This is a genomic window from Silanimonas algicola, assembly GCF_054777375.1.
In genome coordinates this window covers 486,270-543,940 of the sequence record NZ_BAAHAS010000003.1, presented here as the reverse complement: position 1 = coordinate 543,940, position 57,671 = coordinate 486,270, and the positions used below count along the sequence as shown (strand labels likewise).

Here is a 57,671-nt window from a genome sequence, read left to right as displayed (position 1 = left end):
TCGCCGTGGCGCTCGACGCGCTGGCCGACGTGCTCGCCTCGCGGGTGGCGCCGGGCGGCGTGATTGCGCTCTCCGGCATCCTCAAGGGCCAGGACGGGGCGCTGGTCGAACGCTATTCGGCGTGGTTCGACGACCTTGTCGTGACCCAACGCGAGGATTGGGTGCGCATCACCGGCCGCCGGCGGCCGGATTGAAGCCTTTACACTCCGTCGCCATGCCGCGCGCCCTCCCGAGCTTCGTCCGCCCCCCGCCGAAAATCGCCCCGCTCTCCCGGGCAGGCCGCTGGCGCATCGGGGCCCTGCTGGTCGCCGGCTGCGTCCTGCTGCTCGTGCAGATCGTGCTGGCCGACCGCGCCCGCTTCGCCGCCAGCCCGACGTGGCGACCGTGGATGGAGCGCGCCTGCGCCTCGCTGGGCTGCACCCTGCCGACGTGGCACGAGCCCAAGGCCTTCGTCGTGCTCAGCCGGGAGATCCAGCCGCATCCCAGCAACGGGCAGGCCTTGCTCGTCACGGCCAGCTTCCGCAACGACGCCGCATGGACCCAGGCCTGGCCGCTGCTGGAACTGGCACTCACCGATCTCGACGGCCAGCGGATCGGGTTGCGCCGATTCCAGCCGGTGGAGTACCTCGGGGGAACACCCTCCAGCGATGGCCTGGCTCCGGGCCAGTCGGCGACCATCGCCCTGGAGATCCTCGACCCCGGCAACCGTGCCGTGGCCTTCGAGTTCGATTTCCACTGACCCCAAAGTCGAGGTCGCGCGATGGCGGGAATTGGGGCAGACTCCCCTACCCCGCCGCCCACTGGACGGCCGGCGGGTTCGATTCTGGGGTCCCCGTGAACGCTCTCTCCTCCCGTGCCGAAGCCGCTCCGGCCGTGCCCGCTTTGCGCGAGGCCGTGTCCCGCGCCACGCGCCGCTATCTCAGCGACCGCGGCGAATGCGAAGCGGATTCGCTCTACGCGCTGATGCTGTCGGAAATGGAAACCGGCCTGCTGGCGGAAGTGATGAAGCACTGCGACGGCAACCAGAGCCGCGCCGCGGCCGTGCTCGGCATCAACCGCGCGACGCTGCGCAAGAAGCTCGAAGCCGTCGGCCTGCTGCGCTGATCGCCCCGACCGGGGTCGCCCGCCGCCCGTATAATTCGCGTCTTTCCGCCCGCGACGGGCCGAGGGAGACGCATGACCGACCATCGCCAGCCCATTCGCCGGGCCCTGCTGTCCGTTTCCGACAAGACCGGCCTGCTGCCGCTGGCCCAGGCGCTTGCCGCGAAAGGCGTGGTGCTGCTCTCCACCGGTGGCACGGCCAAGGCCCTGCGCGAGGCCGGCCTGGCCGTCACCGACGTTTCGGCGGTCACCGGCTTCCCGGAAATCATGGACGGCCGCGTCAAGACCCTGCACCCGACCGTGCACGGCGGCCTGCTCGGCCGCGCCGGCACCGACGACGCGGTGATGGCCCGGCACGGCATCGAAGCGATCGATCTTCTGGTGGTGAACCTCTACCCCTTCGAGGCGACGGTCGCGAAGGCCGACTGCACGTACGAGGACGCCGTCGAGAACATCGACATCGGCGGCCCGGCCATGCTGCGCGCGGCGGCGAAGAACCACGCGCGCGTCGCCGTGCTCACCGACCCGGCCGACTACGACGGCTTCCTCGAGGCGCTCGCCGCCGGCGGCACCACCGCCGCGCAGCGCCGCGGCTACGCCGCCAAGGGCTATGCGCACACGGCGCGCTACGACGGCAAGGTGAGCATGTGGCTCTCGGCGCGCGTCGAGGACGAAGCGAAGGCCGCGGAGTGGCCGAGCACGCTGAACCTGCAGCTCGACCTCGCCAGCAAGCTGCGCTACGGCGAGAACCCGCACCAGCGCGGCGCGCTGTACGTCGAGCGCGGCGCGCCGATGGGCATCGTCGCCACCGCGCGCTTCCTGCAGGGCAAGGAGCTCAGCTACAACAACCTCGCCGACGCCGACGCCGCGCTGGAATGCGTCAAGCAGTTCCACCAGCCGGCCTGCGTGATCGTCAAGCACGCCAACCCCTGCGGCGTGGCCTTGGCGCAGGACGTGTTCGCGGCCTACGACCGCGCCTACGCCACCGACCCGACCTCGGCCTTCGGCGGCATCATCGCCTTCAACCGCCCGCTCGACGCCGGCACTGCCGAGGAGATCCTCAAGCGCCAGTTCGTCGAGGTGGTGATCGCCCCGGTGGTCAGCGACGACGCCGTGGCCGTGATCGCGAAGAAGCCGAACGTGCGCGTGCTGGCCTGCGGCGCGCTCGACGCGCCGGGCGCCGCGCTCGACTACAAGCGCATCGCCGGCGGCCTGCTGGTGCAGGACGCCGACGTCACGCCCTGGGCCGCGGGCGACGGCCGCATCGTGACGAAGCGCCAGCCCTCGCCGGAGGAAATGGCCGACCTCGTCTTCGCGTGGCAGGTGGCGATGTACGTGAAGTCGAACGCCATCGTCTACGCGAAGGACGCGCAAACCGTCGGCATTGGTGCGGGCCAGATGAGCCGCGTGGTCAGCGCCAGGATCGCCGCCCTCAAGGCCGAGGAGGCCGGGCTCGTCGTGCCAGGCGCGGTGATGGCCAGCGATGCGTTCTTCCCCTTCCGCGACGGCATCGATGCGGCCGCGAAGGCCGGCATCCGCGCCGTGATCCAGCCGGGCGGTTCGATGCGCGACGCCGAGGTGATCGCCGCCGCCGACGAGCACGGCATGGCGATGGTGTTCACCGGCACCCGCCATTTCCGCCACTGAGGGCTGCGCCACATGAAGCACGGAATTCTGCTGGCTGCCTTGGTCGGCGCGTCGGCTTGTAACGCCACTGGCTTCGGCTGGCATGCCTGCTCCATCGAATGGCGCGAGCTTCGCGAAACCATCGTGCGCGAGAAAGCGCACATCAACGACCTGCTCGCTGGCAACCGCAACCCGGCCTTGCGCGAGCACTTCCAGATCGAGGCCGACGGCCTCATCGTTGGGCTGTGCACCGAGGGCGGTGCGATGGAAAGCCCGATCAGCTACGAGTTCTACGGCATCGACAGCATGGGCTATGCCGCCAAGTACCAGCAGGATCGTGGGATCGAAGGTTCCTTCTTCGAACGCTTCAGGAATCCCCAGCGGGCCATCCAGATCGGCGAGACCACGAAGCAGGACATGATCCACCCCGTGCACTTCATCGTGACGCCAGACGACATCGCGACGTTCATCGAAGAGCTTCGTGAGCTCAACACCAAGACACACCCACCGCGCCACCATCGCCAGCTTCGCCACCTCGAGGCGGTGATGGTCAAGACGGCCAACGACCTCTGGGGCGACCCCGCCACCGGGGCCGATGCCGCAGTGAGGAACGAATACGGCAATGGCCAACGCGCGCTGATCTTCTACGGGCAAGACTGATGGAAACGTCGAATGTGGATGCGCACGTCATGAAGATTCTGGTGATCGGCAACGGCGGCCGCGAGCACGCGCTGGCCTGGAAGCTCGCGCAGTCGGCGCGCGTGTCCGAAGTGCTGGTCGCGCCCGGCAACTCCGGCACGGGCACCGAGCCGAAGTGCCGCAATGTCGACATCAAGCCCTCCGATCTCGACGGCCTGCTCTCGCTCGTGCAGCGCGAGGGCGTGGCACTCACCGTCGTCGGCCCCGAGGCACCGCTGGTGGCCGGCGTGGTCGACCGCTTCCGCGCGACCGGGCAGCGCATCTTCGGGCCCACGGCAAAAGCGGCGCAGCTCGAGGGCAGCAAGGCCTTTGCCAAGGATTTCCTGAAGCGCCACGGCATCCCCACCGCCGGCTACGAGGTGTTCACCGAGGTCGATGCGGCCTGCACCTACATCCGCGCCCGCACCGCTGAACTCAATGACACCCGCATCGTGGTCAAGGCCGACGGCCTCGCCGCGGGCAAGGGGGTGATCGTCGCGATGAACGTGGCCGAGGCCGAAGCCGCCGTGCGCGACATGCTGGCCGGCAACGCCTTCGGCAGCGCCGGTTCGCGCGTCGTGATCGAGGACTTCCTCGACGGCGAGGAGGCCAGCTTCATCTCGATGGTCGATGGCGTGCACGCGCTGCCGATGGCCACCTCGCAGGACCACAAGCGCGTCGGCGATGGCGACACCGGCCCCAACACCGGCGGCATGGGCGCGTACTCGCCCGCCCCGGTCGTGACGCCCGAGGTGCATGCCCGCGTGATGCGCGAGGTGGTCGAGCCCACCGTGCGCGGCATGGCCGCGGACGGCGTGCCGTTCACCGGCTTCCTCTACGCCGGCCTGATGATCGATGCCCAGGGTGCGCCCAAGGTCATCGAGTTCAACGTGCGCTTCGGCGACCCGGAAACCCAGCCGGTGATGCTGCGCCTCGACTCCGACCTCGTCGATCTCGTCGAGGCGGCGATCGACGGCCGGCTCGACACGGTCGAGGCGCGCTGGTCGCCCGAGCCCGCGCTCGGCGTGGTGATGGCCGCCAAGCCGTATCCGGAAACGCCGATCACCGGCGACGTGATCCACGGCCTCGACGCCGTGCCGGCCTTCGCGAAGGTGTTCCACGCCGGCGCCACGCTCGACGGCGGCGTGGTGACCACCAGCGGCGGGCGCGTGCTTTGCGTCTGTGCCAAGGGTGCGGACATCCGCGAGGCACAGCGCAAGGCCTACGAGGCCGTCGCCAGGATCTCGTGGGCGAACGAGCTCCACCGCACCGACATCGGCTGGCGCGCGGTCGCCCGCGAGTCCGCCTGACCCCGGAGGTTCCGCATGAAGCTGATGCTGTCCCTGCCCTCGCCCTTCGCCCGCAAGGTGCGCGCCGTCGCCGCCGAGCGCGGCATCGCGCTCGAGCTGGTCGAGGTGGACGTCTTCCGGGCCGACAACGGCGTGGCCGACGCCAACCCGCTGCGCAAGGTGCCCTGCCTCGTCACCGACGACGGCGAGGCCTGGTACGACTCCCGCGTCATCGTCGAGCTGCTCGACGGCCTCGGCGACGGCCCGCGCCTGATCCCGGACGACCGCGCCGAGCGCCTTGCCGTGCGCCGCATCGAGGCGCTGGCCGACGGCCTGCTCGACGCCGCCGTGCTGGTGCGGATGGAACGCCTCTGGCCCGGCCGCACGCCGGAGCAGCGCAGCGCCGCGTGGCAGGACTGGCAGTGGGCCAAGGTCGACGGCGCCTTCGCGGAACTCGAGCGCCGGCTGGCGGACCGCGCCCACTTCGTCGGCGGTCGCGTGACGCTGGCCGACCTCGCGGTGGCGTCGGCGCTTGGCTGGCTGGATTATCGCCTGCCCGACCACCCGTGGCGTCCGCTCGCCCCGCGCGTGGCTGCGTGGTACGCGACGTTCGCGGCGCGCCCCGCCTTCGCTTCGACCGCGCCGCCGCCGCTCTCGTAGCGGGCCCATCGGGCTCGGGCCGGAGGCACGCCGGGTCGCAGGTTCCGCGACGTCGACGGCCGGCGACTCGGGCTCGAGCGGACGGCGGCCGCGCTTTGCTAGTGTCGACGGGTCTTCGGAGACCCGCATGTCGCACAGCCAGTTCGCCCTGCTCGGCCAACGCCGCTTCGCCCCGTTCTTCCTGAGCCAGTCGCTCGGGGCCTTCAACGACAATGTCTTCAAGCAGGCGCTGGTCATCCTCGTCACCGTCAAGGCGGTGGGCCTGACCGACGACGAGCGCAGTCTCTGGGCCAACCTTGCCAGCGCGCTGTTCATCCTGCCCTTCTTCCTGTTCTCCGCCACCGCCGGCCAGTGGGCCGAGAAGTACGAGAAGGCGCGCTCGATCCGCCGCATCAAGCTGCTGGAGATCGTCATCGCCGTGCTCGCGGCGGTGGGCTTCTGGCTGGACTCGCTGCCCTTCCTGCTCGGCGTGCTGTTCCTGCTCGGCGCACAGAGCACGCTGTTCGGGCCGATCAAGTACGCGATCCTCCCGCAGGCGCTGAAACCGGAGGAGCTCACCGGCGGCAACGGCCTCGTCGAGACCGGCACCTTCCTCGCCATCCTCGTCGGCACGATCTTCGGCGGCGTGCTGATCAGCGAGTACGAGAACGGTCCCTTCCTCGCCTCGCTGGCCGTCATCGCCATCGCCGTCGCCGGCTATATCGCCGCGCGTTTCGTCCCCGAAGCGCCCGCCACGGCGCCGGACCTCGCCATCGACCGCAACCCGCTGCGCGCCACGCTCTCCACGCTGGCCACGCTGAAGGGCCAGCGCGCGGTGCTGAACTCGGTGCTCGGCATCAGCTGGTTCTTCTTCTTCGGCGCGCTGTTCCTCGCGCAGTTGCCGAAGTACGCCATCGACGTGCTGGGCGGGGACGCCACGGTGATCCCGCTGCTGCTCACCCTGTTCTCGCTCGGCATCGGCGCAGGCTCGCTGCTCTGCGAAACGCTGTCGCGCCGCACCGTCGAGATCGGCCTGGTGCCGCTCGGCGCCATCGGCATGACGGTGTTCGGCGTCGACCTGTGGCTGGCGCAGCCGCAGGCCAGCGCGCACGCCCTCGAGGTCGCGGCCGGCACCGCCAACGCGCTCGACTGGCGCGGCTTCCTCGCCGCCGAGGGCAGCGCGCGCATCGCCCTCGACCTCACGCTGATCGGCCTGTTCGGCGGCTTCTTCATCGTGCCCCTGTTCGCGCTCGTGCAGCAGCGCGCGCCGCGCGAGCAGCTCTCGCGCGTGATCGCCGCCAACAACATCCTCAACGCGCTGTTCATCGTCATCGCGGCGGGGATCGCCATCGTGCTGCTGGGACCGGCAGGCCTGTCGATTCCCGAGCTCTTCCTCGTCACCGCGGTGCTGAACGCGGTCGTCGCGATCCACATCTTCAGCCTCGTGCCCGAGTTCCTGATGCGCTTCCTGGTGTGGTTGGCGACGCTCGCCATGTACCGCATCGACACCAGGGGCATCGAGGAGAACATCCCCGACGAGGGGCCGGCGCTGGTGGTGTGCAACCACGTCGGCTACATGGACGCGCTGCTGCTGGCCGGTGCGATCCCGCGCCCGGTGAAGTTCGTCATGTACTACAAGATCTTCCGCATCCCGGTCATGAACTGGGTGTTCCGCGCGGCGGGCGCGATCCCCATCGCCGGCAGCAAGGAAGACCCCGCACTGATGCAGCGCGCCTTCGACCGCATCGACGCGGCGCTGGCGAACGGCGAGATCGTCGGCCTCTTCCCCGAGGGCGGGCTGACCAGGGACGGCGAGATCGCACCCTTCCGCCCCGGCGTCGAGAAGATCCTCGCGCGCCGCCCGGTGCCGGTGGTGCCGATGGCGCTGAAGAACCTCTGGGGCAGCCTGTTCAGCCGCCGCGATTCGGCGCTCGGCCGCATGCGATTGCCGCGCCGCTTCCGCGCGGCGATCGGCATCGAGGCGACGACGCCGGTGCCCGGCGAGATCGCCACCGCGGCCCTGCTCGAAGCCAGGGTGCGCGCGTTGCGCGGTGACGCGGCCTGACGACCCGCGCGGCAGGCGCGACAGCGTTGGTGCCGGGCCGTTAGCCGACGAATCCCGCCACGACGAACAGCGCCAGCACGCCCAGCCAGATCACGAGGATGCGCCAGACCAGGCTCATCGCATCGCGCAGCTCCAGCAATGCAGGGGCCTGCGCCGGGCCGTCGGCCGCGTAGGCCTCCTCCTCGGCGAGTTCAACGGCCACGCTGGCCCGGGCGGCCGCCTCCAGGTGACCGAGGCCGAGGCGAACCCCATCGGCATGCCACCGGCGCCAGGCCCCGATGACGGCATCGAAGTCGGCGGCGAGCGCCAGCGTCAGGGTCATCAGCTGCGCGACCGGCCAGTCGAGCACGCCGAGCAGCACGCCGGCGGTGCCACGCTGCGCTTCCGGCAGGCGCTGCTGCGCGGCGCCTTGCGCCGACAGCGCCACGAGGCGGTAGCCAACCGCGCCCACCGGCCCGAGCACGAGGAACCAGAACAGCGGCCCGAACCAGCGCCACAGCGCGCAGCGGAACACGGCCTCCACCAGCGGGCCACCCTCGATGACGGCTTCGGCCTGCTGCGGGAACAGCGGCTTCGCCGCCTCGCGGCGCGCCTCCGTGCCATCGGCCTCGATCACGGCTTCGACATCGAGGTCGAGGTCGCGCGGACCCCAGGCGTAGAACAGACCCGCGATGCCGAGCAGCAGGCTCGGCAGGCCATAGGCCCAACCGGCGAGCCACCACTGCAGCGCGGCCAGCAGGACCAGCGGCAGGCCGAGGCCGAACCACAGCGCGGCACGGCGCAGGCTGCCGCCCTCGGCGCCGAGCACGCCCAGCCAGGCGACGAAGCCATCGTGGTGGCGGAGCGCGGCCAGCGGCTTGGCGACATGGCCAAGGAGCAACGCGGCGATGACGGCGACGAGGGTGATGGACATCCGGTCTTGGGCGCGACGGGCTCGTTCGGGGGAGCAGTCTAGCGCGCGGGGGCGACGGGCTCGTCGAAGGGCTCAGTCGCGGCCGTGCGCCCAGGCCTCGATCAGCGCCCGGGCGATCGACAGGCGCGGCGCGAAGGCCAGCGGCGGGGGATCGTCCCCGCGCGGTGCATCGGTGGCCGCCAGGCCGGCGAGGACCTCGTCGCGCGTGAACCAGCGTGCGGCCTCGAGCTCGTCATCGACCTCCGGCGCCGGCGCATCGGGCTCGGCTTCGGCGTGGAAGCCGAGCATCAAGGCCATCGGGAACGGCCAGGGCTGGTCGCCGGCGTAGCGTACGTTGCGCACGGCGATGCGGGTTTCCTCGAACACCTCGCGGCGAACGGCCTGCGCGAGCGATTCGCCGGGCTCGACGAAACCAGCGACCACCGACCAGCGGCCCGGCGGCCAGCTGCCCTGCCGGCCGAGCAACAGGCGATCGCCGGAGCTGACGGCCACGATGATGGCCGGATCGGTGCGCGGGTAGGCCTCGAGTCCGCATCCGGGGCACCGCGCCGACCAACCCGCCTGCCGACGTTCGAGCGCCGTGCCGCACCCACCGCAGAAGCACGCTCGACGCCGCCAGTTCAGCAGGCCCGCCGCGGCCGCGAACAGCGCGGCCTCGCGGCCCGGCCACTGCATGCCGGCACGGCGAAGGTCGACCGTGGGCGCACCCTCCGCCGGTCGCTCCAAGGCGAAACAGGGAACGGCCTCGACGAGCCCGAGGAACACGGCGTCCTCGGGACGCTCGCCGGCCACCGTCTCGCCGACGGGCCAGGTATCGAATTCGCCCGCCTCGAGGCTGCGCGATTCGCCATCGAGTCGCAGCACGCGCGCGCCGGGCCACGCGGCGTCGAGGGCCTCGGCAGACGATCGAAGGTGGGCAGCGCGGTCGAAACCGCCGTCGACGAAGGCGAAGCCCGAGAGGCTCACACCGAGAAGCTGCTGCCGCAGCCGCAGGTGGTCTTGGCGTTGGGGTTGCGGATGACGAACTGCGAGCCCGCGAGGCTCTCGCGGTAGTCGACCTCGGCCCCCATCAGGTACTGCAGGCTCAGCGGATCGACCACGAGGGTCACGCCGTCGCGCTGCACGGCCACGTCGTCCTCGTTGCTCGCCTCGTCGAACTCGAAGCCGTACTGGAAGCCCGAGCAGCCGCCGCCGGTGATGTAGACGCGCAGCTTGAGGTCGGCATTGCCCTCGTCCGCGATCAGCGCGGCGACCTTGGCCGCGGCGGCCGGCGTGAAGCCCAAGGGGGCGTCGAGGTCCTGGTAGCTGGGCGTCGTCATGGCGGGGATATGGCGATCGGCATCCTGCGATTCAAGCACGCGACGCGTCAGGCCGGTGTCGCTTCGCGCTCGGCGGTCGTCCGCGGCGATGCGGACGGCGTTCCGCCGCCCTTGCCGGGCCCGCCCGTCGGCGCCATGGCGGCCACGTGCACCAGCTGCCCGGTCACGGCCGCACCGGCGGCCATCTCGATCACGGCGTAATGCAGGTTGCCTTCGACACGCGCTTCCGGGCCGAGCTCGAGCCGCTGCGTGGCGTGCACGTCGCCCTTCACGCTGCCGTTGATGACGATGACCGGCGCACGCAGCTCGCCCTCGACGCGGCCGCGGGCCGCGATCGTGACCATCGCCTCGGCGCCGGCGTCCGCGATGGCGCGGCCGATCAGCTGCCCCTCGAGGTACAAACCGCCCGAGAACTGGATGTCGCCACGCAGCACCATCTGCGGGCCGATCAGCGTGTCGACGCTGCCGCCGGCGCGGGACGCGCGGGATTTGGAATCACCGAAACCGAGCATGGAACGATCCTTTCGGGGGGAATCAGGGCGCCGCACCGCCCTGCCAGGGGAGGGTGGCCTCGACCGGGCCGCCGCCGCCCTCGAGGGTGACGCGGACCCGCTGTGGGGTGAAGCCGGCCGGCAGCACGATGCTGCCGTCGAGCTTCTGGAAGTAGCGGAAAGAATACGCCTGACCCGGCGCGTTGTCGGCCTGCCGCAGCGTGTCCCAGTCGACGGTCTTCAGCGCACCCGCGGAAACGCCTTCCACGGCGAAACGGAGTCGTCCGGCGCTGATCGCGCCGCGATTGAGGTTCTGCGTCAGGGTCAGGGTGTAGCGCCAGCTGCCCCCGGCCTCGGGCTGGAACTCGGCCGCGTGCACCGTGAGGCCGCGGCGTTGGCCGGTGGCGCCGACCAGCCGCTCGTAGAACGCCACGTCGGCGCGCAAGGCGGCGATTTCCTCGTCCCGCTCCGCCAGCGTCTCCTGCACTTCGACGTTGGCCGCGCGGCTGATCTGCTCCGACCGCGACAGCGTCGCGACCTGCTGCTTCACGGCTTCCAGCTCGGCGCGGGTCTCCGCGTACGCCGCAAGCAGCTCGCCGTGTTCGGCCCGCAACGCGGTGAGGGCCGGCTCGGCCCGCCAGGCCATCCACCCCCAGAGCAGCACCAGCGACAGCGGCCAGCCCGCCACGATGGCCCAGCGGCGCAGGCGGTCGGATGCCCGTCGGGGCACCACGATGAAGCGGGCGTCGTCGTCGCGTGGGGCGTTCACGGTCCAGGTCCGAGACGGGGGGACCGGTATAGCGGCCTCCTTCAGGCAGGGTCAAGCGATCACTTCCATACTCCGGTCGTTCCCCGCCGCCCGAGGAGTGCCCCGATGCCCGACGCGCCGTTGTTCGCCCTAGGCCTGGCCCTCGCCTGTCTGGCCGGCGTGCGCGCCTACCTGACGGTCTTCGGTGTCGGGATCGCCGCCCTGCTGGGCTGGATGCCGCTTCCAGCCGGCATGGAGGTGGTGACCTCGCCGTGGGTGCTCGGCACCGCCGGTGCCCTCGCCGTGGTGGAGTTCTTCGCCGACAAGATCCCCGGGGTCGATTCCGCCTGGGACCTCGTCAACACGCTGGCGCGCGTTCCGGCCGGCGCCTTCCTCGCCTCGGCGGCGTTCGCCCCCGACGGCGAATGGGGCGTCGCGGCGGCCGCCTTGGGCGGGGCGGCCGCATTGTCCACCCACGCACTGAAGAGCAGCACCCGGGTCGCCATCAATGCCTCGCCGGAGCCGGTCTCCAACTGGGTGGCCTCCGGTACCGAGGATGTCGTCGCCGCCGGCGGGCTGGTGCTGGCGATCCTGGCCCCGATCGCGGCGGCGTTCCTGCTGGCGGCCATGACCGCCGCAGGCCTCTACCTCGGGTGGCGTCTCGTCCGCGGCCTCACCAAAAGGCAAGGAAACAAAACGCGAAGCGCGTCACAAGTGTGAATCTTGTTGAACGCGGATTGCCGCGCCCCGGGAGCGGACCAACAATGCGGGAACCCCTTGGAGCCCGCCGCCTGTGTCCGTCGCCGCTTTCGAAGCCGGCCGAATCGCGGCCGACGACCTTGCCCCCGTCCTGCGCCAGCGCTGCCGGCAGATGGAACGCCGTGTGCGCCGGGCGCGCCGCGCGGGCTGGGACATCAACGCAGTCGCCCAGATCAGGGAGGACCTCGGACCGCTCGTCCACGGCCTCCATGCGCTCGACCGCGGGCCCGCCGTCGACACGGCCCTGCTGCTCGCCGAATCGCTGGCCCAGCCACTCGAGCGCCAGGGCCTGCCCGACCCGATCCTCGGCGCACGCCTCAGTGCGCTGCTCGAGACGCTGATCGACCAGCTGCCCGCAGGCGGCCACGAGTACGTCGAGCGCTCGCTCGTGATCCTTCCGCACCCCCCACGCGCGGAGGGCTTGCCTCTGGGCTTCTGGCGGCGATGGGTGGCCGACGCCGCACCGGCGCGCTGCATCCCGGCCATGCCCATGAACCGCGCCGCCCTCCCCACTTCCGGTACACGCCCGTCCCCCGCCGAGGCGTCTACACTCGACGACTCTCGCTTTGGCAACGGATCGCTACCCATGACGGCGCTGCGGCTCTATCTCCTGTCCGATGAAAGCCGCGAGGCCGAGGTGCTGGCCGAGCAGCTGCGCTCCCGGCAGTTCGAGGTGGACGCACTTTCGGACATCGACGAGCTCGTCGAACTGGTCGGCGCCCTGCCGGCCGACGTGGTGCTCATCGACCGGATGCATGCCGCGTCGATCGATCGCATCGGCGAGGCGATGAAGCCGATCCGGATGCGCGCCAGCCAGCCGATCCGCATGGCGCTGATCACCGACACCGACGACGTCATGGCCCGCCTCTCGGCCCGCCGCGCCGGCATGGACGCCGTGCTGGTGCGCCCGCACGGCGGCATCGACGTGGCCAACCGGCTGCGCGACCTGTTCAGCACCGGCGAGCCGGTCTACCGCGTGCTGATCGTCGAGGACGATCGTGCCCAGGCCCTGTTCGCCGAAGGCGTGCTTCGCAACGCCGGCATGGACACGCGCATCGTGCTCGATGCGCTCGACGTGCTGCCGACCCTCGACACCTTCGAGCCCGACCTGATCCTGATGGATTTCCACATGCCGGTGGCGAACGGCATCGAGCTCACCGCGCTGATCCGCGAGCGCGATGCGTTCGCGCATACGCCGATCGTGTTCCTGACCGGCGAGCAGGACGAGGAGGTCCGCTTCAACGCGCTGGACGCCGGCGGCGACGATTTCCTTTCCAAGCCGATCCGACCGAAGCACCTGATCGCGAGCGTGCAAGGGCGCATCCGCCGTTACCGCGACGTGCAGCAGATCCGCGAGCGGGAGTCGGACGGCGCCGCCGCGGCCCCCAGCAGCGTGGACAGCGGGATCGTCGAGCGCGGCCGGATGATGGCGCGCATCGACCAGCTGATCACGGAAGGGCGCGTCCGCGGTGGCGTCGTCTTCCTCGAGATGGAGACCATCGCCCGGTTGCGCGAACGTCTGGGGCTCGGCCAGTTCGAGCGGCTGCACGTCGAGGCCCTCGACCTCCTCAAGCCCCTGGCCGGCGAACGCATGCTGTGCCGCTTCGCCGACGGTGGCTTTCTCGTGCTGGATGCCAGCCTCGACCCTGACGAGCTGCTGATGCTCGGCGTCCAGCTCCGTGAAGCGCTGGTCGCGCACGAGTTCCGCCTTGGCGACCAGGGTGTGGTCACCCCGGCGGTGGCCGGCGTCGCGCCGCTTGTGGAGGAGTTCACCGACGCGGGCGCGCTGCTCAACGCCGTCGAGAAGACGGCGCACAACGCCCGCAAGCGCAGCGACCGCATCGACTTGTACCGCCCGCTGGCCGCCGAGGAGGTCCTGCGCCAGAAGGCGCTGATCGACGACATGCGCCAAGCGATGTCGTCGGGACGCCTGTCCCTGCTGTACCAGCCGATCGTCGCCGTCGCCGGCGGCGAAGACAGCCGCTACCAGGTGCTGCTGCGCCTTGACACCAGCAGCGGCAAGCGCATGACCGCCGCCGAAGTGATCCCGGCGGCGGAACGTTCCGGCTTCATCGTCGAGATCGACCGCTGGGTGCTGCGCGAGGCCATCGCCAAGATCGCCGATGCCCGCAACCGCGGCGCCACGATGACGCTGTTCGTCACCCAGTCACCGTACACGCTCGCCCACGGCGGCCATGCCGAGTGGCTGCGCAACGAACTCCGCGCACTCGACATCCCGGGGACCTCGCTGGTGATCGAGCTGCGGCTTTCCGATGCCAGCGTGCACACCGGCACGCTGCGCGAGTTCTGCTCGGCGATGGTCGCCGACGGCGTGCAGTTCTGCCTGTCGCAATTCGAGCCGGGGCCCGAGGTCGAATCGACCATGGAACAGCTGCCGCTGTCGCTGATCAAGCTCGCCGGGAAGTATTCGACCGGTGCGCTGTCGTCGGCCGTGCGCGACGAGCTGAAGGTCATCATCGACCGCGCGCATCGGCGCAGCCTCGAAGTCATCGGCCACGGCGTCGAGGACCCGCAGGCCGCCGCCACGCTGTGGATGAGCGGCGTGGACTTCGTGCAGGGCAACCTGGTGCAGCAGGCCGCCGACGCCCTTGACTTCGATTTCAACCAGGCGATCCTCTGACGTGCTGCCGCCCCGCATCCCCAACCGGCTGCTCGCGGGCTGGCTGCTGCTGGCCGCCGCCGCCGGGCTCCTGCTCGCCGTCGTCCTCGCCCTGCTGCCTTTCGGCGGCTTCTGGCCCACCGTCATCGCCGCCGCCGGGTTCACCGTCGGCGCCATCGTGGTGGTGCCCGGCGGGCTGCGGGAAGCCCGCGAACTCCTTGCCGAGCACCAGAGGCTCACCAGCGAGAACCAGCGCATGGTCGAAACGCTGCAGCAGGAGCTGGAGCGCCACCGCCGCCTCGAACTCGAGCTGAAGGACGCCAAGAAGCAGACCGAGGCGGCGATGATGGCGAAGGGCGAGTTCCTCGCCACCATGAGCCACGAGATCCGCACGCCGCTCAACGGCATCCTGCCGGTGATCGACATGCTGCTGGCCGCGCGCCTCACCGCCGACCAGGCCGATCTGCTGCGAACGGCGCATGGCTCCGCGAAGCAGATGCTGCGGATCGTCGACGACATCCTCGACTACTCGAAGCTCGAGGCGAACAAGGTCGACCTCGAGACGACGGGCTTCAACCTGCGCGAGCTCGCCGAGTCGGTGGTTCGCCTGATGACCAAGCAGGCCGAAACCAAGGGCCTGCTGCTGCACCTCGAGATCGACCCGGGGGTGCGTCTGCCTGTTCGCGGCGATCCGACGCGACTCCGCCAGGTGATGACCAACCTGCTCAGCAACGCGATCAAGTTCACCGACCGTGGCCGCGTCACCCTGCGGATCCAGAAGAACGGCGAGGAGCGCCTGCACCACCCACTGCGCTTCGAGGTGATCGACACCGGCATCGGCATCCCGAAGGACAAGCTGTCGCAGCTCTTCGTCGCCTTCTCGCAGGCCGATGCCTCGACCACCCGCATGTATGGCGGCACCGGCCTTGGCCTCGTCATCTGCAAGCGCATCATCACCCTGATGGGCGGCCGCATCGGCGTCGACAGCGAGCCCGGCCAAGGCTCGCGCTTCTGGTTCGAAGTCCCGCTCGCCAAGGCCGTCGGCGACCTGCCCGCAGCACGCGCCGACTTGTCGGGCGCCCGGGTGCTGCTCATGACGCCCGATGCGGCGCAGCGTGAGCGTCTGGCCACCGCGATGCAGAACTGGGGCCTGCGCCTGTCCTACTCGAGCACGCCTCCCGAAGCGCTGCAGATGCTGCGCTCGGCCGCATCCCGCGGCATGGGTGGCGGTTTCGAGGCACTGGTGGCGGACCTGCGCGATGGCGCTTCGGCCGCCGTGGTGCTGCAGCGCGCGCTCGCGCGTTCGCCGGAAGTGGCCGGATTGAAGATGCTGCTGCTGGCGGGCGCCGAGCCGCTGCCGCCCGAGGTCACCTCGGCGCCCGGGGTCGGCATGCTGAGACGCGATGCCGCCGCTGCCGACCTGAAGTCTGGCCTCGCCGACCTCCTCGTGCCCGACCAGGCGACGCCATTGCCCGGCGCGGGCGAGGCCGAGGACGAATTCGCGCTGGGCGGCACGCTCGCGCCATCGCCGGCCGTGGCCGCGTTGCCGCAGGGCAGCAGCGTCGGTGCGTTCTCGGAAGCCGCGATCGGCCGCCGGGCGCGCGTGCTGCTGGTCGAGGACAACCCCGTGAACCTCTTGGTCGCACAGAAGCTCATCGCCCAGATGGACCTGATCTGCGAGTCGGCGGGCGACGGCGAGCGCGCGCTGGAGCGCATGGCCGCAGGCAACCTCGACGTGGTCCTGATGGATTGCCAGATGCCGGTCAAGGACGGCTACACGGCCACGCGCGAGTGGCGCGAGTACGAAGAAGCCCATCGCCTGCCCCGGCTGCCGATCGTCGCCATGACGGCGAACGCCATGGCCGGGGACCGCCAGCGCTGCCTCGACGCCGGCATGGATGACTACTTGTCGAAGCCGGTCGACCGCTCGCAGCTCGAGGACACCCTGAAGCGATGGCTGCAGCGGGGCGCCCTCGCCCGCCGCAGCGCCGTGCACGCATCCGCGGCACCGACGGGGCGCGCCACGCCGGCGCTCGCGGTGCCTGCCCCGACGCCCATGCTGCCGCCGATCGGCCTCCAGCGTTCGGAAAGCCCCCCGGTCGCGGTCGCTCCGCCCGTCTCGGCGCCGCCGTCCGGCACGGCGATCCCGTCCGGAGCCGCCACACCCAGCGTGCTCGATGACGAGGTGCTGGCCGAGCTTCGCGAGGTCATGGGCGGCGAGTTCGGCAACCTCGTGCAGATGTTCCTCGTCGATGCCGCCAAGTACATCCAGCAGCTCGAGGAAGCGGCGGCCGACAACAACCTCGAGAAGATGATCGCGCCGGCGCACACGCTGAAGTCCTCCAGCGCCAACCTGGGCGCCATGGCGGTGTCGGCCGCCGCGAAGCGCATCGAGGTCGGCGCCCGCGAGGGCGCGCTGCCGCGTCCCGCCGTGGCGGTCGCCGTGCTCGAGGCCGAGTTCCAGCGCGCCAGCGAGTCGCTACGCAAGCTCGTGGCCTGAAAAACGGACGGCCGGGTCGCCCCGGCCGTCCTTCGCTCTTCCCGGCTCCAGGCGCCGCTCAGTCCTTCGACAGCGTCGTCTGCAGGTAGGGGCCCTCGCCCAGGCGCTTGATCAGGTCGAGCTGCGTTTCCAGCCAGTCGACGTGCTCTTCCTCGGACGCAAGGATCTTCGCGAACAGGTCGCGGCTGACGTAGTCACCCACCGACTCCGCATGCGCCACGCCGGCCTTCAGGTCGGGAATGGCGACCATCTCGAGCTTGAGGTCGCACTCGAAGACTTCCTTCGGCGTCTCGCCGATCATGATCTTGCCGAGGTTCTGCAGGTTCGGCAGGCCCTCGAGGAAAAGGATGCGCTCGATGACCCAGTCGGCGTGCTTCATCTCGTCGATCGACTCGTGGTACTCGTGTTCGCCGAGTTCCTTGAAGCCCCAGTTCTTCAACATGCGCGCATGCAGGAAGTACTGGTTGATCGCGGTGAGTTCGTTGTAAAGCACCTTGTTGAGGTGCTGGATGACCTGCGGGTCGCCCTTCATGTCGGCTGCTCCTTGACGCGTAGTGGGAGAAGCCTAGCGCCGCTACGGAGCGCACGGGTAAACGCGAATCGCTGCGCGAGGCGGATGCAAAGCGAAAGACGGTCTTCGCACCCTCGCGACGACCGCTCAGGCCGCGATGGGAAGCCCGAGGCTCTTCGACTTGGCCTGCGCGATCGCTTCTTCCGCGTACTCGCGGCAGCAGCCGCAGGTGCTGCCGCAGCCCGTGCGCGCGGCGAGCGCATCGAGACTGTCGCAGCCCTCGTCGACGGCCCGCTGGATATCGCGATCGGTGACCCCGTTGCAGACGCACACGTACACGGCTTGCATCCAGTAATACGAACGGTTTGCATTACAAGCCGCAATGGGTCGGCTGTCAAGGCCGGGCGCGCGCGCCGGCGCGCCGGGTTCAGGCCCGGGTCGAGGGCGTGAAGGCTCAGGCCTGCCGGCGGCTCCGGGCCTCGGCCGCCGGGGGGACGAACGCCGGCTCCGGCACGGCCTCCGGCCCCGCCAGACCTCGCGCCGCCGTCGCCACGTGGCACAGCGCGCGCGTATAGACCTCGCGCTTGAAGTGCACGACGTGCTCGACCGGGTACCAGTAGTCGACCCAGCGGAACCGATCGAACTCGGGCTTCTCGTTGGCGTCGAGCCGCACGTTCGACTCACACGCCACCAGCCGCAGCAGGAACCACACCTGCTTCTGCCCGATGCACCTCGGCTTCTCGCCGTTGCGCACGCAGCGCGAGGGCAGCCGGTACCGCAGCCAGCCCGGCGTCGAATGCAGCAGCTCGACGTGCTCCGGGAGCAGGCCGGTCTCTTCCTGCAGCTCGCGGTACATGGCCTCGAGCGGCGTCTCGTCGCTGTTCATGCCCCCCTGGGGGAACTGCCAGCCGTCGCGATGCACGCGACGGGCCCAGAACAGGCGGCCGTCGTCGCGCATCAGGATGATGCCGACATTGGGGCGATAACCGTCCGGATCGATCACCGTACGGGCTCCAAATTCAATGCAGGCACCATGCCACAGGCGCGCAAACGCGCTCAAGCCTCGCGGCGCCCGTGGCGCCGCTAGAACCGCCAGCTCGCGCCAAGGACGGGGCCCGCGAGCGTCACGTCGACGCGCGTCCCGCCATCGCGATAGTCGACCGCCAGCGCCCGGAGGCCGAGCGAGAATGCCCACGCTTCGCCGTGCAGGTAATTCGCGCTCACCAGCCACTGGTGCGTGTGCTCGGAGCCGACGCCGAAGCCGCCGATATCGGCATAGCCGATGACCGACCATCGCGGTGAAAGCGGCGCATTGACGCGGACCGCGACGATCGGATCGGTGAAGGTGTCGCCCGGCGAACGCGCCACGCCGGCGAGCGGCACCTGCACCTCGCTGCGCAGCGACCACTGCCGCAGCCCCCCGAGCACATCCACCGCGGCGCGCTCATCCTCGGCGATGCGCCAGCCGGCGGCCAGCGTCAGGGAGCGCTGGCGCAAGCGCCCTTCAGCCGGCAGGCCCGGCGGCACGCGGCCATCCTTCGACGACCGCGAATGGGTGAAATCGCCCAGCAGCACCAGGCGATCCCGGCGCGCATAAGCCGTCAGGAAGAACGCGCCATCGGAATCCTCCAGCACGTCGCCGAAGGACTTGCTGACCTGGAACGTGGGCGCGCCCGTGAACGGCGTGAGGCGCCCGCCCATGCCCGCGGCCCAGACGTAGGGCGTGACCTGGCCGACCCAGCGCGCCGACGCGTCGCCGCCCGTCTCGGGGATGTCCTGGGCGACGGCCGCACCCGCACCGCAGGCCCCGATCAGGGCCATCAGCCACGCCGCCGGCTTCGCACCGAAACGGCGGGACGAACGCGACGCGCGAATACCGGTGACTCGGCTCACGGGGCCTCCTTGACGATGACGCCGTCCTTGACGATCAGATCGAAATTCGCCGCGGGATCCGCGACGAGCGACAGGTCGACGAGCGGATCACCGTCGACCAGGATCAGGTCGGCCAGCGCGCCCTCGCGCACCACGCCGAGCGTGCCGGCATATGGCGAGCGCGGGCCCGAGAGCGCGAGCAGCTGCGCGTTGTCGTGCGTCGCGAGCTTCAGGATCTCGGCCGGCGTGAACCACGGCAGCAGCTTCAGGAGGTAGCTGTTCTGCTCGGGGTTGAGACCGGGCTCGAACAGGAAATCCGTACCCCAAGCGAGCCTGACGCCCAGCGATTTCGCCAGCGGCCAGATCTTCTCCTGGCCCTGGATGACCGGGAAGCGCTTGATGCGGCGCTCCTGCGCCATGTTCGGCGAGTCCGCCATCAGCATCTGCAGCGACAGGAAGACGCCCTTCTCGGCGATCAGCTTCAGCGTGGCCTCGTCGAGCAGCTGGCCGTGCTCGATGCACTTCACGCCGGCCTCGATGGCGCGTCGCACCGCGCGCGGGTGGTAGGCGTGCACGGTGACGTAGGTGTTCCAGTCCTCCGCGGCCTCGACCGCGGCGCGCATCTCGTCGAGCGTGTACTGGGTGACGTCGAGCGGATCGTAGGACGAGCTGGTGCCGCCGCCCGCCATCAGCTTGATATGGCTGGCCCCCATGCGCAGGTTCTCGCGCGTCGCGGTGAGCACTTCGTCGCGGCCGTCCGCGATGAAGCCGGCGCCGAGCTTTTCGAAGCGCGACAGCTGGCCGGTGAAGCGCCGAGAAGGCTCGTTCGGCAGGCGCATGTCGCCGTGTCCGGAGGTCTGGCTGATCGCCGGGCCGGAGGGCCAGATGCGCGGGCCGCGGTAACGGCCGGCGTCGATGCCGGCCTTCAGGCCGAAGACCGGGCCACCGACGTCGCGCACGCTGGTGAAGCCGCGCAGCAGCATCTGCTCGGCCTGCTCGGCGGCCGCCTGTTCCGCGAGAGACGGCGTGAGGTCCGGCGACATCAGCTGCGTCATCGGCATGGCGCCGAAGGTCATGTGCACGTGCACGTCGATCAGGCCGGGCATCAGGGTGCGGCCGCGGCCGTCGACCACGCGCGCGCCCGGCGGCGCGTCGAGGCCGCTCGAGATGCGGTCAATGGCGTTGCCGCGCACCAGCACGTCGGTGGGTGCCGATAGCGTGGGCCCGACGCCATCGAACACGCGGACGTCCCGGATCAGCAGCGCGGTCGGCGCCGACGTCGCGTCCGGGGCGCCGGCCTGTGCGCCTGCGGGCAGGGGCAGCAGCCCGAGCACGAGCAGCAGGACGCGGGGGATCGGAGGACAGGTGGCCATGCAGGAGCTCCTTTGGTTGAAGGGCCGGCCCGGCGCGCCGACCGGCCTCCCCGCCGAGTGTCCCCCAATTCGATGGCCGGAAGGTGCACGAGCGTCCGGACCGGCCCAACGCTCAGGACGGTGGCGCGCCAGCCTCCCCGCCCAATCGAATGCGCTGCCCGGCTTCGACGAAGAATGATGCCGCGACCAGCAGCGTGCCGAGCGCGCCGAGCGCGTGGAACCACGGATTGGCGAACACTTCGCCGGCCAAGCTGGACTCGGACAGCTGCAGGCGCAGCAGGGTCAGCTCGCGCGTCAACGCGTCGAGACCCTCGCCCGGCGTCGCGGACTGGGCCTGCTGCTGCAAGTCTCCGCGCAGCAGCGGCGGGACGGCGGCGTGCTGCCAGTTCATGACGGCGCCCCGACGCCGACCGGCACGCGCACGTGGCCTTCCATCAACACGCGAGCGCTGCGGCTCATCAGCGCGCGACGCACCACCCACTGGCCGTCGACCTGCTCGGCCGCGGCGCCCACGCGCATCGTGCCGCTCGGATGGCCGAAGGTGACCGCCTCGCGGGCACCGCCGCCGGCGGCTTCGTTCACGAGCGTGCCGGGGATGGCGGCGGCCGTGGCGATCGCCACCGAGGCCGTGCCCATCATCGCGTGGTGCAGCTTGCCCATCGACAGCGCGCGGGCGACGAGGTCGATGTCGGCGGCGTGGACAGCCTTGCCGCTCGACGCCACGTATTCGGCGGGCGGCGCGACGAAGGCCACCTTCGGCGTGTGCTGGCGCTTGGCGGCTTCGTCCGGCGTCTTGATCAGCCCCATGCGCAGGGCGCCCGCGGTGCGGATGGCCTCGAACATCGCCAGGCGTTCGCGGCTCTCGTTGATCGCCGGCTGCAGCTCGGTGCCGGTGAGGCCGACGTCCGCCGCACGCACGAACACCGTCGGGATGCCCGCCGTGATCATCGTCGACTGCAGCACGCCGACGCCCGGAACGTCGAGGTCATCCACCACGTTCCCGGTCGGGAACATCGCCCCGCCCTCGTCGCCTTCGTCCACCGGATCAAGGAACTCGAGCGGGATCTCCGCGCTGGGGAAGGTGACGCCGTCGAGTTCGAAGTCGCCGTCCTCCTGCACCTCGCCGTTCGCGATCGGCACGTGGGCCACGATCGTCTTGCCGATGTTCTTCTGCCAGATGCGCACCGTGCAGATGCCGTCCCTCGGAATGCGATCGGCCGGAATGAAGCCATTCGCGATGGCGAAGGGCCCGACGGCGCTGCTGAGGTTGCCGCAGTTGCCGCTCCAGTCGACGAAGGCGCTGTCGATCGACACCTGGCCGTAGAGGTAGTCGACGTCATGGCCCGGCTGCGTGGCCGGCCCGATGATCACGCACTTGCTGGTGCTCGACGTCGCCCCGCCCATGCCATCGGTGTGCTTGCCGTAGGGGTCGGGCGAGCCGATCACGCGCAGCAGCAGCGCATCGCGGGCAGCGCCCGGGACCTGCGCCGCTTCGGGCAGGTCGGCGAGGCGGAAGAACACGCCTTTCGACGTGCCGCCACGCATGTAGGTGGCGGAAATACGAACTTGGGGGCGGACCGTCGTCATCTCAAGCCGCCTTCGTCGCTTCGAGGAAATCCTGCGCGAAGCGCTGCAGCACGCCGCCGGCTTCGTAGATCGCCACTTCCTCGGCGGTGTCAAGGCGGCAGCGCACCGGGCACTCCACGCGCGTGCCGTCCTTGCGATGCACGACCAGCGTCAGCGTAGCGCCCGGCGTGCGGGCGCCGACGACGTCGTACGTCTCGGTGCCGTCGAGGCCCAGTGTGAGGCGCGTGGTGCCCGGCAGGAACTCGCAGGGCAGCACGCCCATGCCGATCAGGTTGGTGCGGTGGATCCGCTCGAAGCCCTCGGCCACGATCGCCTCGACGCCGGCAAGGCGCACGCCCTTGGCCGCCCAGTCGCGCGAGCTGCCCTGGCCGTAGTCGGCGCCAGCGATGATGATCAGCGGCTGGCCGCGTTCCATGTAGGTCTCGATCGCTTCCCACATGCGCATCGTCTGGCCTTCCGGCTCGACGCGGGCCAGCGAGCCCTTGCGCACCTTGCCCTCGGCATCGCGGACCATCTCGTTCTGCAGCGTCGGGTTGGCGAAGGTCGCGCGCTGTGCGGTCAGGTGGTCGCCTCGGTGCGTGGCGTAGGAATTGAAGTCCTCTTCCGGCAGGCCCATTTTCGCGAGGTACTCGCCGGCCGCGCTGTTGAGCAGGATCGCGTTCGACGGCGAGAGATGATCGGTGGTGATGTTGTCGCCGAGGATGGCCAGCGGGCGCAGGCCGCTGAGCGTGCGCGGCTTCGCGAGCGCGCCTTCCCAGTACGGCGGGCGGCGGATGTAGGTGCTCTGCGCGCGCCAGTCGTAGAGCGGCTTCACCGCCTCGCCGTGCTCGACCACCGCGCGGAACATCGGCTCGTAGACGGTGCGGTACTGCTCCGGCTTCACCGACGCCTTCACGACGGCGTCGATCTCGGCATCGCTCGGCCACAGGTCCTTCAGCAGGATCGGCGTGCCGTCGGCGCGATGGCCCAGCGCGTCCTTCTCGATGTCGAAGCGCACGGTGCCGGCGATGGCATAGGCCACCACCAGCGGTGGCGAAGCGAGGAAGGCCTGCTTCGCGTAGGGGTGGATGCGGCCATCGAAGTTGCGGTTGCCTGAAAGCACCGCCGTCGCGTACAGGTCGCGGTCGATGATCTCCTGCTGGATCTTGGGATCGAGCGCGCCGCTCATGCCGTTGCAGGTGGTGCAGGCAAAGGCGACGATGCCGAAGCCCAGCGCCTCGAGCTCGGTCTTCAGGCCGGCCTCTTCGAGGTACAGCGCCACGGCCTTCGAGCCCGGCGCCAGCGAGGTCTTCACCCAGGGCTTCCGCACCAGGCCCAGCGCGTTCGCCTTCTTCGCCAGCAGGCCGGCGGCGATGACGTTGCGCGGGTTCGAGGTGTTCGTGCAGGAGGTGATCGCGGCGATGATCACCGCGCCATCCGGCATCAGGCCTTGCGCTTCCTGCGCCTTGGCGGCGTCGAGGTTCCCGGCGATGCCCTTGGCGGCCAGCTCACTCGTCGCGACGCGCGCATGCGGGTTCGAGGGGCCGGCCATGGTGCGCACCACGGTCGAGAGGTCGAAGTGCAGCGTGCGCTCGTACTCGGCCGTGCGCAGGTCGTCGGCCCAGAGGCCGAGCGTCTTCGCGTAGGTCTCGACCAGCGCCACCTGCTCGTCCGAGCGACCGGTCAGTCGCAGGTAGTCGAGCGTGTTGCCGTCGATGAAGAACATCGCGGCCGTGGCGCCGTACTCCGGCGCCATGTTCGAGATCGTTGCGCGGTCGCCGAGGGTCAGCGCCGCCGCACCTTCGCCGCGGAACTCGAGGTAGGCCCCGACCACCTTCGACTTGCGCAGGAACTCGGTGAGCGAGAGCACGATGTCGGTGGCGGTGATGCCCGGCTGCGGCTTGCCCGTCAGCTCGACGGCGACGATGTCCGGCAGGCGCATCCACGAGGCGCGGCCCAGCATCACGTTCTCGGCCTCGAGGCCGCCGACGCCGATGGCGATGACGCCGAGCGCATCGACGTGCGGCGTGTGCGAGTCGGTGCCGACGCAGGTGTCCGGATACGCCACGCCGTGCTCGACGCCGATCACCGGCGACATCTTCTCCAGGTTGATCTGGTGCATGATCCCGTTGCCCGGCGGGATCACGTCGACGTTCTTGAACGCGCGCTTCGTCCAGTCGATGAAGTGGAAGCGGTCCTCGTTGCGACGGTCTTCGATGGCGCGGTTCTTCTCGAAGGCGTTGGGATCGAAGCCGCCGCACTCGACGGCGAGCGAATGGTCGACGATCAACTGCACCGGCACCACCGGATTCACCTGCGCCGGATCACCGCCGAAATCGGCGATGGCGTCGCGCAGGCCGGCCAGGTCGACGAGCGCCGTCTGGCCGAGGATGTCGTGGCAGACCACGCGCGCCGGGAACCACGGGAAGTCGAGGTCGCGCTTGCGCTCGATGAACTGGCGCAGGTAGTCGGGGATGCGCGCCGGCTCCGCACGGCGAACGATGTTCTCGGCGTGCACGCGCGCGGTGTAGGGCAGCGTGGCCCAGGCGCCGGGGCGGATCCCATCGACGGCCTCGCGGGCGTCGAAGTAGTCGAGGCGGGTGCCGGGCAGCGGCTTGCGGTGGGCGGTGTTCATGGCGGGCGTCGGCTCGAAGCGCAGGCGAAGCCCGTGATTATCGGCGATCCCGCGTCGCGGCCGGGTCGGACGACCCCCGTTCAGTTGTCCGGTTGACGCGCCGGTGGGCGGCATGGACAATGCCCGCCCCCGTGGCTATGTAGCTCAGCCGGTTAGAGCACAGCACTCATAATGCTGGGGTCGGTGGTTCGAGTCCACCCATAGCCACCACTAACCCCGCGATTCTGCGGGGTTTTTTGTGTCCGGATGCCCGCAATTCCGGCCCAGTGTCCGCCTCTACCGGGGGTTGGGCTGCCGGCCGCACCGCGGCGCGCTCCGGGCCCACAAATCCGCACCAACGTCCGTTTCGCCAAAGAATCCTGCCCACCAGCACCGCGACCCGTTTTCGCGTCCGTCGTTCAAATAGATAAACGGGCACTTGGACCCACCCTTCGCCCATCGGCCGCCGGTCACGGGTCACGGGTCACGGGTCACGGGTCACGGGTCACGGGTCACGGGTCACGGGTCACGGGTCACGGGTCACGGGTCACGGGTCACGGGTCACGGGTCACGGGTCACGGGTCACGGGTCACGGGTCGATTCTCGCGCGCACGCGTAACACATTTTTCGAGCGACTTCGGGCGATAGACAGGCCTCAAATCGACCTTCAATCGCCCAAAGTACCCCCCTCAGGTGAGTCAGCATTTTCGGGACGCCCACACGACGCTCCCCCCGATGGATCTGCCCGACTCACCGATCAGCCCCAACGATCAACTCACCCTCGACTTCGACTCCGCCCCACAGGCCAGCGACGTGGTGCCCGAGAGCGAAAGGAGCACCGCATCAGATCGTCCCGATGCGGAATCCGACATGTACTTCAGCGTCGCGTTCGCTTCGGAAGCCACACGCCTGGGTCCTGAAGGCAAGGCTGCCAAGCCCGCGCCTCTACCCCCAGATGGGGAGCTTGGGGGGCTCAAGTCCAGCGCCCCCGATCTGCCCAAGCCCCCAAAGGCCGCGAAAGGTCGGAAGAAGAAGAACGGAACCTCGCCGCCGCGGAGAAAGGCGCGCATGGCACCCACCTCCCCCCTGAAGCCCTTCGTTTACGGTCCCCCGGACGTGAGCGTGGGCCTCGAACTTGACGAAAACGTACTGTCCGCAGCAGAAGCCGGCCTCGTGCAAGTGGAAACGGGTGTGCCGACCCAGCCCCAAGAACTGGAGGATTCCCAACTCCATGGCCTTCTGAAAGTCCAGCCGCTCGTCGCACTGCTGGCGAAGTTGGGGGCCGGCCAACTCGACGAGCCACTGACGGTCTGCGTGCGGGCCTTTTTCGAGGAACTAAGGACGCACGAGACCCCCACTGACCCCGTCAACGAGGATGCCTACTACCGCTTCAGCCGCGCCGTTCGGCTGCTGGTGGAGGTGAAGGTGTCTTGGCTAACCGAAGTCCTCAGGCTGACAGCAAAACCCTTCGAGGCGGCTTCCATTTCTAAAGCGCTTCGAACCTACCTTAACGGTCACGAGTATGTGGAACAGCGCAAAGCGCTTGAGAAGATGGCACGCGGCTTCGCCTTCCTACTCGACGTTGGCAACCGCCGCACCCGCAGAGACGCGGAGGGAGCCAGTGGGGATGCCAGCGGTAAAAAACGTTCATCGCCCGTAGGTGAGCCGTTCACCAGCGATGAAGATTCGCTCGATTCCGACACGAACACCATCTTCGACGTCGGGCCCGCTCGCAGAAAGAACCGAGTAAACCCGATCCCGATCGCGGTCCAGCGCGCCATCAACCAGGTTCTGACCGTCGAGGAACGCAACTACCTGACGAGCCACGAGCGCGTTCTCCTGCGTGACGAGCTTCTTCTCGAGGACTCGCATCACAAAGCGGTACTGGCCGGCTGTCTCTGGGGGGGGCTGTGGTCACCATCGATCGAGTCGTGGGTGGCCTTCCAGGACGTCGAAAAAGCGTTGTCGACTCCAGACTGGGACGTCGGTGTGATTGCCGAACCCTTAGCCTTCCTTGTCGCCAATCGAGCGCAGGCGTCCCTCCCCAAGTCTTTGGCTCGGGTGGCAGCGACCCATCTTTACCTTCCGATTGCGCCAAACCGTCTAGGGGCTGACGCTCTTGCTGCGAAAGCACTGGAGCGAGCCGGAAGCCTGCTGTTCGACCGAGAGGATCTGCGCGGTCTCCACGGGCGGATTCTTGAGTTTCGCGTGAGCTTCGGGGCGGAGTTCACGACTCGCGCCGCTCAAGCACAACTGAAGAAAGCGCTTCGCGAAGTCAGCGGCGATGAAGGTCTATCGGCGCTTCTTCACGGAGTTCCCATCCCAACGCACCTGATGACGCGCACAAGCTATCGGCGCTGGACTCTCAGAGGCTTGGCGAGCGCCTTCGACGAAGCGTGTTCGCATCTCGAAAACCAACTTCGGTGGGGAACCACACACTGGCGACGTCCCGACACCGCAATTGTTTTCCACGGAGCTCCTGCGGGGATCGACTGGGACGCTCGCGTCGGCAGCCTCCGTTGTCCGGACCTCGATGAGGCAAGGGACATGACCCGAAGCCTTCGTCGCGGCCTTGCAACGCCACCGGCGGGGCATCCGCACCCGACCCGGGTGTTCGAGATCCATCGAAGACTCCTCGCCTATACCTTGACGCTGCTCATCTGGGCAGTTGCCGCACGACCGGGCGACTCCGCGCTTAAGGCCCTGCAATCACCGGTGGGCGATACGGTGCTCCTCGAGGAAAAGGCGACGACGAATTCCGATCCCCGGCTCAGGAAGAGAGCCGTTCGCCTATGCGCGATGGCCGTCGAGCAGCTCCGCCATTGGCAAGCCCACCGCGACTTCGTTCTTCAGTCCTTGCCCACGAGTCACCGTGCACCGCCCCTCTTCTTCGACATCGACACGGCCGGCAATGTCGAACCCCTGACCTATCGCCGGTACAAGCAGCTGGCAGTCCACTACCTGTGTGAGTCAAACGCTGGCCGACACTCGCTCACGTCCGGCCTGATGGATCTTGGGCTCCCAGCCACTCGTGTGAACGCCTTGCTTGGTCATGCGCTTCCTGGCGAAGAGGTTGGCGCCCCATTCCATTCAGGCTGGCCGGTGTTCTCCGACACGGAACTTCTCTTGGTCGACGCTCACCTGAAGAGCATCGGCTTCGAAGTGCTTCGAGGCTATCGCTCGCGGGGGACCACGTAATGGCAAAGAAGAAAGAGAAAGCGGAGAAAGAGACCCCGGAACGACTGAGTGCAGTGATCCACAGCATCCTGCGGGCAAACGACCCAGCGCTGGCGAGCGGCCAAGGGCAGCCCGCTTGGAACCGGGACATCGCCGCTCGGGTTCGCTCCGAGATCCAGAAACGCGGTCTTGGCGACGCGGGCATCAACCTCGTGAACTCCCTGCTCCATCACGCCGAAATCCGCGGGCTGGGGACGTTCGGGCGACTGGAGCCCTCTCGACAACTGAGGATCTCGGCAAGCCGAATCCGATACATCAAGGCTGAGGACCTGACGAGCGCCCAAGCACTCCTTGACGGGCTGCACAAGAACTTCCAAGCGATCTGCGAATGCTCGGACCCGCGTTTTGTGGCAGGCGCCCTGCTGGTTAGCGGCGCGCTCCACAGTGGGATTCTGATTACCAGCCATCTCGAACAACTCCTCGTTCGGACGAAGGTCAAGGAATCGCTGATGGGACTGGACTTCATTGCGCTAGACCTCACCACCAAGGGTCGGAAGCAAAAGATCACAGAAATCGATGGTTCGAACAGTGCAACTCAAGGGTCGATGCCATCCAACGAGATGGATGCGAGAACGGATCATCCGCGTCGACAGGCGCTGCAGTCTCCCACCGCCTATCTGTCTCGCCGCTACACGAAGGTAATTGACCGCCTCCCGTGGCCGACACCGTGCGCGGCGCTGCACGCCCTCACGGCGTTTCTGGGCCTTCCGACGATCAACCTTAAAGCTCTGACTCGCCTTGCACGTGGCCACTGGGCCCTTCAGCTTCCGAGCTGGATGATTGAGGTTATGCAGAATCCCGACCTCTGCTGCAGCATGAACGACTCGACATGGGGTCGATGGATTCGCGCAGAGCGCCGAGACGTGGACGCGAGCCCCGAGCCTGACGCTGGACTTGTGGACCTCAGCGCCTGGGGCGGAGAGATCGTCAGCGGGACATGCACGGATGGCCATCGCTTGGCCTTTGCTACCCGAGCACTGATGTCAACGCTGCGCAGGAAGAAGGGGGAATCCGCGTTGATGCGCCACGAATTCATTGAGCGGTTGCATGAGTGGCAACGGACCCACGGCCAGTTGGGCGGGTGGATTAGAACGCTGCATGAATGGCTCACACGCCAGGCTCTATGCCACGAGGGCGGAGTGTTTTGCACAAGCAACAAGCTGGGCCCTTCGGGGCTGCTCCGCTACTGCAGCGGCTTTTTTCATGTGTTTGTTGAGGAGACGCGCTTGGTCTCCTGCAAGACATCGGGGGACCCGGCCGAGATCGAGCGCGCCATCCATCGTGTGGTCGAACGCATCCTCGCGACGAAGTCGCCAGGGCCTGGAATCGTGGGCTTCCGAAGCTTCCTCGGTTTCATTGCCGAGACGTTCCGCATCGACCTTGAGCTGGACGAGGATTTCGACCTCGCAGGCCTTCCGATGTCGCACCGGTCGCGACTCGTCTCTCCGTTGGACTATCGTGCAGCCAGGGCGCTCATTGAGCAAAATCATCGAAGCCAACCCTATGCGGCATTGCGTCTCAAGGTGGCCTTGGCGTTGGGCTACAGAGTCGGCCTGCGAAGCGGTGAACTGGGCTCTCGGAAAGTCAGTGACTTTGTCGTGATCGCTTCCGAAGGGCGGCTGATTGGCGACCTGAGGGTGCGAGACAACGAGCTGTACGATCTCAAGAGTCGATCGGGCAAACGGACGATCCCTCTGCACGTCCTCCTGACGCCGGTCGAGATGAAGGAGCTTTACAACTTCCTCGACCTGAGAAAGTCGATGCTCGGCGGGACGGGCTGGGAGTCGAACCTTCTCTTCGCAGACATTGCCAAGCCGAGAGCAAACTACGTTGACACGGAAGTTTGCGACGAGGTGGCCGAGATTCTCCGGCGGGTTACCTTCGACCCGAACGTAGTGTTCCATGATTTGAGGCATAGCGCGGCATCGATGCTCATGATCCGTCTGCACGACGAAGGCCGTCTGATGGGCGCCTTCGACTGCATCCCCGGTTACACCAAGATGCGCGAAGAGTTTGGCAATCATCTGCCCCTTTCGTTCACCCTCTGCGGGCCTCAGGCCGATCATCCGAGCCGCGTATACGCCGCGGCACGAATCCTCGGCCATCTGGATCCTAGAACGACGCTGATGTATTACGTCCACACGGCGGACCTCATCATCGGCGCGACGATTCAGAAGCTGATCCGGCTGCCCCCGGACACCCAGAGCTTCATCGACGGCGTGAAGCCCGACTCCGTGAAACGACGTGAGCGGCGGCGGCGCGCGGGTTCGGCACCTCGACGGACGAAGAGAACCAGGGTCCATGTTCCGAAAAGCGTGAACAAGACCAAGAAGCGGGTGTATGGCCGCCACGACCTCGGTCTAGCCGGCTCGTATTCCACCGCGCATGCAAGGAAGGTTCTCTTCGGGATTCTCTCTGGACAGCTCTTAGAATCGCGGCGGAAAGAATTACGAATCACCGACGAGATGATCGAAAGGGTTATCACACTTGCCAACACCCATCACCCTAGCGATGGGGAGTTAGCCTCCGATGCCATCGTGACGGCACTAAGTGAAGAGGGATCGCTTTCCGGCTTGGGACTGCTGATCGAGAACGTCGTTCGAAAGCGAAAACCGACTTGGATCGCCCAGGTCGAAGCGCTGGGTGATTCGCCGCTCAGGATTTGGTTCCCGACCAAAGAACAAGCTGAATCAAGGCTCGAAGTCCTCCAGCGAAACGGCCTTCACAAGTCCCTCAGGCTCCGAAAGGCGGTCGATCCGAAGACGAAAACGTCCGAGGGTTTCGAGTTCTTTCGATACGGCCAAAAGCAGGGCGCCATCGAGATTCTGCTGCCGATGTTTGCGCTCATCGCCCTCGTACGCATCGACGGTGGATAACGGGATGGTAGCGAGAGCGAAGCGCTCTAGACTGAAGTTCGTTCGCATCGGGATGGGAATGCCAGTCGCCCGCACGCCCAGGCCGAGGATTCAGGCCGAGAATGGTGCGACAGTGAGCCGTCCTATCGGGCCCTTGGCTAGCCGAAACCGTACCGATAGGATTCGGAATTTGCGGACGTAACGGGGACAGTCGTGAAGCTGAAGGAACAGATTGTTGAAGCGCTGGTTGAGGCGAAAGGGCCGATGCATGTCGACGAGATTGCAGCCGCGATCGTTGCGCGCTACCCGAATTCCCCAATCCCTCAGGACGACCTCTCGAGGAAAGTCGCCCAGACGCTGGCAATCGAGGTAAAGAAGGGCCGAGGAAAATCAGTCTTCTCCAAGCCGAAGAATGAGCGCGGCGGATTCAAAAAGGGCTACTACCGACTGAAAAGCACCGGAAAGTCGCCAAGCCGGGCCTTCAAGGTTCCAGAGCCGCCGAGGGTTTCAAGCCAGTTCACCGGGAAAGCTGGTGAGTACGCCGTGATGTCCGAGCTGCTGTTCTTCGGTTTCAATGCTTCTGCAATGACAGTAGACGATGGCATCGACGTCATTGCCAGCAAAGACGACTCGTACTTCCATATCCAGGTCAAGACGTCGAACGCCGGAGCATCCGGCAAGTATTCCTTCAAGATCACAAAGCGCGCCTTTGATTCGAAGGACGCATCGGGAACATTTTACGTTCTCGTCATGCGAATTCAGGAAGACAGTCGCAACGTTTGCGAGCACTTGGTCATTCCCAGCGGCGAGATTCGCCGACTCATCGCAACAGGGGTCGTCAAGGATGGGGGCAGCTTGTCCATCACCATCGAGCGAGAGCGGGGCAAGCGCTTCACGCTCAATGGTGCCCAGGACGTGACCTGGGCGCTCAACCGCTTCGACACCATCAAGTGAATGTGCTTCTTGGTCGGTTGGCAGGATCCCGGATGAGAGGACGCCAGGAAAGCTAAGCGTCCACGAAGGCCGGGGCGATTCAGGCAGATGGATCTCGCGACGAAATGGTAGGAGAGGGACTTCTGAAGGATGTAAGGAATGTGGTGGGTGTTAAGGCAACGCGGGGGATGTTTTCTCGGCAGGGGGACATCTACTCTCGTACTACAGTCGGCTTGCTTGGTCCACGCAGCAATCCTTTCTAGGAATCCGCGATTTTTTTTGCATGAAGCCCGCTCCAAGGGCCGTCAACCAATGAATGCTCAGGGAGAGCAAGGCACGTGACTACTGGAGCCAACGAAGCTAATTCGACTGAAAGAACCTCTTTTCCAACGATTGCATGGGTAAGGTTCCTGCGTAGCTATGGTCCGACACCGCAAAACCTGACGTTGTTCGATGAGTACGTGTCCGCTGCCGTCGGCAGGGCCAAAGTTCAGCCGATCAGGCTCGCGACACCGCTTCTTGAAGATATGGTCAAGCACATCGAGTCTCGGGCACCGGGCTCTATGCTCATCGCCGGCACTGCGGGCGACGGCAAGAGCTACCACTGCCGGGCCCTGTGGGAGCATCTAGGCGGCGATCCTAAAATTTGGTCCTCCAAGGGAAACGTCAAAGAGCTGCAGCTCACTGACGGTCGCTTGGCTGTGTTTATCAAGGATCTCTCTGCGTTCAACGGTCAAGAAAGTGACGTGCCGCTGCAGCGTTTAGAAAGGTCGGTGCTGGGTGGCGACGATTCCGAGGTGCTCATCGTCGCGGCCAATCACGGACAGATCCTCAATCGCCTGCGCGATCTCGGCAAACGCCAAGGCATCCGGCATCCGTTGCGCACGCCACTCCAGCAGTGCTTCTTGCAGGCTGGCCCGGCTCCTGATCGCTTGGCAGTGTTCGACCTCAGCCGCACAACGACCCGCAAGACTCTTGAAGATGTGGCTCGGGCGGTGGCAGGGCACCCCGAATGGGAAAACTGCTCTCGCTGCTCCCTTATTGCTGGCGGGAAGGTCTGCCCAATCGATGAGAACCGTCGCCGGCTGCTTGGCGATGCCGACGGAGGCCAGCTTGCAAGCCGAGTTGGTGACTTAGTAGAGATCGCCCGGCTAAACGGCCTGCATCTGCCGATGCGCGACCTTCTTGCGCTCTGCGCGAACATGGTCCTTGGGTATTCCGACGCCAAGCAGGCGAAGGAGAACCTCATGACCTGCGCGGATGTACCGACGATCCAAGAGGCGAACCACGTCAGCAAGGCCAGCATCTACGCAAATGCCTTCGGGGCTAACCTTCCGAAGCGCAGAGCGTCCGACCGGCCAATATTCAGGGCGATGGCAAGCTTCGGCGTCGGCGAGGAGACCACCAATGGGGCCGATGGCCTTTTGGTTTACGGCAAAGACGATTCCCGACTGCAAGCCGACTTTCAGCGCCTAGTTGCGAGTGATTCCACTTATGGCGGAACGGCGAGCTATATCGCGGCCCAAAACGACTACTTAGAGGGGCATGAGAGCGCTCGGCTTGAGGGTGCCGCTGCAGGATTCATGGAGATGCTGGAGGATCAGCGTCGCAGACTCTACTTCACGATTCCCGAGGACGAGCCCGGCTATTCGCGCTGGGCAATGACTGTTTTCCGCTACGCCGGCGACTACCTCGGGATGATCGACACATTGGCCGAAAAGAAGACACAGGTCAGCGAGGCCGTACGCGCACGGATCGCCAAGGGTCTCAACCGCGTACTGACAGGGCTTCTCTTGGAGAACTCAGATCGGATTTTCATAGCGAGTTCAGGCGGATTTACTCAGAGCCGCGTGAGCGTGCTTTGCGACCACGAAACCACTGCACGGCGGCAGCAGGGGGTCGGAATGGCAATCAAGCTCAATTCCCTGACGGGACGGCCATTCTTGGAGGTTCAGCTCGCTCCGGGTGCGGCCAATAGGGTGATTTTCGATTTGACGCCGGTTCGGCATGAGTTCCTTTCTCGGGTCGCAGAAGGAGCGCTGCCGGCTAGCTTCTCCAACGAGTGCCTCGAAGACTTGATGGCTTTCAAAGCCAAGCTTCTGCGTAAGGCGGAGACCGTGCGGAAAGGAAGCGTCGCCGATGATGACGAGGTCATTGGCGAGGACTTGGCCATGACGCTCAACTTCATCGATATCGAACCAAGTGGGCGCGGCTCTACCCGGCCCGTTACTGTCAGGGCTCCTGCATGAACGAGATCCTCAAGCGGCCCGAGATCAGGAGCGTCGACTTCTGCGTCGACGAAAACATCTGGGGGCACCGCCTTTACGATGAGCAACTGCCGCATCTGACCGTGCTGGAGTTCCTGGGCGTCTTGGGTTCGAACCTGGACAGGCCACTGCGACCCCACGACGGCCTTGGGGGTGCAGTGAAATTCAAGCCGCAGCGTCAGATGCGCTTGCGTGGGCTTCTCTTCAACAACCCCTACGTCGAGTCCATCGCCAAAAGCAAACTCGCCGACGAAGAGAAATGGCGCCAGTGGTTCGAAAAGTTCGACCATGGAAAGACCGGCAATGGAGACTCGGCGAGCGACCTGGCCTATCTGCGCCTCGCTTTCACAAGCTTCGATGACTTCTCCAAGGCAATAGAACTGCTTCGCTCCTCATCCTTCGAGGCGCGCAGCAACAAGCGATGGAGCTCAAAGTTCGTCTTCCCCTTCGGACCTGACGCCCTCTACGAGGACTTGCAGATCAATGCCAAGGGCAATATGAGCAATGATCGGCGTTTTTTCGCGCGCACAGGAGAGTTGCTTTACTTGATGCTCACCCGTGCCAGGCGCGGCGCAGAGCTGGGAGACCTGTTGGCCAATCGCCTATTCGAGCGCTCCGCCCCCATGAATCGGTTGGCACATGCGCTGCAGGGAACGCCACAATTGCCAGAGGAAGCGCGCCTGTCCGGCTATCTTCCGGAGATATCCAACCCGAGATTTGACCAGATTTGCGAGGACTGGCTCGCGATTCTGTCGAGAGACATGCCGGTCTATGACGCGTTAGAGCACCTCATCGCAATCACGGGCCTCAATATGTTGCTCTATTTCTTGGAGCGCGCGAAGCGCGTCGCTGGGGATGACGAGCCGGTCGAGTTCGTCTGCGAGATCGTCTCAAAGGATGGACGCAAGGTGAGGGCGCTATCCGGCGACAGCTATCTGACGAATCAAGGCTACCCCGAAAAGGCAATAAGGGCGCACATCGAATCGATCCGTGGCGAGCAGGCTTGGATTGACGCAGCCGCACTAGAGTTTCCCGACGCTGAGCGCGTGAGGCTATTGAGGGAGGCCTTTCAGTGGCCTCCTGCCGACGACAAAGACGACGAGGGTTATTCGAGCCGTAATCCCGACAGCTTGGTTTCCAAGCTAGTGGAGCTCGCGCTGCCTAGGCATGCCCAGCATGTCGGAAAGATTCATGCATCGTGGTCGCGCGCGATTGGTCTTAGCTCCCGCAGGCTCTCGCGGCGGTATCGATATGCGCCCGACGATCGGCTGCTCAAATCGATCGTAATCGCAATCGTCGGCGACCGCATGCAGTTCGATGAGTTCCTCCTCGAGGCAAATCGCCGCTATGGCCTGGTGATCGGTGACGCCGAAGGCTCGCGCCTAGTGGAGGCCAAGTCCATCGACCAAGCTGAGCTCAGCGAGAATCGCGACAACCTGGAAGCGCGGCTTGTCGGCCTCGGCCTCGTGCGCCGGCTTTCAGATTCCTGCTCCTTTGTCGAAAACCCGTTCGCGTTTGAGGTGGAGGCTGCGTGCTAAGCGATCGAATCATTGGGCGCGTCGGCGCAGACATCCTTGCCAAGCGCCTCGCCAACCTTTCCCAGGCGGGCGACTCCGTCGCGCTCCTTCGTCTCGACAAGCTCTCGGCCAGCCAGATCGCTGCCGTCGCGCGTTCGGTAATGGGGAAGCCCGATCTGTTTGCTCGGATTGATCTGATGATCCCCGAGGTCCTTGTGGAGGGCCAAGGCCTACCGCCGGAAATTCTGATCCAGCAGAACGCTGGCTACGTGCGTAACAACGTCGAGACTGAAAAGGAGGCAATACTCACGGCTAGTGGTAGCGAGCACAACCTCTCGGACACACTCGCGCACGTCACGCCCATTGGTGCGAAGGAGATGCGTTCCGATGCCCAGGCATGGGTAGAGGCGGCGCTCCATACAGGCGGCCTCGCCCCCGTGGCTGAGGATCGCGCAATCTTTCAGGCCGCCATCGGGGGCCTGCTCAACGCATCCGAGCTCTCCCTCGTACAGCTTGGCGAGTTTTGCTCCGAGATTGTCGAGGCCATCTCTACGCGCGGTCTTCCGATCCGCGATGCAGTGGGCTATGCGCTGCCGAGGGCAGGGTTGCCCAGGGACAGTGGATACTTCTCGAACGCGAGGACGTTCGGGTCTGTGCGGGCCCCATGGCAGAAGGCCTTCGCGAAACTCTTCGCTCAGCGGGCGCCGCTGCTCAAGAAGCTCCGTCAGAACGGCCAGCCTCTCGACGCGGATGAGTTGATTGATCGAATCGAGGCTAACGCCGCTGAGATCGACGAGGGCGCGCGACAAGCGTTGCAGGCCTTCGCGGTTGCGCCGTTGGGCGACCAAGTGACTGCGGAATTGCTTGCCCAGTTCGAATGGGAGTCGGAGGGTGTCTATCTGGCCTTCGACAAACCTAAGGAGAGGCAGCAAGGCTTGGCGGAGACGACTCTGCGTTTCTTCGATAATGATTGTGACGAAGAAAACGCGCTGGGGTCGGAGGGCCGTAGGCTTCTCGAAGACCTAAAGTCGCGCGAGCGCCGTGCCGAATTCACCCCTGAGGACGAAGAGTTCTTCGCCACGCACCGCCGCTTCCTGGAGCGCGACGCAAAGCTCATGTCGCGGTGGGAGAAGGCGCTGTTCGGGAAGCCTATCGAATGTAACGATTTCTTCGATGGATTCGCGCGGGTGGTCAACAATCTGCATGCCGGTCTCGAAGACGCCTCGGGCGAGCGAATTCTCCGCTTCACCGTCAACAAGGGGCGGACCGAGTGGCGCGAGCGCTTCAATCACGACGCGGGCTGCTTCTTCTCTGCCATGTACCGCGGACTGCGGGATCTGATGGGGGCAAAGGTAGAGTGGAAGGTCACGCGTATGACCGCGGCCGATCTTCCAGATCCGCTATTCGACTTTGAGCGCTTCATCGCCAAAGAGCGCGAGATCGCGGAGAGTCGCAACAAGAAGTTGAAGGCCGTAACGTCGCTTGGGCGCCAGGCTTTGCAGATCAAGTTCGATGTCGAGTTGCTGAAAGTGGCTCCCGGCAGCGAGATCAAGGTCAGCAAAACTCAGCTCTTATGGAGCTACAAGCCCGCGTCGATTGGCCTGTCGATGGTCGCGGACATGCGGCGCCTATTGGAAAAGGGCGCGGTCGGTTGCTCGGAAGTTCCACGACGCTTGGTTAGCAAGAAGGGCGGGGTACAGAACGTGTCGCTGTTGGACACTGGTACCTTGGAGGCAACCTACTCTACCGACGCCGGCTCGCTCGTTCCTGCGGTCAATAAACTCCGTAGTTTCCGCCACGAGATCAAGTCGCGGATCAAGGACCTTGCAGACGAGGGCAGGCTGAGCCCGACTCAGCGCGATGAGGTCAGGGAAGCGTGGGACGCGTTCGAAAGAGACTACATCAAGGCGATGGATGACTTCGTCTCCACTGGCCTTCATGGTGAGGCCGTTATGCGTCAGGCGGAGTCTTTTGGCGTGCTGCTAAACACGCTGATGGCTCATGCTCGTGGTGATGTCTGCCGTTCGCGCTTGGTCTCCGAAGTTCTGTCGGTGGGCACGGTCCGAGTGGCTGGCGATAACCCGGCGCTGATCATCCCCCCCTGGCACCCCGAGCGAATGAAGGCGCTTGCGGTTAAGACCCGCCGCATTGCGGGTTTTGCCACCCATTTGCTCTCCAGCGGCAGCATCCTCTACGGCGACCGCGAGATCTTCATGCGCGAGCTCTCCGACGAGATTGGCCATCCGTTCTATCCAGAAATTGCAGTCTTGAACAAGGACGGTTCGCCGAAGTTGGTCAGTGAGAGCAGCACCGTCAACGGCTACAGCCTCTTGGAGGCGCCCATCCGCGGCGAAGAAGATGCGATGAGTGACGTAGATCCCGCCGCCGCGGCCAAGCAGGCGAGGGAGCTTCTGGAGCGCTACGTCGGCTTGCAGCCCCATGAGGCGTCGAATCTCAGTGTCGTGCTCTACGACGCCGACGCGGCCGAGCTGCCGTTGGCGATGGTGCGCGAGCTCTCTTCGATCCAGGAGGACGGTAATTTCCAATGCAGCGTATCGGTGCGCCACTCCGACCAAGCGAAGCTTCGTAGCGTCTATGGTGAGTTAGTGAATAAGGCTGGCGACGATCCGGATCTGCCCGTGGTCAGTGAGACCAGTGACAATTTCATTTCGAAGCTGCGTATCGCCGTCACGCCTGTCTCTTCGACTCCAAGCGAGAGTGCGCAGGGTTTCAAACCGTTTGACGTTGCCTTCCTGCATGATGTGGTCGCCCGCTCCGCCAAGGTGGAGTGGCTGCCCGTCGCTTGGACAAACGATCGCCAAAGCCTTGAGCATGCGCCCTCGCGCTGGTCGTATCGCAGTGTGTCAGGCGAAGACGAGTTAAAGTCGACTACATTTCTGACGTGCCCATGGCAAACCGCATCGGGATGGGCTTACGTGACTGCCGTGGCCGCGGTCTGCAACCAGACCGATGCGGTGCCTGACAAGCGATTCTTGCCCGCCCGGCGCATCTCCCTGCAAAGTCAGGATTTGGCCGCGTTGATAAAGGACGCACACGAGCTAGCGGAATGGGTCGCCACTTACGACGAACTACTTGATAAGCGTCAGCTGCAACACAACGGTATTGCGGTCGTTCGCTACCGTCGCGGATCGACCAACGGACGCAATATGATCGTGAGCTCCACTTCGGAGCTCCGACTCCTTAGCGTATTGGTGCGTCGCCGTCTTGACGAGCTCAAGCTTCAGCTCACCTCGGACGAGATCAACGCCACAGCTGACAAAGCCAAACGCGATGCGCTCTCTGTCTCTGGCGACATCGTTCTGCGCGCGGCCAAGCGTGGCGTCTCCACCGGTGAAATGATCGGCTTGGTGCTAAGCCGACATTTGCTGGTCGAGGAGTTTAAGGCCCTCGCCAAAGGCGGCCAAGTGTTGACTGCCTACTTCTTGCTAGACGACTACGCGAGCTGGTTCTCGCAGCCCGAGAGCCGTATCGCCGACATTCTTGCCATCAATGTCGAAGAGAGAGAAGAGGGGATCTATGTTGCTGTCTCAATTGTCGAGTCGAAGTACGTCGGTGCCGACGGTCTAGCGGCGGCGCGCCGAAGCTCAAAGGATCAATTGCTCCAGACGCTGGACAAATTCCGGGAAGCCCTCTTTGGTGACCCCGGTCGGCTCGACCGCGACGTTTGGCTTTCCCGGCTTGCTGACATGCTCGTCGATGCCGATATCCCGCCGGGTTTGACGAGCCTGATGGAACGTGCCCGCTCAAAGCTTCGCGAGGGAGATGTGGAGATCTCACTACGTGGCTACTCTCACGTTTACGTCCATACTTCGGATGCAGGCTCTGGATCGGTCTCCGAGCAGGAGATCCTTCTGGACGAGAATGGCGTCAAGGCTTGGCAAGAAGTCTTCGATCGGGAGGATCTGCGGAAGCTGGCTGAAGCCTACGCAAAGAGTGCCGGAAGCTTAGCGGCACGCGCTGGTCTGGGCCCCCACGAGCCTTGGTCGGTTCACAGTTTCAAGAAGCCCGCCCCTCGGGTGCCTTGGCTTTCGTCGGTGGATCAGCTTGCCAATAGTTCGGGTGTAGCCGCAGTGGAGGCTCTCGGGCCGGAATCCCTAGTTTCGGGAGGGCCCGATGCCCTGGCTCAACAGCATTCGGCCTCTGCGCGAACCCTGCCGAAGGACAATGGCCAGCCAAAAGTGGCAGCCCCGACTCCTCCGCCTGCAGCATACCCCGGCTCCGCTCTTGCTCAGCTCGTCGCATCCAAGTTCGCAGTCGGCGCGCAATCCGATGCCGAACGGGAGGAGTGGGCGAAGGATGTCACCAAGAAACTCAGGGCTGCACTCAACAGCTATGGCCTGCAAGCTGCAATCCTAGGCACGCGTCTGACGCCCAATGGCTGCCTGGTACGCTTGGCGGGGTCTGACCGGCTGCGCGTTGAGGACATCGAGAACAAGCGCACGCAGCTTCTGACTACTCACGCGATCAATCTCGTCACGGTACAGCCCAAACCCGGTGAGATTGTGGTGACGGTCGCCGGCTCCAAGCGCCAAGCCGTGTCGCTCTGGGAGCTCTGGTCGCGTCGCGAGCTCAATCGCAATGTTGCCGGCATCAACACCTCTTTCCTTTTGGGCCTCCAAGAGATCAACGGTGCGCTGCTTTACCTCAACCTCGGTGCGGAATTCGGGGGGCTTTTGTCCCACGAGCCGCATTCGCTCGTGGCTGGCGCCACCGGCAGCGGCAAGTCGGTGCTGATTCAAGCGTTGCTTCTGGACATCGCAGCGACCAATCCCATGCACTTGGCGCAGATTATCTTGATCGATCCCAAGATGGGCGTTGATTACGCCCCCTTGGCGGACTTGCCGCACATGCGTGACGAGATCGTGACTACCAAGGAGAAGGCAAGCGAGGTTCTCGAAGCGCTGGTGCAGGAAATGGAGAATCGCTACCGTGCGTTCGCCAAAGCCCGTGCCCGCGACCTTCCCACCTACAACTCAAAGGTTTCGGAAGAAGAGCGATTGCCGATGGTGTTCCTGATTCATGACGAGTTTGCCGACTGGATGCTGGATGACGCCTACAAGGGCGCCGTGGGGGCTGCGGTACAGCGCTTGGGGGTTAAAGCCCGTGCGGCGGGCATTCACCTGATCTTTGCTGCTCAGCGCCCTGACAAGGACGTGATGCCGATGCAGCTTCGCGAAAACCTTGGAAATCGGCTGATCTTGAAGGTATCCAGCGAGGCGACTTCCAAGATCGCGCTCGACCGGCCTGGCGCAGAGCTACTGCTGGGCCGCGGGCACTTGGCCGCTAAACTCAATGGAGAACAGGGCCTAGTCTTCGCGCAGGCTCCATTTCTGTCGGATCAGGACATCGAAGCCGCTGTGGCCGCGATCGCCGCTGACGCCAGGAGTTAATGAATGAAGGTTGAGGACGCGACGGATACGGTAGCCAAGTTCTTCAACGACTTGATCGGCGCTTGGGTGCCTGGCACCGCCCTGACGGTCGGCTTGGTGCTCATGCACCTAGGCCCGGGTCAGCTCCGATCCTTGTTTGAGCTCGGCGATACGATCTCGGCAACTCTGACACTCGCTGGCGTGTTGTTCGCGATTGGGCACACGCTGCTTGCTCTTCATGAGCAGATCCTTAAAGAGCCGCTCTCCAAGCTAGGACTCACCAGGTCCTTCAATGAGGCGGGGGCAAAGATGCTCCAGTCTTGTGTGTGGTTCGGAGAGTTAGTCAAAGCGCGACAGACAGGTGCAGAAGCGAGGGATTGGGAATACAAGGACCTTCGGAGCGTGGCCCTCTCGGTTTCAACAGAGGCTGCCTCATTGGGCCGCAGGTTCACGTTCATCTCGCTACTTTGCTATGGCGTGGGGACGGCACTAGCGATTCTTGCGCTCGACCTTGTTGCTTGCTCTTTGTTCTTTCCTCAGTTGCTGTTTGCCTACGACGAAGCGGCCCCATGGTCCATCCAAGCGATTTTGCTGTTGCTCGTTGCGTTGGCGCTCTTCAGGCAAGGGGATGCGTTTCACAGTCGCGCGATGAAGACTCCCTTCTCGGTTGCGGTCGCCGAGCTGATATTCAAGAGGGATGCCAATGGCCGAAAAACAGGCGATTAGAAGGATTTATCTGGCCGGGGGGTTCAGGTCGAATTGGCAGGCTCAGGTTGCGGCCCGCTTGGCCGGGGCGTTTGATCTACTCGACCCGAGCGCACACAACATCCAAGATCCCGCCGAGTACACCCGATGGGATTTGAAGGCCGTCCGCCAATCGGACATTGTTTTGGCGAACATGGAGGCCTCTAATCCGGGGGGTTACTCGCTGGCGTTGGAAGTCGGATTTGCGAAGGCCTTGGGAAAGAGGATTTTTCTGGTCGACCAGGTCGAAGATCCGTCGGTGAAGCACTACTTTGAAATGGTGCGTCAGTGCTCCGAACGCGTTTTCTCGACGCTCGATGAGGCTCTCGATCACCTGTTGTTGTTGGAGTGAGGAGATTAGTCGACGTCCTCCTGCTTCAAAAGGACAACGAATCGCGCCCCGGCTTGATCCCTGGATCGGATGCTCCGTGACTAAACGGCGCAGTGGAAATGGCGTCTATTTCGTCTCATTCCGTACGATATTGAACCGATGGGCTAGCGGCTCGAGCTGGAGCCATCAGCCTAAGGATTTGATCTGAAAGGATATTTGGTGTGGCAGCCCCCATTGGCACCCAATGTGCTAACTGGAGGGGCTGTCCAGCCCCGGATAGCCACTGGCGGACCTCGCCAGTTAAAATGTTCCATGGCTACCGCTCAGCTACCGGACAAGCTCCAATTTTCGGGTCATGAGACCTTCCCGCTGCGACAGCTTTGGCTTCGCAAGGCTTATTTCGCAGTTGCCGAGGATCCCGCAGAGAACGTCTTCGGCGATGAAGCCGCCATCCGCCGCTTCGGCGTGGGCAAGAACATGGTGTCGGCGATCCGACATTGGGCACTCGCCTCCGGCGTGCTCGAAGAGAGCGCTGGCAATGTTTTGCAGGCGGCGCCGCTCGGCGAAATGCTCTTCGGCAAGCATGCCGTAGATCCCTACCTTGAACGACCTGCCACCGCTTGGCTTGTACATTGGATGCTGGCAGGCATGGCTGCGCGCTCCACGACTTGGTATTGGGTATTCAACCGCATCACTTCGCAGAGCTTCGATCGAAACGCAATCGTGCTCGCTTTGTCAGAGGTGGCGAGCGCGAAGCGTAGCCGTGTCTCGCTGATCACGCTTAAGCGCGATGTTGAAGTTTGTCTGCGTTGCTATCTCACGCGGCGGGACGGCAAGGAGGTCGATGATGCTGCTGAGCCACTATTGGCCGAGCTCTCATTGATCACCGAGGGTCCCAACGGCACCTTTCAGTTCCGCCGCGGACCCAAGCCTAGCTTGCCCGACGCCTTGTTCGCTTTCGCGTTGAGTCAGTTCTGGGATCGCTGGGAGGAGGCGACTGGCTCATCACAGAACACGCTTTCCTTTGAGGCCATCGCGCACGACTTTGGTTCGCCGGGACGAGTCTTCAAGTTGGATGAGGCCTCGGTTGCAGAGCGACTGATGGGACTGGAAAAAGTGTCTGATGGAGCGATGATCTGGACGGACAGTGCAGGATTGCGTCAAGTCAGTCGTCCGCATGGCCGCTTGGATCCGCGCGCCGCTATGAAGCTGTTGAGGAGGGCCTATGTGCGCTGATCTGGCTACACAGGTTCGAGTTAAGGCTAAGTTCCAGCGTTCGGTGCGCCTGGATACGGACTTCGATCAATCTGATGCTCTAGATGGTTACGTCTTACAGGCGAGTCCGCGTCACGCATTGGAAGTAGTGGCAAAGCACGTTGCCCAGACTCAGCAGAGAGCTTTTACCTGGACGGGCCCGTATGGCGGTGGCAAGTCCTCATTGGCCTTGGCATTGGCGGCGCTTGCCGGTGGTGATGCTTCTGGGCGTCGCAAAGCAAAAGAGGTTCTTCGCGTCCATCCTAACGAGCCAATTGCGCACGTCTTTGGTAGCCGAAAGCCTTGGCTGGTACTTCCCATCGTCGGTCGCCGTGCCTCAGTAGAGGACGCTATTGGTAATGCTTTGGACGCGCACGCGCCCGTACGTGGCCGACGCCCTATGCGTGATGGTCGGCGCGACGTCATCGCAGAGCTGGTTCGGCGCGCAGACACGGGCGAGCACGGCGGGGTGCTGCTGATCCTCGATGAATTGGGAAAGTTCCTGGAAGCGGCCGCTTTAACGGGCGATGACATCTTCTTCTATCAGGAGCTGGCTGAGGCAGCGAGCCGAAGCGACGGCAGGCTCGTAGTTGTAGGAGTGCTCCATCAAGCCTTCGAGCAGTACGCTTCTCGGCTAGGGCGTGAGGTGCGCGAGGAGTGGGCAAAGGTCCAAGGCCGCTATGTTGATATCCCGATTGTTGCGGGCACTGATGAAGTCCTGGACCTGATTGGGCGGGCGATCGAGACAAAGGTCGCGCATCCGAAAACGAGGCGAGTGGCGGAAAAGATCGCCGCTACCATCCGTCGCCGACGCCCCTCTTCACCGCCAAATCTGGCTGAGGCTCTGGATGCGTGCTGGCCTTTGCACCCAATCACGGCTGCGTTGCTTGGGCCCAGCTCGCGTCGCAAGTTCGGCCAGAACGAGCGCAGTGTTTTCGGCTTCCTTACTTCCGCTGAGCCGCTTGGATTTCGCGAGTTTCTAGCTAGTGGGGAAGGAGATGCCGCGGAGGTCTATTACACCCCCGCAATGTTCTGGAATTACCTAAGGGCCAATCTCGAAAGTGCAATTCTGAATTCGCCTGACGGACATCGTTGGGCGATTACTGCGGAGGCAGTTGAGCGGGTTGAGGCACGTTTTGATGAGCCGCATGTTTCGTTGGTCAAGACCGCCGGAATCATTGAGTTGTTCCGTAATGGGTCCGGTGTTGCGGCTGATACGGATGTCCTGGCCGACTGCGTTCCTGGCTGGACCAAGAAGGAAATTGAAAGCGCGCTGGATGATTTAGCCCGAGCGAGTGTTCTGATTTACCGCAAGCATGCGGGAGCTTGGGGCGTATTCGCGGGTAGTGATTTCGACATCGAAGCATCAGTATGTGCTGCACTGCAAACGATTGGCTCGGTTGACGTCGATCAGCTCAAAGCCATTGCCCCGCTTCCTGCGGTTTCGGCTCGTCGCTACTACGTCGAAACGGGCACGCTGAGATGGTTTGAGCGAGAGGTCGTTCCGGCATCTGACGCCAAACGCCTGATGCGCGATCGAAAAAGTAGCGCGCGGGCGGGTCGGTTCGTGCTGCTTCTGCCCACAGCAGAGATTTCCGACGTCAAGTCCGACAGGCTTGCGGCAGAGCTCTCGCAGCAGCCCGATAGCGGGGAGATCATTTTTTACGGCGTTCCGCATAGTCAGAGCGGCATCATGGAGCGTGCCGCAGAGTTGGCCGCATTGGAGCACGTAGCAAAGAACAGGCCTGAGCTGGAAGGCGACTCGGTCGCTCGCCGTGAAGTCGAGGCACGCCTACGACAGGTTCGTTCCGACCTGGCGGGTGACCTCTCCGAGGCATTCGGAGACGCACACTGGTATTGGGCTGGTCGTCGCCTTAATTCGGACGCTTTGCACGGGCTCTCGCCTTTGGCCAGTGAAGTGTGTGGCGAGGTATTCGGAGAGACCCCGGTCATCCACAGCGAGTTGGTCAACCGCGACGTGCTCTCGTCCAGTGCAGCTAAGGCACAGCGAAACCTGCTCCACCGCATGCTGAACTTCGGCTCCGAAGCGCGGCTGGGGTATGAAGGTTTCCCGGCAGATGCGGGCCTTTACTACACCGTCGTGGCTGAGCTTGGTATGCATGCCAAGGTGGGAGGAAATTGGGGCTTCTGCTCGCCTGAGCGGAACAAGGGCACGCGTTCGGAGTCGCTTGTTGCGCTCTGGGCAGCCACCACAGAAATGCTTGAAAAGGCAAGTGACGCTGTATCGCTTTCCGACATCTATTCCCTGTGGCGCAAAGCACCCTTCGGCTTGAAGAATGGCGTGATGCCCATAATCGCGCTGAGCTTTTTGCTGGCCAATCGCAGTCGGGTTGCGGTCTATGTCGAGGGTACGTTTACGGCCGATCTGACCGATGCCAATGTGGATGAGTGGTTGCAAGATCCCAAACGCATTTCCTGGAAATGGGTGCGGGTAGATGCATCGGCCAAGCGCTTGCTCGGGCGGCTTGCTGATCAGCTCGAAGTTGCCGTGGGTCGCTCAGTGGCTGCTGATCCACTGGACTCGGCGCGCGCGCTCGTATCCCAGGCGCTTGCATTGCCAGCCTGGACGCAGCGCACTGCTCGTGTGTCAGAGAGAGCGCGCGCAGTTCGCACGCTGTTGTTGCGTGCTTCTGACCCGATCAAGGTCATCTTTTCTGACCTGCCCGAGATGCTAGGAACACACGATGCTGATTTGCTTGTCTCCCGCATCGGCGAAGTGGTTAAGGAGCTGGAGAGCGCATATCCGACGTCGCTACGTAAACTGGAGGGACAACTGTTCGCCTCCCTCGATCACCAGGGCGACTTGAGGCAACTCGCACAGCGGGCTTCTGTCGTCCAAGGCATAACGGGTAACTTCCAGCTTGACGCCTTTGCGGGACGATTGAAGACCTACAACGGCACCTTGCCCGACATCGAAGGAATGATCTCGCTCGCCGTCAGCAAGCCGCCCATGGGTTTCACCGATCACGATCTAGACGGCGCTGTTATTCAGCTTGCCAAGTGGGCATTCGAGTTCCGACAGGTCGAAGCGCTCGCCATGGTGCAAGGACGTGATGCGTCTCGCCAGGCACTCGCCGTGGTCCTCGGTGGTGGCAAGACGGTCTCGCATGTCTTTGATGTGAGCGTGGAGGAGAAGAAGGCGGTCGCAGTGCTGGCCAAGAGGCTGTTGGAAGTCTCAGGCGGCAAGATCAAGCCTGACATCTTCCTTGCGGCGTTGGTGGAGGCAGGCACAGAGGTGCTTCAGCAGCGGGAAGGCAGCCATGACTGAGCGACACGTATTGGGTCTGTCAGGCGGCAAAGACAGCGCGGCGTTGGCTGTCTATATGCGACTGCATCGCCCTGAGTTGGACATCCAGTATTTCTTCACCGACACCGGCAAGGAACTCAAAGAGGTTCATGAGTTCCTTGGAAAGCTCGAAGGCTTTCTGGGACGTCCCATCCAGCGCCTGAACCCGGATCGAGATTTTGATTTCTGGCTGCGGGAGTATGGGAACTTCCTGCCATCTCCCCGCACCCGTTGGTGCACTCGGCAGCTCAAGCTGGCGCCCTTCCGGGACTGGATCAAGCCTTGGCTAGCCGCGGGCGACACGGTGCATAGCTACGTCGCTATCCGTGCCGATGAGCCTCATCGTGAGGGCTACGACTCCGGGCACGAAAACCTAACGGTGCATCTGCCATTCCGTACTGCCGCTATCGACCATGCAGGCGTCATTGAGCTCCTCGAGGGTGCGGGCATTGGGTTGCCCCGCTATTACGACTGGCGTTCGCGTAGTGGCTGTACCTTTTGCTTTTTCCAGCAAAAGATCGAATGGGTTAGGCTCAAAGAGCGGCATCCAGAAGCGTTTGAAGAAGCCAAGCGCTATGAGAAGAATGCCCTAGAGCATGGATCACCATTCACTTGGAGCGACCGGGAGTCGCTGACCGAGTTGGAGCAACCTGAGCGCATCGCAGCTATAAAGGAAGAGCATGAGCGGCGTAAGGCTCGTGCAAGAGCGCGCGTGAAGCCCAATCCGCTGCGGCCTGCTGGATCTCAGCCTGAGGGCTTGGAGTTTGAAGAAGCGTTCTCGGCGAGTAAGGCTTGCTTGGTGTGCCACAAGTGAATACCTAAATCGAGAAGTTCACCTGGAGGCAGTGTGGGCGATCGACGTCCCCTATATCTCGATCACAATGCAAGCACGCCTCCCGACCCAAAAGTTGTGGAGGCGATGCTGCCGTGGCTTCGAGATCAGCACGCCAACCCCCATTCGGATCACGCCCACGGGCGCCTAGCTTCTGATGCAGTCGAGCAAGCTAGGCACTCTGTCGCTCAGCTAATTGGGGCTTCGGCAGAGGAGATCATCTTCACTTCTGGGGCAACGGAGTCAAGCAATCTCGCTTTGCAGGGATACCTCCGCACGCACGGGGACGCGGGTGCGCTTGTTTACAGCGCGATAGAGCATCCTTGCGTCAGAGAGGTCGCGCTCGCCCTGAGTGAGCTCGGCACGCGGATTCAGGAGGTAAAGGTTGACCGTCAAGGGCAGATAGATCCTTCGGCGATTGGCCGGGCGATCCTGGAAGCGGGGCGAATGCGCTCTCTGGTATCAGTCATCCACGCTAACAATGAGATTGGCACGGTCCAAGCGATTGCGCCCCTGGCCGCCGTTGCGCATGCGAATGGCGCACTGTTCCACTCGGACGTCAGCCAGAGCTTGGCCTGGCTTGATATCGATGTGAGCGAGGGGATAGACCTCGCCACACTTTCCTCCCACAAGATCGGTGGGCCAGCAGGTATCGGTGCGCTGTTCGTGGCTGATGGCTTGAAGAATGAGCTGACTCCGCTTGAATATGGCGGCGGTCAGCAAGGCGGGCTACGCCCAGGCACGATTCCGGTCTTCCTAGCGGCAGGCTTTGGCGCTGCTTGCGACCTAGTGTCCCTTGAGCGAGCGAAGCGCACTTTAGCTGCAGAGAGCGCTGCCAACGCCTTCCTGCGTGTTCTAGCTGACAGCGGCGCGGCTTTCGAGATCATTGGGTCAACGCAAAGCAACCTACCAGGGCTCAGGAGCATCCGCTTTCCTGGTGTAGAGGCGCGAGATCTCCTCGATCGCCTGCAAACCGACGTCTCTGCATCGCCCTCCTCAGCGTGTGCGTCTGGCGACTTCAAGGCTTCTTACGTCCTGAGGGCAATTGGCCTTAATGAGGCAGACGCAATGCAGGTGGTGCGCTTTGGATTCGGCAGCGCCACACCGGTTCAAGATGCCGAGCTAGCGGCTCAGTATGTGAGCAGTGCTTTGAAGTCTGCGCTCAGGGCTGAAACCATCGCGACCTAGTTCAGGCCTTGTCCGCAATGCTCTTTGACTATCGCAGGCTAAGCTAATCAGTCGCGCCATCTCGCGCACCAACCTGCCTCCCGGAAACGCATCCGTCAGGCCTTTCCTATCTGGCTCAGCATCGAAGCCAGGTGATGCAACGCCCCCCATTTTTAGTAGCCGTTCGACTTAACTTCAGCTCTCTCAAAGGCTCACTTGCTGAGACTGTTTCGGATATTGCGTCACCGCACTTCCGTTACGCGGGGAGCAATTCAAGCGAGGCTTTAGTGGAGCTCTGAGTAGTACTCAGCCGCCCCAGGTGGCATCTCGGCAAGTGCATCTCGGACCTTCGCTGGAGACCGCTCGACCTTCGCCAGTATGTCTCGGCGTGCGTTTGTTTCTGCTGGACCAGTGACAATCAAGGCGTGAAAGTAACCGGGGAGTCTGTCTTTGAGAAATCCGTCCGCCTTATCGCCACTTTCTGCTATCGCGAGACAAGACCTGACACCCTCGCCGGTAGCGTGGTAGTTCACGTGGCTCATGTAGAGCCTGGCCTGAAGAGTCGACTTCTCAGTGCGTTTTTTCATGGCCAAGCAATACCTTCGAGAACAGCCAACTGGGCGACCAGCGGCCCATGCACTTCGCACGCTCAGTCTGAGCTAGACGCGCGGTCCCCGTCATCAAACTCAACCCTGTCCACCGCGCCCATCATCCGCGCGCGCACTTTGGACGAAGCGGCCGCCCAAGCGGCGTCATTACCCCGCTTGGATTTCTGGAATGCCAGCCGTGAGCTGTAGTCGATGCCGACCGCGCCTGCGTCGTGGAAGGCCTCCATGTCCGCGCTCAGGAAGACGAAGTCCCAGCCGGCCGCCTTCTTGGCGTCGACCAGCTTCGTGATCGCCGCGCGATCAAACTCCTGACTGGCGTTCTCAGCGCCGTCGGTGACCACGACGAAGACAATCTTGGAGGGCCGCTCGCCTTCGGGCTGCTTGGCAATCTGGGACTCGAGATCGAGGATGCCGCGCCCCATCGCGTCATAAAGCGGCGTTGAGGCACGCGGTACGTACTGCTCCCGCGTCAGTGGCGTGACGTCGCTGATCGGCTTCGCCGCATGTAGGACCTCGTAGGGGTCTTGGGAGTCGAACTGCACCAGTGTGAACGTCGTCGACGTGGACGCGGACTGCTGCTCGGCGAGGAAAGCATTGAAGCCGCCGATGACATCGTCGCGGATGCTGTCCATCGAACCGGTGCGGTCAAGGATGACCGTGATGTGGCTCTGATCCGTCATGGCACTGCTCCTCGCTTGGGTGGAGGCGCAGCATTTCGCCAAGAAATCTCATCGTCTGCGACACGTCGGGACGCGGTTCCCCACATATAAATGTGGCCTTCTCCTGTCTCTATCGGTGAGACGCGGGTGTCGAACCATTCGCTCCCCGTTCCTCATCGTCGACATGGAGTCCGCTATGCGAAAGGTTGGTCTCGGCGCTACCGCGCTGGTGCTGTTCTCGGGATGTGCGTCCATCCCCACCCCCGTCTCTCTGCAGGCCAGTGACGGCCAGGAATTGAGCTACTCCCAAGGCATGGGGTGCGTGCAGGGCGGAGCCGACACGAGTGACGGATTCATCCTGACGTCGCTTTGCGCCCAGCCGAAGGACCGCAGTCGGTCCGTGCTGATCGTCCGCGTCTCCAATCGGACGAGCCGGCCGGTAACGATCCACGAAGATGCGGTCACCGCCGAGTCCGCTGCTGGCGCGTTGGAGGTACTGGCCCACACGGCATTGATGAAGGAAGAGAAGACCCGCCAGACCTGGGCGGCCATCGGCGCAGGGATCGCGGCGGCCGGCAACAGCATGGCGGCGTCCAATGCCGGGTACTCGAGCTACCAGGGCACGGCCTACACCTCGGCCACGGCGTACGGATCGGGCGGCTACGCGAAGGCGAACGCCACAACCACGTATTCCGGCACCGCCTACAACGGCGCCGCGGCGGCGGCGGCCCAGCAACGGGCGAACGCCGAGAACGCCCGCCTGTTCGACCGGCTCGAAGCCGAAAAGCAGATGGGCGAGCAAGCGATCGAAGGCGCGCTGCGGACGCATACCGTCCAGCCCGGCGAGTCCCACGCCGCGTTCGTCGAGATGGAACTGCCGCGCCAGCGCAACGGTGGCACCCAGTCCGTCGATGTGGTGCTTCGCGTCCAGGGCACGGAAACCCGCTTCGTGATGAACGTGGGGCCCTGATCCGTTCGATGTCCATCGCACCGAACGGCCACGGAGGGCTGGCGGTGCGGTGGGCACCCTTGGGTGGAGCGAGGTCTAGATCGGTCCGACCACGGGATAAGCGATATGGCCGAACCCGCTGCCATCGGACGCCAGCATCAGGTCGATCACCAGCGGGACGAGTTGCCCCAGCAAGGCCACGCTGTCCTTGACCTGCTGACGGTTGACCTTGCTGCCGTGAGTGGCGCCGCCATGGACGAGCTGGTTGCGGAGGACGTACAGCCGGTCGACCACGATGCCTGCCACGGTCGCCGTCTCGCCGGACATCACAGCCGCCGTGGCAACGCGCTTGGCGGCCTGGAACTGCTCTTCCCAACGTCCACTGCTGTCGTGGTCGCGCAGGGCCCGCCAGAACGGATCGAAGAGGTAGGGGTTGTCGATCAGCGTCCGGACGCAGCCCGTGAAGTTCTTGAACAGCAGGGCGTGAAGGCGCTTGTCGGCATCGAGCACCAGGATGCGCTCGAAGAATCGGCGGAGCAGGTCGCGTTCCGACTGCTCGTGGCCGAATTCCCAAGCGTAGGCGGCGTTGAAGCTGATCCAGAGAAAAATGAACCGGGCATCCGCGTCGTCTTCCTGCTCCGCCCGTCGCAGCCAACTGATGGCGCGATGGCAGCGGACTCGGAAGTCCTCCGGGATCTCCGGGGGCAGGGCAGCCAGCTTGGCTTTCAGGGTCACGGCGTCCATGGCCCGACTTTACTGGAGGGCCGCACGGCCCGGAACGATATTGACCTCGCAACCCATGAGACCGAAGCATGGGACCGTCGCGACACACCGCCAAGGAGGCAACCGTGAGTGACACCGCCAGTGCGACCCCGGCCCTGACCACGCGCGAGGCCCTGATGGCCTACGCGACCATGATCAACACGGGGGATCCGTCCGCGCTCGCGCCCCTGCTGGCGCCGGACTTCACCTACACCTCCCAGAACGTCCTGACCGATATGGTCGGGAAGGACGCCTATCTGGAATTCATGGCGGCCAAGTTCGAGACCATGCGAAATGCCGGGCTCATGCCCATGGCCGACCTCGCGCACCGCCCGGGCTATGGGCACGTCGAATGCGCGGTCCTCTGGCAGGGCACGCCGCCGGTGCCGCAGTGCCTCGTCTATGCGGACGTGGTCGGCGAACAGCTGAAAGCCATCCACCTCTGCATCGTCCCCGCGCCGGAGTCCGCCAAGTTGCTTGGGTTCTGGCCCGGCCTGCCTGAGGATCGTCGCCCGGCGCCCCCGACCCACGGAGCCCCCGAATGAGTACCGCCCCGATCGGCGGCTGCCGGCTGCGCTACGAGTGCCCGATGCGCTGGGACACGCTGGAGCGCGTCGGTCGCGATGAGAGCGTCCGCTTCTGTGGCCAATGCCAATCCGCCGTGCACTGGGCCGACACCGAAGAGCAGGCTATGGCCTTCGGGCGTCAGGGCAAGTGCGTGGCGCTGGGCTTTCTCGATGCGCCGGTCTTAGGCGAAATGAGTATTGGCCCGCTGTCGCCGGAGGAACTGCCACCGGAACTGGCCGAGGCCGGCCTGTGGGGGCTGTTGGTCGGCGACGCCGTTGGCGTGCCCTACGAATTCCACCCGCCGCACGCCCTGCCGCCGTTGGAGGCCATCGACCTGGTCCCGCCGCGGGGCTTTCCGCGCGCCCATGCCGGCGTGCCGCCGGGGACGTGGAGCGATGACGGTGCCCAGGCGCTGGCCCTGCTCGACACCCTGGTGAGCACCGGCGGGGTCGACCTCAAGCACTTCGCCGGGAACATCAAGGCGTGGCTTCACGAGGGCCGCTTCGCCGTGAACCGCTCAGTGTTTGATGTCGGCCGCCAGACCGCCACCGCGATCAATCGCCTGATGGCCGGCGTGGCACCGGAGCAAGCCGGACCGTCCACGGAGCAGGACAACGGCAACGGCGCGCTGATGCGGGTCTTCCCTCTTCTGATGCACTCGTGGCGCTCGCCGCACCACCTTGCCCATGCGGCCGCCCAGCAGGCCAAGGTCACCCACGGGCATCCGCGCTCGCATGTCGCCTGCGCGGCGTACTGCCTCTGGGTCGGTGCCCTGCACCAATGGGGCTCTGAGCGGTCGTGGGCGATGGCCGAAGACATCATGCGAAACCCCGTCTTCGCCGATGACGTGGGGCTGCCGTACGAGGAGATCGAGTTCGTCCTGGATCCAGCGTGGCGCGCCAAGGCCAGCGGCAGCGGCTATGTCGTCGACACCCTGTGGTCGGCTCGGATTGCCGTCGAGGAAACCCGCGACTACGCCAGCTGCATCCGCCGCGCCATCGCCTTCGGGCATGACACCGACACCACGGCGGCCGTTGCGGGGGCTGCGGCAGGGGTGCTTTACGGGTTGGAAGGCATCCCAGTCGAATGGCGAGAGGGCCTCCGAGGGCGCGACGTGCTGGATCCGCTCACCGCGCGATGGCGCTCACGCGTGAAAGAGCGCGACGAATGAGCATCGAATTAAACGGAGATCGGTCCGACGTCTGGCGGCTCTTCCGCGTGTTCTCTGTCAGCGTTTTGGCAGCCGCAGTCATTGGTTGCCACACCGACGCCGAGAGCGAGACTCCGCCGCCCAGTCGCTGGTGGTACGTCGAAGATGCCCCCCCAAGTGACGGCATGGCGTACCGAACGGCGATGCTTACCGCCCTTGAGGGTTGGAATGGCGAGGGCAGCAACGCGACGTCGCTGACCGTTTTCAATCAACTCTACGAGAACGGCGGGTTGGTAGTGCAAATCGGGATGACCGGAAAAGCTTCAAGGCCGCGCTGCCCAATGCAAGGCTGCTACCTCTACGCGCGACGCCCGGGCGGAAATTGGCAGACCCTGCGAGCCGTGCCAACCGATGACTCGAGGAATTACCTCGATGTCCTCAATCCATGGTCGCTCTTGTGGCTCTTTGACGGTGCAGAAGATCTGGAGATCGAGGTCCCCGTTCAGCCCACAGGCACGTGCGTCTACACGCTTCCGGCTGCTGGCTATCGCTGGGACTTGCATCAGCCCCGCGGCGAGGCCTCCCTCAACGGTGATGGCACGCGACGAGAGCGGGTGTCCTTGACGGAAGAAGACGAGCAAGAGCTCGACGGCCCCCCGAGCGACGACACCCCTTGGCCGCGATGCACAGCGCTCTCTTCGTGATCACCAACAAGCCAATTCCAATGCGCAAGGGCAACCATTCGGATCACACATGACGCTTTTGAGGAAGACGAGCCAATCGCACCCCCTTCGCATCGACACGCTGCCCTTTGGCAGCGGCAAGATCGGCCTGACTTTCTGTCCTGGCAAGCGCCAGTCGAACGCATTGAACGGGGTATGGGATCGGGATCTCGCTATGGATCTGGACGTGATGGCCGATTGGGGCTGCAACGAGGTGATGACCCTCGTGGAGCCTTGGGAGCTGGAGGAGTTATGCGTCCCGAATCTCGGGGCGGCGATTGCGGCGCGGGGATGGCGCTGGCACCACTGGCCGATCCTTGATGGCGATCCGCCCGATCACCGCTTACTCCATCGTTGGACGAGCGAGGAAGAGGCGCTTCGTCGGCGGCTGCGCACGGGTGGGCGGCTCCTTATCCACTGCAAGGGCGGCTTGGGCCGGGCGGGAACCGTCGCAACGATGCTGCTGGCCATGGAAGAGCCCGATGCATCGATCGAATCCCTGATGGCCAAGGTCCGGTCGGTCAGACCAGGCGCCATTGAGAACACTGCGCAAGAAGCGTTTCTTGGTGGACGCGACTGGCTTCTATGACCACGGAGATCGCCATGTCGAACGCTTTGCCGCAACTGACCCTGTTCACTCAAGGGGACTTCCATGATCAGGACGCTGAGATTCTGGATGCCTACTTCGGCGTCCGCAGTGAGCCCGAACTGAGCTTGGCGTTCTGGCCCCACCCCGGCCCTGACCGGGGCTATCCCGAAGATGCCGAGTCCGAACTCCGCGATGAGATGGCGTCGTACGGCCTTCGGCAATTCCCCTCATGGGGTCTGGTGAAAGCGGATGGGCAGCGCGTCGGGAGCGAGACCTTGAACACGCCGTCGATGCTGATCGCTTGGCTCCAGAAGAACGGCGTTCTGGCGTGGCACACGAAGACAACTGACGACGGAGAGGGCGCCCCATGAACGTGCGCGAGACCTATGCGCTGCTCATTCGGATCGACCGCATCTTCGACGCGGTCGCCTGCACATGGACTGGCGAAGCCAGGGGGTATCTGGCCGAGCTCGTGGCGTGGTCCAACGCGCACGATTGGTCGACCACGCCGGACCTGTTGCCACTGAAGGAAGCGATCGACCGAGCCAGTGATCGGTCCGAACCTTGGGACCGCCGGTGCCAGTTGCTCAGCTCCCACTCCAGCCTCGTGGAGCAGCGGCTGTCCGCTCTGATGGGCTGGTAGGAGCCCAAGCGGTGAGCTTCGATCAAGCATGGCCTCGCGCGGACTCTGCCGAGACCCACATCGCTTGACACATCCTCCAAGCCGAAGTGGTGGGTCATCTACCCGCAAGCAGCCCTCGTCTCGATGCGTGAGATGCCCTTGGCGTCTAATTGCACCGTAAGGCCGGCGACAGGCGCCGACCGGATGATGAAAGGACATCGGAATGCCCTTCGATCGAACCCTGCTTGCCATCACGTTACGGAACGGCGAGTACGCCATTCACAGCACTCTGTCCAACGTTTATCTGAAAATCGACAAGGTGGAGAAGCTGCACGACGTGGATGTGTCGCAAGACAACATCTTCCGGGATTTCGTCGCCCCCATGGCGGTCTGGCAAGCAAAGCGCTGTTTGCCCGACCGGCCTGAGGAAGCGAAGCGAATCAGCGACTGGCTGGATGGCCTACCGGACTCGGTCTACTTCGTGCTGATGCACAGTGCCGAATTCGAGACCGGCTATGGAGATTAAAGTGCCAAAAGGAATCGTCGGGCGGCCAATGAAGTGGCCAGGCCGAAGCACGACAGGCTCAGTGATCCTCCCGCTGCATATCGACCTGAAAAGCCACCCTGCCACCTTGTCGCTTCCCGAGATCACGTTAAGTCGAAAGGCCGAGGTCCATCTGACCCTACTGTCGACCCGCGAAGCTGAGCTGCTCGCGGGCCACCTCCCGGAAGCCGAATGGCAGAACGCTTTCGATGGCGAGCAGTGGGAGATCGGCCTTCTGGATGAGTTTGAGTTGCTGCGTGAAGAACGGGCCTCCGAGCCCACGCGCTTCTCTGTCATCCGCCATCTGCACTGCCTGGCGCTCAACGCATTCCGCCAGCGATTGGCCGAGGCTGCAGGCATGGGTCTGGCAGAAACCTTGCCCCATGTGACGCTCTACACGGCCGGGCATGAGCGGGGGATTGGGCTGTCGTCCATGGCAGACCACGCTCGCTTCCGGATCCGCTCTTTGGCGAGGGCAGAATGGCCCTGACGGCTTGCATATCGCTTCATCGCGATGATAAGATTTACATGTGGTTGGGAAGCCGCCACACCGCCGGTTTAAGGGACAACTTCCAGGGCGGGATACAAATCACTGGTAAAGCGTCGCTTCCTCCGAGCATCGGGTGGGGCGGGTCCCGCCACCATCGCCGGAGTGAACTTGGCCCAGTGCCAAAGCACCACGCGAATCCTGCCGACCGGACGACGATCGGGGCCCCGCCGCGGGCGCCAGCGGCACGTGAGAAGGAGTTCGACCATGACCGTTCTGACCCAGCGCTACAGCCAAGCTGTCGAGTACGCCCGTGTGGCCCATGCCCCGCAATACCGCAAGGGAACCCGCATTCCCTACGTCTACCACCTGCTTGGCGTCTCGAGCATCGTGCTTGAGTACGGCGGCACCGAGGATCAGGCCATCGCCGGGCTGCTGCATGACGTGCTTGAGGACTGCGGCGCCGAACATGAGGCAACCATTCGCGCTCAGTTCGGAGACGCTGTCGCGGCCATCGTTAAGGACTGCACGGACGGCACCTCCGAGACCAAAACGAAGCTGGACACGCCGGAGGCCAAGTACGCCGACTGGCGGAATCGAAAGCTGGCCTACATCGCCAGCCTCGAGAAGAAGCCGATCGCATCCCTGCTCGTTTCCACGTGCGACAAGCTGCACAACGCCCGAGCCATCGTGGCCGATGTACAAGGCGACGCGGGACTGGCGGTCTTCGGTCGCTTCAAGGCGGGAAAGGAGGGGACCCTGCGCTACTACGAATCCCTGGCTCGCGTGCTGCTGGAGCGTTCGCTCGAGGGAGGTCCGCGCTTCCATGAGCTGGCGCGGGAATTCGATCGCGTCGTCTCCACCCTACACACGCTGGCTGGTGACTCGAAGCGGGAGCCGCTCGAATGAGCGACCAGTGGCAGGTCAAGGCCGTTGAGCTGTTCGGCGCCCCCGGGGAAGAGGAGTCAACCGATCTCGGCGTCTTCGAAAGCAAGGAACAAGCGCTGCAAGCCGCCAAGGAGAGCATCCGGGAAAGCCTCGACAGTCTGGCTCCCGACGCGATCTCGGTTGCCGACCTGATGTCGCGCTTCAATTCCTTCGGCGAAACCACCGTCATCTACAACCTGGATACCTTTGAGTCGGCGACGTTCTCGGGGGTCGACTATGCCAAGAGCATCGCGCGCAGCGTCTTCCAAGATCGGCATGCGACAGACATCGATCCCGTCCTGCGTGCGGCGTATCGAGCAACCCACTACGTCGCCGCCCTTCCTTCGGGGGAAGTGCTCATCGAAGTGGGCCAAAAGGCGCCGACGGTTTCGGCGTGGCTTGCTGGACTCGGTTTGCACTCCGCGATCTTCCTAAGCGCGTGGAACCCGATGTCGAAGCCGCTGTCGTCGAAGGTGAACGCCATCCGACATGCTGACCTCCTGAGCATGGTCCGGAATGGGCCGTTCCCTTTCGTGGAAGCGGTTGGCCAAAGCCCCGACGGCAGTT

49 protein-coding genes and 1 tRNA gene (2 of these 50 cut by a window edge) are annotated in these 57,671 nt (G+C 64.8%); 35 read left to right on the top strand and 15 right to left on the bottom strand.

Features of this window, described 5'->3' with window-relative positions; genetic code table 11:
- The 8 genes from prmA to ACYVAK_RS12555 all read left to right on the top strand — a co-directional run.
- Nucleotides 1–194: the end of a 50S ribosomal protein L11 methyltransferase gene (prmA, locus tag ACYVAK_RS12590; RefSeq protein WP_461061484.1), read on the top strand. Its footprint begins 718 nt before the window's first position; only the last 194 of its 912 coding nucleotides appear in the window; the start codon falls outside the window, past its left edge; it ends in the stop codon at nucleotides 192–194.
- 20 nt (nucleotides 195–214) lie between these two features.
- Nucleotides 215–739 carry a DUF3426 domain-containing protein gene (locus tag ACYVAK_RS12585; protein WP_461061482.1) on the top strand — a complete coding sequence of 175 codons (525 nt, stop codon included), beginning with the start codon at nucleotides 215–217 and terminating at the stop codon, nucleotides 737–739.
- 95 nt (nucleotides 740–834) lie between these two features.
- A complete protein-coding gene (locus tag ACYVAK_RS12580; RefSeq protein ID WP_461061480.1) occupies nucleotides 835–1,104 on the top strand; it encodes a helix-turn-helix domain-containing protein in 270 nt (89 codons plus the stop codon).
- Between the two features lie 72 nt (nucleotides 1,105–1,176).
- Nucleotides 1,177–2,748: a bifunctional phosphoribosylaminoimidazolecarboxamide formyltransferase/IMP cyclohydrolase gene (gene purH / locus ACYVAK_RS12575; protein WP_461061478.1), complete on the top strand. Its 1,572-nt coding sequence runs from the start codon at nucleotides 1,177–1,179 to the stop codon at nucleotides 2,746–2,748.
- Between the two features lie 12 nt (nucleotides 2,749–2,760).
- On the top strand, nucleotides 2,761–3,387 hold the full coding sequence (locus ACYVAK_RS12570; RefSeq protein WP_461061476.1) for a hypothetical protein: 627 nt from the start codon (nucleotides 2,761–2,763) through the stop codon (nucleotides 3,385–3,387).
- Nucleotides 3,388–3,416: 29 nt separating this feature from the next.
- On the top strand, nucleotides 3,417–4,715 hold the full coding sequence (purD, locus tag ACYVAK_RS12565) for a phosphoribosylamine--glycine ligase (protein ID WP_461061474.1): 1,299 nt from the start codon (nucleotides 3,417–3,419) through the stop codon (nucleotides 4,713–4,715).
- A gap of 15 nt (nucleotides 4,716–4,730) precedes the next feature.
- Nucleotides 4,731–5,354, top strand: a complete 624-nt coding sequence (locus ACYVAK_RS12560; RefSeq protein ID WP_461061472.1) for a glutathione S-transferase C-terminal domain-containing protein — start codon at nucleotides 4,731–4,733, stop codon at nucleotides 5,352–5,354.
- A gap of 127 nt (nucleotides 5,355–5,481) precedes the next feature.
- Nucleotides 5,482–7,398 (top strand): MFS transporter, encoded by a 1,917-nt coding sequence (locus tag ACYVAK_RS12555; RefSeq protein ID WP_461061470.1) that lies wholly within the window; start codon nucleotides 5,482–5,484, stop codon nucleotides 7,396–7,398.
- A gap of 40 nt (nucleotides 7,399–7,438) precedes the next feature.
- Here ACYVAK_RS12555 and ACYVAK_RS12550 read toward each other — a convergent pair whose 3' ends face one another.
- From ACYVAK_RS12550 to ACYVAK_RS12530, 5 genes are all read right to left on the bottom strand, one after another.
- Entirely contained in the window at nucleotides 7,439–8,311 is an 873-nt protein-coding gene (locus ACYVAK_RS12550) for a hypothetical protein (protein WP_461061468.1), read from the bottom strand.
- Between the two features lie 72 nt (nucleotides 8,312–8,383).
- Nucleotides 8,384–9,277 carry an NAD(+) diphosphatase gene (gene nudC, locus ACYVAK_RS12545; RefSeq protein ID WP_461061466.1) on the bottom strand — a complete coding sequence of 298 codons (894 nt, stop codon included), beginning with the start codon at nucleotides 9,275–9,277 and terminating at the stop codon, nucleotides 8,384–8,386.
- Nucleotides 9,274–9,630 carry an iron-sulfur cluster insertion protein ErpA gene (gene erpA / locus ACYVAK_RS12540; RefSeq protein ID WP_461062146.1) on the bottom strand — a complete coding sequence of 119 codons (357 nt, stop codon included), beginning with the start codon at nucleotides 9,628–9,630 and terminating at the stop codon, nucleotides 9,274–9,276. Before erpA ends, nudC begins: the two co-directional genes overlap by 4 nt.
- Before the next feature lie 47 nt (nucleotides 9,631–9,677).
- Complete coding sequence (locus ACYVAK_RS12535) at nucleotides 9,678–10,142, bottom strand: bactofilin family protein (RefSeq protein WP_461061464.1); 465 nt, start codon at nucleotides 10,140–10,142, stop codon at nucleotides 9,678–9,680.
- A 22-nt stretch (nucleotides 10,143–10,164) separates the two neighbouring features.
- The gene (locus ACYVAK_RS12530) at nucleotides 10,165–10,890 is read right to left on the bottom strand and encodes a DUF6776 family protein (RefSeq protein WP_461061462.1); all 726 of its coding nucleotides are present in this window, start codon (nucleotides 10,888–10,890) and stop codon (nucleotides 10,165–10,167) included.
- 105 nt (nucleotides 10,891–10,995) lie between these two features.
- Between ACYVAK_RS12530 and ACYVAK_RS12525 the strand changes: the two genes are divergently transcribed.
- The 3 genes from ACYVAK_RS12525 to ACYVAK_RS12515 all read left to right on the top strand — a co-directional run bounded on the left by ACYVAK_RS12525 (nucleotide 10,996) and on the right by ACYVAK_RS12515 (nucleotide 16,748).
- On the top strand, nucleotides 10,996–11,589 hold the full coding sequence (locus ACYVAK_RS12525) for a DUF4126 domain-containing protein (protein WP_461061460.1): 594 nt from the start codon (nucleotides 10,996–10,998) through the stop codon (nucleotides 11,587–11,589).
- A 73-nt stretch (nucleotides 11,590–11,662) separates the two neighbouring features.
- Nucleotides 11,663–14,269 (top strand): EAL domain-containing protein, encoded by a 2,607-nt coding sequence (locus ACYVAK_RS12520; protein ID WP_461061458.1) that lies wholly within the window; start codon nucleotides 11,663–11,665, stop codon nucleotides 14,267–14,269.
- A 1-nt stretch (nucleotide 14,270) separates the two neighbouring features.
- Nucleotides 14,271–16,748: a hybrid sensor histidine kinase/response regulator gene (locus ACYVAK_RS12515; protein ID WP_461061456.1), complete on the top strand. Its 2,478-nt coding sequence runs from the start codon at nucleotides 14,271–14,273 to the stop codon at nucleotides 16,746–16,748.
- Between the two features lie 58 nt (nucleotides 16,749–16,806).
- Here the strand turns inward: ACYVAK_RS12515 and bfr are convergent, their stop codons facing one another.
- From bfr to acnD, 8 genes are all read right to left on the bottom strand, one after another.
- The gene (gene bfr / locus ACYVAK_RS12510; RefSeq protein WP_461061454.1) at nucleotides 16,807–17,280 is read right to left on the bottom strand and encodes a bacterioferritin; all 474 of its coding nucleotides are present in this window, start codon (nucleotides 17,278–17,280) and stop codon (nucleotides 16,807–16,809) included.
- Between the two features lie 126 nt (nucleotides 17,281–17,406).
- Nucleotides 17,407–17,598, bottom strand: a complete 192-nt coding sequence (locus tag ACYVAK_RS12505; protein ID WP_461062144.1) for a (2Fe-2S)-binding protein — start codon at nucleotides 17,596–17,598, stop codon at nucleotides 17,407–17,409.
- 115 nt (nucleotides 17,599–17,713) lie between these two features.
- Nucleotides 17,714–18,262 carry an RNA pyrophosphohydrolase gene (locus ACYVAK_RS12500; RefSeq protein ID WP_461061452.1) on the bottom strand — a complete coding sequence of 183 codons (549 nt, stop codon included), beginning with the start codon at nucleotides 18,260–18,262 and terminating at the stop codon, nucleotides 17,714–17,716.
- Between the two features lie 80 nt (nucleotides 18,263–18,342).
- Nucleotides 18,343–19,152, bottom strand: coding sequence for a hypothetical protein (locus ACYVAK_RS12495; protein WP_461061450.1), 810 nt, complete (start codon nucleotides 19,150–19,152; stop codon nucleotides 18,343–18,345).
- Nucleotides 19,149–20,504, bottom strand: a complete 1,356-nt coding sequence (locus tag ACYVAK_RS12490; protein ID WP_461061448.1) for a metal-dependent hydrolase family protein — start codon at nucleotides 20,502–20,504, stop codon at nucleotides 19,149–19,151. The genes ACYVAK_RS12495 and ACYVAK_RS12490 overlap by 4 nt, the downstream gene beginning before the upstream one ends.
- 112 nt (nucleotides 20,505–20,616) lie before the next feature.
- Nucleotides 20,617–20,895, bottom strand: a complete 279-nt coding sequence (locus ACYVAK_RS12485) for a hypothetical protein (RefSeq protein WP_461061446.1) — start codon at nucleotides 20,893–20,895, stop codon at nucleotides 20,617–20,619.
- Nucleotides 20,892–22,091, bottom strand: a complete 1,200-nt coding sequence (gene prpF, locus ACYVAK_RS12480) for a 2-methylaconitate cis-trans isomerase PrpF (RefSeq protein WP_461061444.1) — start codon at nucleotides 22,089–22,091, stop codon at nucleotides 20,892–20,894. The genes ACYVAK_RS12485 and prpF overlap by 4 nt, the downstream gene beginning before the upstream one ends.
- A gap of 1 nt (nucleotide 22,092) precedes the next feature.
- Nucleotides 22,093–24,705, bottom strand: coding sequence for a Fe/S-dependent 2-methylisocitrate dehydratase AcnD (acnD, locus tag ACYVAK_RS12475; RefSeq protein ID WP_461061442.1), 2,613 nt, complete (start codon nucleotides 24,703–24,705; stop codon nucleotides 22,093–22,095).
- 133 nt (nucleotides 24,706–24,838) lie between these two features.
- On the opposite strand from acnD, the gene ACYVAK_RS12470 reads away from it, so the two are divergent.
- The 13 genes from ACYVAK_RS12470 (at nucleotide 24,839) to ACYVAK_RS12410 (ending at nucleotide 48,539) form a co-directional block, all read left to right on the top strand.
- Nucleotides 24,839–24,915, top strand: a tRNA-Met gene (locus tag ACYVAK_RS12470).
- A 504-nt stretch (nucleotides 24,916–25,419) separates the two neighbouring features.
- Entirely contained in the window at nucleotides 25,420–27,882 is a 2,463-nt protein-coding gene (locus ACYVAK_RS12465) for a hypothetical protein (RefSeq protein ID WP_461061440.1), read from the top strand.
- Nucleotides 27,882–30,797, top strand: coding sequence for a hypothetical protein (locus ACYVAK_RS12460; protein ID WP_461061438.1), 2,916 nt, complete (start codon nucleotides 27,882–27,884; stop codon nucleotides 30,795–30,797). The genes ACYVAK_RS12465 and ACYVAK_RS12460 overlap by 1 nt, the downstream gene beginning before the upstream one ends.
- Before the next feature lie 192 nt (nucleotides 30,798–30,989).
- Nucleotides 30,990–31,730, top strand: coding sequence for a hypothetical protein (locus tag ACYVAK_RS12455; RefSeq protein ID WP_461061436.1), 741 nt, complete (start codon nucleotides 30,990–30,992; stop codon nucleotides 31,728–31,730).
- Between the two features lie 425 nt (nucleotides 31,731–32,155).
- A complete protein-coding gene (locus tag ACYVAK_RS12450) occupies nucleotides 32,156–33,958 on the top strand; it encodes a hypothetical protein (protein ID WP_461061434.1) in 1,803 nt (600 codons plus the stop codon).
- Nucleotides 33,955–35,514 carry a hypothetical protein gene (locus ACYVAK_RS12445; RefSeq protein ID WP_461061432.1) on the top strand — a complete coding sequence of 520 codons (1,560 nt, stop codon included), beginning with the start codon at nucleotides 33,955–33,957 and terminating at the stop codon, nucleotides 35,512–35,514. Before ACYVAK_RS12450 ends, ACYVAK_RS12445 begins: the two co-directional genes overlap by 4 nt.
- The gene (locus ACYVAK_RS12440) at nucleotides 35,508–40,904 is read left to right on the top strand and encodes an FtsK/SpoIIIE domain-containing protein (RefSeq protein WP_461061430.1); all 5,397 of its coding nucleotides are present in this window, start codon (nucleotides 35,508–35,510) and stop codon (nucleotides 40,902–40,904) included. The genes ACYVAK_RS12445 and ACYVAK_RS12440 overlap by 7 nt, the downstream gene beginning before the upstream one ends.
- A 3-nt stretch (nucleotides 40,905–40,907) precedes the next feature.
- A complete protein-coding gene (locus ACYVAK_RS12435; RefSeq protein ID WP_461061428.1) occupies nucleotides 40,908–41,609 on the top strand; it encodes a hypothetical protein in 702 nt (233 codons plus the stop codon).
- On the top strand, nucleotides 41,587–41,979 hold the full coding sequence (locus ACYVAK_RS12430; RefSeq protein WP_461061426.1) for a nucleoside 2-deoxyribosyltransferase domain-containing protein: 393 nt from the start codon (nucleotides 41,587–41,589) through the stop codon (nucleotides 41,977–41,979). The genes ACYVAK_RS12435 and ACYVAK_RS12430 overlap by 23 nt, the downstream gene beginning before the upstream one ends.
- Before the next feature lie 291 nt (nucleotides 41,980–42,270).
- Nucleotides 42,271–43,194 carry a DUF4007 family protein gene (locus tag ACYVAK_RS12425; RefSeq protein ID WP_461061424.1) on the top strand — a complete coding sequence of 308 codons (924 nt, stop codon included), beginning with the start codon at nucleotides 42,271–42,273 and terminating at the stop codon, nucleotides 43,192–43,194.
- On the top strand, nucleotides 43,184–46,501 hold the full coding sequence (locus ACYVAK_RS12420) for a hypothetical protein (RefSeq protein ID WP_461061422.1): 3,318 nt from the start codon (nucleotides 43,184–43,186) through the stop codon (nucleotides 46,499–46,501). Before ACYVAK_RS12425 ends, ACYVAK_RS12420 begins: the two co-directional genes overlap by 11 nt.
- Entirely contained in the window at nucleotides 46,494–47,333 is an 840-nt protein-coding gene (locus ACYVAK_RS12415; RefSeq protein WP_461061420.1) for a phosphoadenosine phosphosulfate reductase domain-containing protein, read from the top strand. The genes ACYVAK_RS12420 and ACYVAK_RS12415 overlap by 8 nt, the downstream gene beginning before the upstream one ends.
- A 33-nt stretch (nucleotides 47,334–47,366) precedes the next feature.
- Nucleotides 47,367–48,539: a cysteine desulfurase family protein gene (locus ACYVAK_RS12410; protein ID WP_461061418.1), complete on the top strand. Its 1,173-nt coding sequence runs from the start codon at nucleotides 47,367–47,369 to the stop codon at nucleotides 48,537–48,539.
- 628 nt (nucleotides 48,540–49,167) lie between these two features.
- Here the strand turns inward: ACYVAK_RS12410 and ACYVAK_RS12405 are convergent.
- Nucleotides 49,168–49,806, bottom strand: coding sequence for a hypothetical protein (locus ACYVAK_RS12405; protein ID WP_461061416.1), 639 nt, complete (start codon nucleotides 49,804–49,806; stop codon nucleotides 49,168–49,170).
- 175 nt (nucleotides 49,807–49,981) lie between these two features.
- On the opposite strand from ACYVAK_RS12405, the gene ACYVAK_RS12400 reads away from it, so the two are divergent.
- Complete coding sequence (locus ACYVAK_RS12400) at nucleotides 49,982–50,755, top strand: putative periplasmic lipoprotein (protein WP_461061415.1); 774 nt, start codon at nucleotides 49,982–49,984, stop codon at nucleotides 50,753–50,755.
- Nucleotides 50,756–50,830: 75 nt separating this feature from the next.
- Here the strand turns inward: ACYVAK_RS12400 and ACYVAK_RS12395 are convergent, their stop codons facing one another.
- Nucleotides 50,831–51,478 (bottom strand): hypothetical protein, encoded by a 648-nt coding sequence (locus ACYVAK_RS12395; RefSeq protein WP_461061414.1) that lies wholly within the window; start codon nucleotides 51,476–51,478, stop codon nucleotides 50,831–50,833.
- Between the two features lie 104 nt (nucleotides 51,479–51,582).
- Here ACYVAK_RS12395 and ACYVAK_RS12390 point away from each other — a divergent pair, with 104 nt between their 5' ends.
- From ACYVAK_RS12390 to ACYVAK_RS12345, 10 genes are all read left to right on the top strand, one after another.
- Nucleotides 51,583–52,041, top strand: a complete 459-nt coding sequence (locus tag ACYVAK_RS12390) for a nuclear transport factor 2 family protein (protein ID WP_461061413.1) — start codon at nucleotides 51,583–51,585, stop codon at nucleotides 52,039–52,041.
- Nucleotides 52,038–53,234, top strand: coding sequence for an ADP-ribosylglycohydrolase family protein (locus tag ACYVAK_RS12385; protein WP_461061412.1), 1,197 nt, complete (start codon nucleotides 52,038–52,040; stop codon nucleotides 53,232–53,234). Before ACYVAK_RS12390 ends, ACYVAK_RS12385 begins: the two co-directional genes overlap by 4 nt.
- Nucleotides 53,231–53,917: a hypothetical protein gene (locus ACYVAK_RS12380; protein ID WP_461061411.1), complete on the top strand. Its 687-nt coding sequence runs from the start codon at nucleotides 53,231–53,233 to the stop codon at nucleotides 53,915–53,917. Before ACYVAK_RS12385 ends, ACYVAK_RS12380 begins: the two co-directional genes overlap by 4 nt.
- Nucleotides 53,918–53,966: 49 nt before the next feature.
- The gene (locus ACYVAK_RS12375; protein WP_461061410.1) at nucleotides 53,967–54,524 is read left to right on the top strand and encodes a phosphatase domain-containing protein; all 558 of its coding nucleotides are present in this window, start codon (nucleotides 53,967–53,969) and stop codon (nucleotides 54,522–54,524) included.
- Complete coding sequence (locus ACYVAK_RS12370; RefSeq protein WP_461061408.1) at nucleotides 54,521–54,895, top strand: hypothetical protein; 375 nt, start codon at nucleotides 54,521–54,523, stop codon at nucleotides 54,893–54,895. Before ACYVAK_RS12375 ends, ACYVAK_RS12370 begins: the two co-directional genes overlap by 4 nt.
- Nucleotides 54,892–55,167, top strand: coding sequence for a hypothetical protein (locus tag ACYVAK_RS12365; RefSeq protein ID WP_461061406.1), 276 nt, complete (start codon nucleotides 54,892–54,894; stop codon nucleotides 55,165–55,167). Before ACYVAK_RS12370 ends, ACYVAK_RS12365 begins: the two co-directional genes overlap by 4 nt.
- Before the next feature lie 202 nt (nucleotides 55,168–55,369).
- Nucleotides 55,370–55,672, top strand: coding sequence for a hypothetical protein (locus tag ACYVAK_RS12360; protein ID WP_461061404.1), 303 nt, complete (start codon nucleotides 55,370–55,372; stop codon nucleotides 55,670–55,672).
- A 61-nt stretch (nucleotides 55,673–55,733) separates the two neighbouring features.
- Nucleotides 55,734–56,180 carry a hypothetical protein gene (locus ACYVAK_RS12355; protein WP_461061402.1) on the top strand — a complete coding sequence of 149 codons (447 nt, stop codon included), beginning with the start codon at nucleotides 55,734–55,736 and terminating at the stop codon, nucleotides 56,178–56,180.
- Nucleotides 56,181–56,444: 264 nt separating this feature from the next.
- Nucleotides 56,445–57,086 carry an HD domain-containing protein gene (locus ACYVAK_RS12350; protein WP_461061400.1) on the top strand — a complete coding sequence of 214 codons (642 nt, stop codon included), beginning with the start codon at nucleotides 56,445–56,447 and terminating at the stop codon, nucleotides 57,084–57,086.
- On the top strand, nucleotides 57,083–57,671 hold the 5' portion of the coding sequence (locus ACYVAK_RS12345) for a DUF3293 domain-containing protein (protein ID WP_461061398.1). 167 nt of this gene lie beyond the right edge of the window; only the first 589 of its 756 coding nucleotides appear in the window; its start codon is at nucleotides 57,083–57,085; the stop codon falls past the right edge of the window. Before ACYVAK_RS12350 ends, ACYVAK_RS12345 begins: the two co-directional genes overlap by 4 nt.

Excerpts from the sequence above, each read along its gene's own strand:
- erpA (WP_461062146.1), bottom strand. The coding sequence starts at position 9,630 with ATGACGACGCCCAGCTACCAGGACCTCGACGCCCCCTTGGGCTTCACG.
- ACYVAK_RS12400 (WP_461061415.1), top strand. The coding sequence starts at position 49,982 with ATGCGAAAGGTTGGTCTCGGCGCTACCGCGCTGGTGCTGTTCTCGGGA.
- ACYVAK_RS12550 (WP_461061468.1), bottom strand. The coding sequence starts at position 8,311 with ATGTCCATCACCCTCGTCGCCGTCATCGCCGCGTTGCTCCTTGGCCAT.
- ACYVAK_RS12555 (WP_461061470.1), top strand. The coding sequence starts at position 5,482 with ATGTCGCACAGCCAGTTCGCCCTGCTCGGCCAACGCCGCTTCGCCCCG.
- ACYVAK_RS12380 (WP_461061411.1), top strand. The coding sequence starts at position 53,231 with ATGAGCATCGAATTAAACGGAGATCGGTCCGACGTCTGGCGGCTCTTC.
- ACYVAK_RS12365 (WP_461061406.1), top strand. The coding sequence starts at position 54,892 with ATGAACGTGCGCGAGACCTATGCGCTGCTCATTCGGATCGACCGCATC.
- ACYVAK_RS12525 (WP_461061460.1), top strand. The coding sequence starts at position 10,996 with ATGCCCGACGCGCCGTTGTTCGCCCTAGGCCTGGCCCTCGCCTGTCTG.
- ACYVAK_RS12350 (WP_461061400.1), top strand. The coding sequence starts at position 56,445 with ATGACCGTTCTGACCCAGCGCTACAGCCAAGCTGTCGAGTACGCCCGT.
- ACYVAK_RS12490 (WP_461061448.1), bottom strand. The coding sequence starts at position 20,504 with ATGGCCACCTGTCCTCCGATCCCCCGCGTCCTGCTGCTCGTGCTCGGG.
- ACYVAK_RS12375 (WP_461061410.1), top strand. The coding sequence starts at position 53,967 with ATGACGCTTTTGAGGAAGACGAGCCAATCGCACCCCCTTCGCATCGAC.
- ACYVAK_RS12370 (WP_461061408.1), top strand. The coding sequence starts at position 54,521 with ATGACCACGGAGATCGCCATGTCGAACGCTTTGCCGCAACTGACCCTG.
- ACYVAK_RS12395 (WP_461061414.1), bottom strand. The coding sequence starts at position 51,478 with ATGGACGCCGTGACCCTGAAAGCCAAGCTGGCTGCCCTGCCCCCGGAG.
- ACYVAK_RS12430 (WP_461061426.1), top strand. The coding sequence starts at position 41,587 with ATGGCCGAAAAACAGGCGATTAGAAGGATTTATCTGGCCGGGGGGTTC.
- ACYVAK_RS12435 (WP_461061428.1), top strand. The coding sequence starts at position 40,908 with ATGAAGGTTGAGGACGCGACGGATACGGTAGCCAAGTTCTTCAACGAC.
- ACYVAK_RS12445 (WP_461061432.1), top strand. The coding sequence starts at position 33,955 with ATGAACGAGATCCTCAAGCGGCCCGAGATCAGGAGCGTCGACTTCTGC.
- ACYVAK_RS12535 (WP_461061464.1), bottom strand. The coding sequence starts at position 10,142 with ATGCTCGGTTTCGGTGATTCCAAATCCCGCGCGTCCCGCGCCGGCGGC.
- ACYVAK_RS12360 (WP_461061404.1), top strand. The coding sequence starts at position 55,370 with ATGCCCTTCGATCGAACCCTGCTTGCCATCACGTTACGGAACGGCGAG.
- purH (WP_461061478.1), top strand. The coding sequence starts at position 1,177 with ATGACCGACCATCGCCAGCCCATTCGCCGGGCCCTGCTGTCCGTTTCC.
- ACYVAK_RS12385 (WP_461061412.1), top strand. The coding sequence starts at position 52,038 with ATGAGTACCGCCCCGATCGGCGGCTGCCGGCTGCGCTACGAGTGCCCG.
- ACYVAK_RS12465 (WP_461061440.1), top strand. The coding sequence starts at position 25,420 with ATGGATCTGCCCGACTCACCGATCAGCCCCAACGATCAACTCACCCTC.
- prpF (WP_461061444.1), bottom strand. The coding sequence starts at position 22,091 with ATGACGACGGTCCGCCCCCAAGTTCGTATTTCCGCCACCTACATGCGT.
- ACYVAK_RS12485 (WP_461061446.1), bottom strand. The coding sequence starts at position 20,895 with ATGAACTGGCAGCACGCCGCCGTCCCGCCGCTGCTGCGCGGAGACTTG.
- ACYVAK_RS12405 (WP_461061416.1), bottom strand. The coding sequence starts at position 49,806 with ATGACGGATCAGAGCCACATCACGGTCATCCTTGACCGCACCGGTTCG.
- ACYVAK_RS12425 (WP_461061424.1), top strand. The coding sequence starts at position 42,271 with ATGGCTACCGCTCAGCTACCGGACAAGCTCCAATTTTCGGGTCATGAG.
- ACYVAK_RS12585 (WP_461061482.1), top strand. The coding sequence starts at position 215 with ATGCCGCGCGCCCTCCCGAGCTTCGTCCGCCCCCCGCCGAAAATCGCC.
- ACYVAK_RS12570 (WP_461061476.1), top strand. The coding sequence starts at position 2,761 with ATGAAGCACGGAATTCTGCTGGCTGCCTTGGTCGGCGCGTCGGCTTGT.
- ACYVAK_RS12415 (WP_461061420.1), top strand. The coding sequence starts at position 46,494 with ATGACTGAGCGACACGTATTGGGTCTGTCAGGCGGCAAAGACAGCGCG.
- ACYVAK_RS12460 (WP_461061438.1), top strand. The coding sequence starts at position 27,882 with ATGGCAAAGAAGAAAGAGAAAGCGGAGAAAGAGACCCCGGAACGACTG.
- acnD (WP_461061442.1), bottom strand. The coding sequence starts at position 24,705 with ATGAACACCGCCCACCGCAAGCCGCTGCCCGGCACCCGCCTCGACTAC.
- bfr (WP_461061454.1), bottom strand. The coding sequence starts at position 17,280 with ATGAAGGGCGACCCGCAGGTCATCCAGCACCTCAACAAGGTGCTTTAC.
- ACYVAK_RS12420 (WP_461061422.1), top strand. The coding sequence starts at position 43,184 with ATGTGCGCTGATCTGGCTACACAGGTTCGAGTTAAGGCTAAGTTCCAG.
- ACYVAK_RS12560 (WP_461061472.1), top strand. The coding sequence starts at position 4,731 with ATGAAGCTGATGCTGTCCCTGCCCTCGCCCTTCGCCCGCAAGGTGCGC.
- purD (WP_461061474.1), top strand. The coding sequence starts at position 3,417 with ATGAAGATTCTGGTGATCGGCAACGGCGGCCGCGAGCACGCGCTGGCC.